General features: G+C 56.3%; 55 protein-coding genes (1 of these 55 running past the window's edge). 22 read left to right on the forward strand and 33 right to left on the reverse strand.

Annotated elements, in window-relative coordinates:
* The first annotated feature begins 333 nt into the window (after positions 1 to 333).
* Positions 334 to 675 carry a FlxA-like family protein gene (locus tag BY447_RS05460; protein WP_107319995.1) on the forward strand — a complete coding sequence of 114 codons (342 nt, stop codon included), beginning with the start codon at positions 334 to 336 and terminating at the stop codon, positions 673 to 675.
* Here BY447_RS05460 and BY447_RS05465 read toward each other — a convergent pair.
* Complete coding sequence (locus tag BY447_RS05465; protein WP_013358651.1) at positions 672 to 1,592, reverse strand: LysR family transcriptional regulator; 921 nt, start codon at positions 1,590 to 1,592, stop codon at positions 672 to 674. The genes BY447_RS05460 and BY447_RS05465 overlap by 4 nt on opposite strands.
* A 95-nt stretch (positions 1,593 to 1,687) precedes the next feature.
* Between BY447_RS05465 and BY447_RS05470 the strand changes: the two genes are divergently transcribed.
* Positions 1,688 to 2,698 carry a bile acid:sodium symporter family protein gene (locus BY447_RS05470; protein ID WP_110330705.1) on the forward strand — a complete coding sequence of 337 codons (1,011 nt, stop codon included), beginning with the start codon at positions 1,688 to 1,690 and terminating at the stop codon, positions 2,696 to 2,698.
* Between the two features lie 27 nt (positions 2,699 to 2,725).
* Here BY447_RS05470 and BY447_RS05475 read toward each other — a convergent pair whose 3' ends face one another.
* The 3 genes from BY447_RS05475 to zipA form a co-directional block, all read right to left on the reverse strand.
* Positions 2,726 to 2,944, reverse strand: coding sequence for a DUF3820 family protein (locus tag BY447_RS05475; RefSeq protein WP_110330706.1), 219 nt, complete (start codon positions 2,942 to 2,944; stop codon positions 2,726 to 2,728).
* 1 nt (position 2,945) lies between these two features.
* Positions 2,946 to 4,964 carry an NAD-dependent DNA ligase LigA gene (gene ligA, locus BY447_RS05480; protein ID WP_110330707.1) on the reverse strand — a complete coding sequence of 673 codons (2,019 nt, stop codon included), beginning with the start codon at positions 4,962 to 4,964 and terminating at the stop codon, positions 2,946 to 2,948.
* 75 nt (positions 4,965 to 5,039) lie between these two features.
* Entirely contained in the window at positions 5,040 to 6,038 is a 999-nt protein-coding gene (zipA, locus tag BY447_RS05485; protein WP_033783817.1) for a cell division protein ZipA, read from the reverse strand.
* Positions 6,039 to 6,256: 218 nt separating this feature from the next.
* On the opposite strand from zipA, the gene cysZ reads away from it, so the two are divergent.
* The 5 genes from cysZ (at position 6,257) to crr (ending at position 11,211) form a co-directional block, all read left to right on the forward strand.
* Entirely contained in the window at positions 6,257 to 7,024 is a 768-nt protein-coding gene (cysZ, locus tag BY447_RS05490) for a sulfate transporter CysZ (RefSeq protein ID WP_095706823.1), read from the forward strand.
* Positions 7,025 to 7,165: 141 nt separating this feature from the next.
* Positions 7,166 to 8,134, forward strand: coding sequence for a cysteine synthase A (gene cysK, locus BY447_RS05495; protein ID WP_013358657.1), 969 nt, complete (start codon positions 7,166 to 7,168; stop codon positions 8,132 to 8,134).
* A gap of 387 nt (positions 8,135 to 8,521) precedes the next feature.
* Positions 8,522 to 8,779 carry a phosphocarrier protein Hpr gene (gene ptsH / locus BY447_RS05505; protein ID WP_003848868.1) on the forward strand — a complete coding sequence of 86 codons (258 nt, stop codon included), beginning with the start codon at positions 8,522 to 8,524 and terminating at the stop codon, positions 8,777 to 8,779.
* A 161-nt stretch (positions 8,780 to 8,940) separates the two neighbouring features.
* Positions 8,941 to 10,668 carry a phosphoenolpyruvate-protein phosphotransferase PtsI gene (gene ptsI, locus BY447_RS05510; protein WP_033783822.1) on the forward strand — a complete coding sequence of 576 codons (1,728 nt, stop codon included), beginning with the start codon at positions 8,941 to 8,943 and terminating at the stop codon, positions 10,666 to 10,668.
* Between the two features lie 42 nt (positions 10,669 to 10,710).
* Positions 10,711 to 11,211, forward strand: a complete 501-nt coding sequence (gene crr / locus BY447_RS05515) for a PTS glucose transporter subunit IIA (protein ID WP_008926530.1) — start codon at positions 10,711 to 10,713, stop codon at positions 11,209 to 11,211.
* A 61-nt stretch (positions 11,212 to 11,272) separates the two neighbouring features.
* Here the strand turns inward: crr and BY447_RS05520 are convergent, their stop codons facing one another.
* The 10 genes from BY447_RS05520 to BY447_RS05565 all read right to left on the reverse strand — a co-directional run bounded on the left by BY447_RS05520 (position 11,273) and on the right by BY447_RS05565 (position 20,046).
* Positions 11,273 to 12,613 carry an ATP-binding protein gene (locus BY447_RS05520; protein WP_110330709.1) on the reverse strand — a complete coding sequence of 447 codons (1,341 nt, stop codon included), beginning with the start codon at positions 12,611 to 12,613 and terminating at the stop codon, positions 11,273 to 11,275.
* A complete protein-coding gene (locus tag BY447_RS05525; RefSeq protein ID WP_013358661.1) occupies positions 12,610 to 13,290 on the reverse strand; it encodes a response regulator transcription factor in 681 nt (226 codons plus the stop codon). The genes BY447_RS05520 and BY447_RS05525 overlap by 4 nt, the downstream gene beginning before the upstream one ends.
* 168 nt (positions 13,291 to 13,458) lie before the next feature.
* Positions 13,459 to 14,343, reverse strand: coding sequence for a cysteine synthase CysM (cysM, locus tag BY447_RS05530; protein WP_033783827.1), 885 nt, complete (start codon positions 14,341 to 14,343; stop codon positions 13,459 to 13,461).
* Between the two features lie 81 nt (positions 14,344 to 14,424).
* Complete coding sequence (cysA, locus tag BY447_RS05535) at positions 14,425 to 15,513, reverse strand: sulfate/thiosulfate ABC transporter ATP-binding protein CysA (RefSeq protein ID WP_013358663.1); 1,089 nt, start codon at positions 15,511 to 15,513, stop codon at positions 14,425 to 14,427.
* Positions 15,503 to 16,378, reverse strand: a complete 876-nt coding sequence (gene cysW / locus BY447_RS05540) for a sulfate/thiosulfate ABC transporter permease CysW (RefSeq protein ID WP_013358664.1) — start codon at positions 16,376 to 16,378, stop codon at positions 15,503 to 15,505. The genes cysA and cysW overlap by 11 nt, the downstream gene beginning before the upstream one ends.
* Complete coding sequence (gene cysT / locus BY447_RS05545; RefSeq protein WP_013358665.1) at positions 16,378 to 17,211, reverse strand: sulfate/thiosulfate ABC transporter permease CysT; 834 nt, start codon at positions 17,209 to 17,211, stop codon at positions 16,378 to 16,380. Before cysT ends, cysW begins: the two co-directional genes overlap by 1 nt.
* A complete protein-coding gene (locus BY447_RS05550; protein ID WP_110330710.1) occupies positions 17,211 to 18,227 on the reverse strand; it encodes a sulfate ABC transporter substrate-binding protein in 1,017 nt (338 codons plus the stop codon). The genes cysT and BY447_RS05550 overlap by 1 nt, the downstream gene beginning before the upstream one ends.
* Positions 18,228 to 18,480: 253 nt before the next feature.
* Entirely contained in the window at positions 18,481 to 19,098 is a 618-nt protein-coding gene (locus BY447_RS05555; protein ID WP_110330711.1) for an RpoE-regulated lipoprotein, read from the reverse strand.
* Between the two features lie 65 nt (positions 19,099 to 19,163).
* Positions 19,164 to 19,631, reverse strand: a complete 468-nt coding sequence (locus tag BY447_RS05560) for a DUF2919 family protein (protein WP_013358668.1) — start codon at positions 19,629 to 19,631, stop codon at positions 19,164 to 19,166.
* Positions 19,621 to 20,046 (reverse strand): GNAT family acetyltransferase, encoded by a 426-nt coding sequence (locus BY447_RS05565; protein WP_003848834.1) that lies wholly within the window; start codon positions 20,044 to 20,046, stop codon positions 19,621 to 19,623. The genes BY447_RS05560 and BY447_RS05565 overlap by 11 nt, the downstream gene beginning before the upstream one ends.
* A 207-nt stretch (positions 20,047 to 20,253) precedes the next feature.
* Between BY447_RS05565 and amiA the strand changes: the two genes are divergently transcribed.
* From amiA to ampH, 5 genes are all read left to right on the forward strand, one after another.
* On the forward strand, positions 20,254 to 21,102 hold the full coding sequence (gene amiA, locus BY447_RS05570) for an N-acetylmuramoyl-L-alanine amidase AmiA (RefSeq protein ID WP_013358669.1): 849 nt from the start codon (positions 20,254 to 20,256) through the stop codon (positions 21,100 to 21,102).
* 100 nt (positions 21,103 to 21,202) lie between these two features.
* Positions 21,203 to 22,117: an oxygen-dependent coproporphyrinogen oxidase gene (gene hemF / locus BY447_RS05575; RefSeq protein WP_013358670.1), complete on the forward strand. Its 915-nt coding sequence runs from the start codon at positions 21,203 to 21,205 to the stop codon at positions 22,115 to 22,117.
* A 346-nt stretch (positions 22,118 to 22,463) separates the two neighbouring features.
* Entirely contained in the window at positions 22,464 to 23,414 is a 951-nt protein-coding gene (tal, locus tag BY447_RS05580) for a transaldolase (protein ID WP_033783835.1), read from the forward strand.
* Positions 23,415 to 23,471: 57 nt separating this feature from the next.
* Complete coding sequence (gene tkt, locus BY447_RS05585) at positions 23,472 to 25,472, forward strand: transketolase (protein ID WP_033733471.1); 2,001 nt, start codon at positions 23,472 to 23,474, stop codon at positions 25,470 to 25,472.
* Between the two features lie 258 nt (positions 25,473 to 25,730).
* A complete protein-coding gene (gene ampH, locus BY447_RS05590) occupies positions 25,731 to 26,894 on the forward strand; it encodes a D-alanyl-D-alanine-carboxypeptidase/endopeptidase AmpH (RefSeq protein WP_199226922.1) in 1,164 nt (387 codons plus the stop codon).
* On the opposite strand, the gene BY447_RS05595 is transcribed toward ampH, so the two are convergent.
* From BY447_RS05595 to BY447_RS05610, 4 genes are all read right to left on the reverse strand, one after another.
* Positions 26,891 to 27,964 (reverse strand): DUF1176 domain-containing protein, encoded by a 1,074-nt coding sequence (locus BY447_RS05595; protein ID WP_033783839.1) that lies wholly within the window; start codon positions 27,962 to 27,964, stop codon positions 26,891 to 26,893. The two genes, ampH and BY447_RS05595, sit on opposite strands and share 4 nt — an antisense overlap.
* A 186-nt stretch (positions 27,965 to 28,150) precedes the next feature.
* Positions 28,151 to 28,729 (reverse strand): GDP-mannose pyrophosphatase NudK, encoded by a 579-nt coding sequence (gene nudK / locus BY447_RS05600; protein WP_033733476.1) that lies wholly within the window; start codon positions 28,727 to 28,729, stop codon positions 28,151 to 28,153.
* A 142-nt stretch (positions 28,730 to 28,871) separates the two neighbouring features.
* Positions 28,872 to 30,368, reverse strand: a complete 1,497-nt coding sequence (ansP, locus tag BY447_RS05605) for an L-asparagine permease (RefSeq protein ID WP_110330713.1) — start codon at positions 30,366 to 30,368, stop codon at positions 28,872 to 28,874.
* A gap of 280 nt (positions 30,369 to 30,648) precedes the next feature.
* On the reverse strand, positions 30,649 to 30,921 hold the full coding sequence (locus tag BY447_RS05610) for a DUF1471 domain-containing protein (RefSeq protein ID WP_033783843.1): 273 nt from the start codon (positions 30,919 to 30,921) through the stop codon (positions 30,649 to 30,651).
* A gap of 254 nt (positions 30,922 to 31,175) precedes the next feature.
* On the opposite strand from BY447_RS05610, the gene narQ reads away from it, so the two are divergent.
* The 7 genes from narQ to BY447_RS05645 all read left to right on the forward strand — a co-directional run bounded on the left by narQ (position 31,176) and on the right by BY447_RS05645 (position 39,414).
* Entirely contained in the window at positions 31,176 to 32,864 is a 1,689-nt protein-coding gene (gene narQ, locus BY447_RS05615) for a nitrate/nitrite two-component system sensor histidine kinase NarQ (RefSeq protein WP_110330714.1), read from the forward strand.
* A 129-nt stretch (positions 32,865 to 32,993) separates the two neighbouring features.
* The gene (locus tag BY447_RS05620) at positions 32,994 to 33,623 is read left to right on the forward strand and encodes a response regulator (RefSeq protein WP_013358679.1); all 630 of its coding nucleotides are present in this window, start codon (positions 32,994 to 32,996) and stop codon (positions 33,621 to 33,623) included.
* Positions 33,624 to 33,791: 168 nt separating this feature from the next.
* The gene (acrD, locus tag BY447_RS05625; protein WP_110330715.1) at positions 33,792 to 36,908 is read left to right on the forward strand and encodes a multidrug efflux RND transporter permease AcrD; all 3,117 of its coding nucleotides are present in this window, start codon (positions 33,792 to 33,794) and stop codon (positions 36,906 to 36,908) included.
* Between the two features lie 575 nt (positions 36,909 to 37,483).
* Positions 37,484 to 37,852: an ArsC family reductase gene (locus tag BY447_RS05630; RefSeq protein WP_110330716.1), complete on the forward strand. Its 369-nt coding sequence runs from the start codon at positions 37,484 to 37,486 to the stop codon at positions 37,850 to 37,852.
* A gap of 1 nt (position 37,853) precedes the next feature.
* Complete coding sequence (gene dapE / locus BY447_RS05635) at positions 37,854 to 38,981, forward strand: succinyl-diaminopimelate desuccinylase (RefSeq protein WP_013358682.1); 1,128 nt, start codon at positions 37,854 to 37,856, stop codon at positions 38,979 to 38,981.
* A 22-nt stretch (positions 38,982 to 39,003) separates the two neighbouring features.
* Entirely contained in the window at positions 39,004 to 39,192 is a 189-nt protein-coding gene (locus BY447_RS05640; RefSeq protein WP_003848800.1) for a YpfN family protein, read from the forward strand.
* The gene (locus BY447_RS05645) at positions 39,193 to 39,414 is read left to right on the forward strand and encodes a hypothetical protein (protein ID WP_110330717.1); all 222 of its coding nucleotides are present in this window, start codon (positions 39,193 to 39,195) and stop codon (positions 39,412 to 39,414) included.
* A 46-nt stretch (positions 39,415 to 39,460) separates the two neighbouring features.
* Here BY447_RS05645 and ypfH read toward each other — a convergent pair whose 3' ends face one another.
* The 6 genes from ypfH to dapA all read right to left on the reverse strand — a co-directional run bounded on the left by ypfH (position 39,461) and on the right by dapA (position 45,970).
* Positions 39,461 to 40,141: an esterase gene (ypfH, locus tag BY447_RS05650; protein ID WP_110330718.1), complete on the reverse strand. Its 681-nt coding sequence runs from the start codon at positions 40,139 to 40,141 to the stop codon at positions 39,461 to 39,463.
* Between the two features lie 73 nt (positions 40,142 to 40,214).
* Positions 40,215 to 42,179 (reverse strand): tRNA(Met) cytidine acetyltransferase TmcA, encoded by a 1,965-nt coding sequence (locus BY447_RS05655; protein ID WP_110330719.1) that lies wholly within the window; start codon positions 42,177 to 42,179, stop codon positions 40,215 to 40,217.
* Positions 42,179 to 43,045, reverse strand: a complete 867-nt coding sequence (locus BY447_RS05660; protein ID WP_033733490.1) for a neutral zinc metallopeptidase — start codon at positions 43,043 to 43,045, stop codon at positions 42,179 to 42,181. The genes BY447_RS05655 and BY447_RS05660 overlap by 1 nt, the downstream gene beginning before the upstream one ends.
* A gap of 141 nt (positions 43,046 to 43,186) precedes the next feature.
* The gene (gene purC, locus BY447_RS05665) at positions 43,187 to 43,900 is read right to left on the reverse strand and encodes a phosphoribosylaminoimidazolesuccinocarboxamide synthase (RefSeq protein ID WP_013358686.1); all 714 of its coding nucleotides are present in this window, start codon (positions 43,898 to 43,900) and stop codon (positions 43,187 to 43,189) included.
* A 145-nt stretch (positions 43,901 to 44,045) separates the two neighbouring features.
* Complete coding sequence (gene bamC / locus BY447_RS05670) at positions 44,046 to 45,077, reverse strand: outer membrane protein assembly factor BamC (RefSeq protein ID WP_110330720.1); 1,032 nt, start codon at positions 45,075 to 45,077, stop codon at positions 44,046 to 44,048.
* 14 nt (positions 45,078 to 45,091) lie between these two features.
* Entirely contained in the window at positions 45,092 to 45,970 is an 879-nt protein-coding gene (dapA, locus tag BY447_RS05675; RefSeq protein ID WP_010260008.1) for a 4-hydroxy-tetrahydrodipicolinate synthase, read from the reverse strand.
* 143 nt (positions 45,971 to 46,113) lie between these two features.
* On the opposite strand from dapA, the gene BY447_RS05680 reads away from it, so the two are divergent.
* Both BY447_RS05680 and bcp read left to right on the forward strand, forming a co-directional pair.
* Entirely contained in the window at positions 46,114 to 46,695 is a 582-nt protein-coding gene (locus tag BY447_RS05680; RefSeq protein WP_110330721.1) for a glycine cleavage system transcriptional repressor, read from the forward strand.
* A 151-nt stretch (positions 46,696 to 46,846) separates the two neighbouring features.
* Positions 46,847 to 47,314, forward strand: a complete 468-nt coding sequence (gene bcp, locus BY447_RS05685) for a thioredoxin-dependent thiol peroxidase (protein ID WP_010260016.1) — start codon at positions 46,847 to 46,849, stop codon at positions 47,312 to 47,314.
* Positions 47,315 to 47,421: 107 nt separating this feature from the next.
* On the opposite strand, the gene BY447_RS05690 is transcribed toward bcp, so the two are convergent.
* The 9 genes from BY447_RS05690 to BY447_RS05730 form a co-directional block, all read right to left on the reverse strand.
* On the reverse strand, positions 47,422 to 48,987 hold the full coding sequence (locus BY447_RS05690; RefSeq protein ID WP_110330722.1) for a sensor domain-containing diguanylate cyclase: 1,566 nt from the start codon (positions 48,985 to 48,987) through the stop codon (positions 47,422 to 47,424).
* Positions 48,988 to 49,148: 161 nt separating this feature from the next.
* Positions 49,149 to 49,979, reverse strand: a complete 831-nt coding sequence (locus BY447_RS05695; protein ID WP_110330723.1) for a phosphodiesterase — start codon at positions 49,977 to 49,979, stop codon at positions 49,149 to 49,151.
* A 10-nt stretch (positions 49,980 to 49,989) separates the two neighbouring features.
* Positions 49,990 to 50,973, reverse strand: coding sequence for an ABC transporter ATP-binding protein (locus BY447_RS05700; RefSeq protein WP_110330724.1), 984 nt, complete (start codon positions 50,971 to 50,973; stop codon positions 49,990 to 49,992).
* Positions 50,970 to 51,785, reverse strand: coding sequence for an ABC transporter permease (locus BY447_RS05705; RefSeq protein WP_041457249.1), 816 nt, complete (start codon positions 51,783 to 51,785; stop codon positions 50,970 to 50,972). The genes BY447_RS05700 and BY447_RS05705 overlap by 4 nt, the downstream gene beginning before the upstream one ends.
* The gene (locus tag BY447_RS05710) at positions 51,782 to 52,657 is read right to left on the reverse strand and encodes an ABC transporter permease (protein WP_110330725.1); all 876 of its coding nucleotides are present in this window, start codon (positions 52,655 to 52,657) and stop codon (positions 51,782 to 51,784) included. Before BY447_RS05710 ends, BY447_RS05705 begins: the two co-directional genes overlap by 4 nt.
* A complete protein-coding gene (locus tag BY447_RS05715) occupies positions 52,657 to 53,679 on the reverse strand; it encodes an ABC transporter substrate-binding protein (RefSeq protein ID WP_110330726.1) in 1,023 nt (340 codons plus the stop codon). The genes BY447_RS05710 and BY447_RS05715 overlap by 1 nt, the downstream gene beginning before the upstream one ends.
* The gene (locus BY447_RS05720) at positions 53,663 to 54,685 is read right to left on the reverse strand and encodes a LacI family DNA-binding transcriptional regulator (protein WP_110330727.1); all 1,023 of its coding nucleotides are present in this window, start codon (positions 54,683 to 54,685) and stop codon (positions 53,663 to 53,665) included. The genes BY447_RS05715 and BY447_RS05720 overlap by 17 nt, the downstream gene beginning before the upstream one ends.
* 124 nt (positions 54,686 to 54,809) lie before the next feature.
* Positions 54,810 to 55,418, reverse strand: coding sequence for a DsrE family protein (locus BY447_RS05725; RefSeq protein WP_033733500.1), 609 nt, complete (start codon positions 55,416 to 55,418; stop codon positions 54,810 to 54,812).
* Positions 55,419 to 55,449: 31 nt separating this feature from the next.
* Positions 55,450 to 56,055, reverse strand: a complete 606-nt coding sequence (locus BY447_RS05730) for a DsrE family protein (protein WP_013358697.1) — start codon at positions 56,053 to 56,055, stop codon at positions 55,450 to 55,452.
* Between the two features lie 754 nt (positions 56,056 to 56,809).
* Between BY447_RS05730 and BY447_RS05735 the strand changes: the two genes are divergently transcribed.
* Positions 56,810 to 57,671, forward strand: partial view of a tetratricopeptide repeat protein gene (locus BY447_RS05735; RefSeq protein WP_107320009.1) — the 5' portion only. It continues 602 nt past the right edge of the window; only the first 862 of its 1,464 coding nucleotides appear in the window; the start codon lies at positions 56,810 to 56,812; its stop codon lies off the right edge, out of view.

Raw genomic sequence — 57,671 nt, forward strand, 5'->3', positions numbered from 1 at the left:
CCTTAACCCCAGGTTGGTTCCCATTTTTTCCAGCAACGTTAGGTTTTTAAAAACGCGCTGGCTCAGGGAGCGCAGGCCTTTCGCAAAGACGCAAAATCGCCATCCATGGCAGGCTCAGCGTGGCACATCCCTGTCCCGCGATGCTTTGCTACAGGCCTGTGCTCCCATCGCTTTGAACGTATTAGCTGTCTGTTAGCCTTTCTGGTGCCTGTTTTGTTTCTGCTACGCGGATTTAATACCTTATTGCGTCTTTGCAAAACATTAACACTCTGGGCTCTCAAGTCGTTTCACTGCGTGCCGATAACGTACGTGACCACTTATAGGGAGAAAATGATGTCTTCAATTTCCGGAATTTTAAGCAGTGCGGTCAGTAGCGGTGACAGCGGCGGCGGCAGTGTGGCCTCGCAGGTTGCGGCACTGAATAAACAGATTCAGGGTGTGTTAACGCAGGTTAAGGAGCTGGCTGACAATAAAGAACTGACTGACGAACAGAAGGCTGAGATGCAGCAGATGTACCAGTCACAAATCACCATGCTGCAGGCACAGATTGCACAGCTGGAACAGAAGCAGGCTGAGCAGGATCAGCCAAAAAGTGACAGTTCGCCCGTCAGTGAGATCAAAGCGGACGGGATTAACCGCCCAACCGATACTAACAAAGTTGACGTTTATATCTAAAATGCCGGTTTAACCGCGCGTTGTTGCGCCAGCAGCATCGCCTGCTGGCGCACCTCCTGCCAGATCGCTTCGGCAGCCGGCGTCAGCGAGCGGTTTTTACGTTTAATTAGCGTCAGGCTACGATTGATTTCCGGATAGAGACGCCGCACCGTGAGGGCGCGATCCGCTGGTAAGGGTAACGCCAGCGCAGGCAGAATACTGATGCCGATTCCCACCTGTACCATCGGGAACAACGTGGCGGGATGACCAATCTCCTGCACCACTTCAGCCCTGATATTCTGCTGCTGCATTGCCGCATCAATCAGAACCCGACTGCCTGAAGCGTAATCCTGCAATACCATCGTGCGACCATCGAGCATTGCCCATTCAGCCCTTTCCACTTTCGCCAGCGGATCATCTTCGCGACATAACAGCAGGAAAGGCTCATCCAGAATCGCGATGCTATCGAAATCGCTGTCGCTGAGCGGCCCAATCACGATGCCGAAATCGACTTCGGCGTTACGCACACTTTGCAGCACCCATTGCTGGGCGCGATCGTGAAGAATCACTTTGATATCGGGAAAATGGTGCTGGCTGGCGGCCAGACATTGCGGCATCAGATGCGCGGAAATGGTCTGGCTGGCTGCTACTCTGACCGTACCACTGCGCTGCTCGCCAAAACTGCGGATGTCCAGTAGCGTGGTATGAATCTCCTCCAGCAGGCGCTCCATGCGTGACGCCAGCTGTTTTCCCGCCTCTGTCAGCATCACCTCCCGGGTGGTTCTGTCCAGCAACCGCACGCCGGTTTCGGCTTCCAGCTCTTTAATACTGTGGCTGACTGCCGACTGGCTCAGGCCTATCGCCTGCCCTGCCTGACTGAAGCCACCATAGTGGGCCACGGCAATAAACGTTCGCAGCTGACGCAGGGTATAATTCATCGATTGCGCTCATAGATTAATTCAATAAATCAATTTTATTTCTAAAACTACTTGCCGCACAATCGCGCTATTGAATAATTTACCGGAATTTAGCAATGGGCTTTCTAAAACTCGATCCGATGATGGTTAAACTGATCATCACCGTGCTGCTGGCCTCTTTCCTGCCAGCAAAAGGGATCTACGTTGATATCTTCAGTTACCTCGCGACGGCAGCGATAGCGCTGCTGTTCTTTATGCACGGTGCCAAACTTTCGCGTGAAAAGATCATCGCAGGCAGCAGTCACTGGCAGTTGCATCTGTGGATCATGTTCAGCACCTTTGTGCTGTTTCCGGCACTGGGTCTGCTGCTGGTCTGGTGGCATCCGGTTGATGTCGGTCCGGAAATTTACACTGGTTTTATCTACCTCTGTATCCTGCCGGCTACCGTCCAGTCTGCCATCGCCTTTACCTCAATGGCGGGCGGGAATGTCGCGGCAGCGGTGTGCAGCGCCTCGGCATCGAGCCTACTGGGTGTGTTTATTTCACCGTTGCTGGTGAATCTGGTCATGGATATCCACAGCAGCGCGCCGAGTGATGGTCTGGAGCAAATCGGTAAGATTATGCTGCAACTGATGGTGCCCTTCATTCTGGGTCACCTCTCACGTCGCTGGATCGGTGGCTGGATTGAGAAACATCGCAGCCTGATTGGCAAAACTGACCAGACCTCGATTCTGCTGGTAGTCTATTCCGCCTTCAGTGAAGCCGTGGTGAACGGCATCTGGCATCGCGTTGGCCTGATTACGCTGCTGTGGATTGTGGCAGGTTCCATTATTCTGCTGACCGCCGTGCTGCTCATCAATCTGCTGGCTTCGCGTCTGTTCCGCTTTAAGCGCGCCGATGAAATCGTGGTGCTGTTTTGTGGCTCGAAGAAGAGTCTGGCGAATGGCGTGCCGATGGCGAATATTCTGTTCCCGGCCAGTACGGTGGGGATTATTGTGCTGCCGCTGATGATTTTCCATCAGGTACAGCTGATGGTCTGCTCGTTTATCGCCGGACGCTACAAGAAGACCAATGAGAAACAGCAGGCTCTGCAGGTGAAAGATTCAGTGATGGAGTCTCAGAAGTAAAACCGTTGCCCGCCTGTGCGGGCACGATTATGTGCGGGTCTGGAGCGGCTTAACTAATCCCTCCAGACCTTCTATTTTTATCGTCAGAGTCAGCTGCATCAAATCCCCCAGCAACCCGGATGGGAAGTCGCCACTGCGGGCAAACCAGAGCAGATAAGGCTCAGGCAGATCGATCAGCATCCACCCTTTATATTTGCCAAACGGCATAGGCGTATTGGCTATCGCCACCAGTTGATGCTCATCCATTTCAGGCACCCAGCAGGCGGATCATTTCCGCTTCATCAATTACCTCTATACCCAGCTCCTGCGCTTTTGCCAGCTTTGAACCGGCCGCTTCACCGGCAATCAGCAGATCGGTTTTCTTCGATACGCTGCCGCTGACTTTTGCCCCCAGCGCGATCAGCTGCGCTTTGGCATCATCGCGATTCATCTGCGACAGCGAGCCGGTCAGCACCACCGTTTTACCGGCGAACGGACTGTCGATCTCTTCGGCTTTCACCACGACCACCTGCGGCCAGTGAATGCCGATGTCGTCTGTCAGCTGACGGATAACCTCACGGTTACTTTCCTCTTCCATGAAGTTGCGCACGTGTGCGGCAACGACTTTGCCGACATCCGGCACGGCAATCAGCGCCTCAAGATCGGCATCCATCACCTTTTGCAATTCACCAAAGTGGTTAGCCAGATTGGCGGCGGTGGCTTCACCCACTTCGCGGATGCCCAGCGCATAGAGGAAACGTGCCAGCGTGGTCGACTTCGCTTTCTCCAGCGCCTCGACGACATTTTGCGCCGATTTAGGCCCCATGCGATCCAGTCCGGTCAGCTTGCCCGCCGTGAGACGGAACAGATCGGCGGGCGTATTGACGTACTCTTTCTCCACCAGCTGGTCGATAATCTTGTCGCCCATACCGTCAACATCCAGCGCCCGACGCGAGACAAAGTGCTTCAGTGCCTCTTTGCGTTGCGCACCGCAGATCAGACCGCCGGTGCAGCGCGTGACCGACTCGCCTTCGACCCGCTCCACCTCGGAACCACAGACCGGGCAATGGGCAGGAAAGACCACTTCACGCGTCTCTTCAGGGCGCTCCGCGATCACCACGTTGACCACCTGTGGGATCACATCACCGGCGCGGCGAATCACCACACGGTCGCCAATGCGTAATCCCAGCCGCTCGATTTCATCCGCATTATGCAGCGTGGCATTGCTGACGATGACGCCCGCCACCTGTACCGGTTCAAGACGAGCCACCGGCGTGATAGCGCCCGTGCGGCCAACCTGGAATTCGACGTCACGTACCCAGGTCAGCTGTTCCTGTGCCGGGAATTTGAAGGCAATTGCCCAGCGCGGTGCGCGCGCCACAAAGCCCAGTTGCTCCTGTAATGCCTGTGAATCGACCTTGATCACCACGCCATCAATATCGAAACCCAGGTTCGGACGCTGTTGCTCAATATCCCGATAGAAAGCCAGGGCTTCTTCGGCGTTGTGCACCAGCTTAATGCGGTCGCTGACCGGCAGGCCCCAGGCTTTGAACTGTTGCAGGCGCCCCATGTGACTATGCGGCATCTCCCCGCCTTCCAGCAGGCCAAAACCGTAGCAGAAGAAAGTTAATGGACGTTTAGCGGTAATGCGCGGATCAAGCTGACGCAAAGAACCTGCCGCTGCGTTGCGCGGGTTAGCAAAGACTTTGCCGTCAGTGCGTCGCGCTTCCTCATTCAGCTTTTCGAAGCCTCGCTGCGTCATAAATATTTCGCCACGTACTTCCAGCCGGGCCGGGATATTGTCGCCTTTTAGCCGCAGCGGAATCGCGCGAATGGTACGAACGTTGGCGGTAATGTTCTCGCCGGTAGTACCGTCACCGCGCGTCGCGGCCCGGACCAGCAGGCCATTTTCATACATCAGGCTGACTGCAGCACCATCGAGCTTGAGTTCACAGCAGTAGGTAATGTCGTCACTGCTTTTCAGCCGATCCTGCACCCGTTTGTTGAAGGCCATGAACGTAGCTTCATCAAAGGCGTTATCCAGCGACAACATCGGGACTTCGTGGCGGACCTGCTCAAATACCGTCAGCGGCGCAGCGCCTACGCGTTGCGTCGGCGAGTCCGGGGTAATGAGATCGGGGTGTTCCTCTTCCAGCTGACGCAGTTCACGCATCAGACGATCATATTCGGCATCCGGCACTTCCGGCGCATCCATGACGTGATAGAGATATTCGTGATGGCGCAACGTGGTGCGCAGTTCGGTGATGTGATCCTGGACGGATTTCATATAGCCCCATCAGATAAAAAACCCCCGACAGGCGGGGGTTTATTTTAACAATTCAGATAGCGATCAGCGCAGGTCTCAGACGCCAACCACATCGCGGATACGCGCTTTGTAGGTTTCCAGCTTCTGCGGCGTCATCATGCGACGCTCATCATCCAGCACGACACCGCCAACGTCATCAGCGATACGCTGTGCCGACTGCAGCATCAGCTTGAAGTTCTGATTCGCGTCACCATAAGAAGGCACCATCATAAAGATAGAGATGCCTGGCGTGCTGAAATCGGTCATCAGGTCCGGGTTGAACGATCCTGGCTTAACCATGTTAGCCAGACTGAACAGGACCGGACCGCTGCCTGCAGGACTAAGATGACGATGGAAAATGTTCATCTCACCAAACTGGAAGCCCGCCTGCAGAATACCCTGTAGTAAGGCCTCACCGTTCAGCTCACCGCCCGAATGGGCGGCAACATGCAGCACCAGTACCGCTTCTTTCGGTTTTTCCGCTGGCGCTTTCGCTGCAGGCTGTGAAGGCGCGGGAGCCGGCGTTACTTCAGGCTGTGGCTCAGGTTCTGCCTGGTACTGCGGAGCGGGCTGGACAGATTCCAGCGGATCGAGATCCAGCAGCGGGTCAGCCTGAACGGGCGGCGCGACAAAAGTCGGTGCAGGCTGCTGACGAACCGGTTCAGGGCGCGGCTGCGGAGCAGGCTTCGGCGCCGTGTTGAAAAGCGGATCGCTTTCTGGTTCAGGTTGCGGTGCGGGTCGTGGCGCAGGCTGACGCACAGGCTCAGCAGGCGCTTGCTTACGCGGCGCTTCTGGCTGTGGCTCACGAATCTCATCGAAACGCGGTTCCTGGTGTGTGCTGCGATCGGAACGAACGCGAACCTCGCCGACGCCGTCATCTTCGTCGTCAATCAGGTCCTGCTCATCATGTTCTTCACGTTGTTTCAGACGTTTGTGCGGGCGATCGCGGAACACTGACGAACGCTCTTTACGGCTGGTCCACAGCCCGTGAAGAAGGAGCGCTATAATGGCGATCGCGCCAACAACGATTAATATCAGACGCAAATCCTGCATCATTGTATTCTCTGTTGTTCCAATACCTTGCCACCGCGGCAAACTTTATCCTCTAACTGTATTTGCCCTGCTACACAAGTGCAAGTCTGTGCACTATTTTCTGACAAATAAGATAGGCAACCCACGCTTTTTCGCTGTTTTTTTACCCAAACGGCACCTGGCCTGGAGAAAAAGCCAGGTTATAGTGGGCGCGCCTCAACACTTTCAGGAGAAATGGCTTTATGGCCCGTGAGAATTCGGTCTCAGATTTTAACGGCACGCACTACTTTAGCCAGGGCTGGAAACTGGTCCGTCTGCCTGGTATTCGCCGCTTTGTGGTGATGCCGCTGCTGATTAACATTATTATGCTCGGTGGCGCATTCATCTGGCTGTTCTATCGTCTCGGTGACTGGATCCCGCGCCTGATGGCCCATATTCCGGACTGGCTGCAGTGGCTGAGCTATCTGTTATGGCCGCTGTCGGTGATAGCGATTGTGCTGGTGTTCAGCTACTTCTTCTCGACGCTGGCAAACCTTATTGCCGCTCCTTTCTGCGGCCTGCTGGCCGAACAGCTGGAAGGCCGTCTGACCGGCAAGCCCCTGCCCGACAGCGGCTGGGCAGGAATGATCAAAGATGTGCCGCGCATCATGAAGCGCGAGTTGCAGAAGCTGGGCTATTATCTGCCACGTGCGCTGGGACTGCTGCTGCTCTACTTTATTCCTGGCTTTGGTCAGACGGTTGCGCCCGTTCTGTGGTTCCTGTTCAGTGCCTGGATGTTATCCATTCAGTATTGCGACTATCCGTTCGACAACCATAAAGTGCCGTTTCAGCAGATGCGGAACGCCCTGCGTCGCCACAAAACCGCGAATATGCAGTTCGGCGCACTCACCAGCCTGTTCACTATGATTCCGATCCTGAACCTCGTGATTATGCCGGTTGCCGTTTGCGGTGCCACCGCCATGTGGGTCGATCGCTACCGGCCGCAGCTGGCACGCAATGAGGTGCGCTAGACTCATCAGCGCGCCTTATGCTCTTTTTCGCAGGGCTTATTGCCGGGGGACATATAGATATACGATTTCTTTCCTTCCGCCCCCAGGCAGAACAGGTATGCTCATAGGGTTCCCAATAATTCATACAGTTAAGGGCAGGCTATGAGTAAGATCTATGAAGACAACTCTTTGACAATTGGTCATACGCCGCTGGTTCGACTGAACCGCATCGGTAACGGCCGCATTCTTGCGAAAGTTGAATCCCGTAACCCGAGCTTCAGCATTAAATGCCGTATCGGTGCCAATATGATTTGGGACGCAGAGAAACGCGGTATTCTGAAACCCGGCATTGAGCTGGTGGAACCGACCAGCGGTAACACCGGTATTGCGCTGGCCTACGTGGCTGCTGCGCGTGGTTACAAACTCACGCTGACCATGCCGGAAACCATGTCGGTGGAACGTCGTAAGCTGCTGAAGGCGCTGGGCGCGAAGCTGGTTCTGACCGAAGGTGCTAAAGGCATGAAGGGTGCCATTGGCAAAGCGGAAGAGATTGTCGCCAGCGACCCGGACAAATATGTGCTGCTGCAGCAGTTCAGCAACCCGGCTAACCCGGAAATCCACGAAAAGACCACCGGCCCGGAAATCTGGGAAGACACCGATGGCGAAGTGGATGTCTTTATTGCCGGTGTCGGCACCGGCGGTACGCTGACCGGCGTGAGTCGCTACATCAAAAACACCAAAGGCAAAAAAGAACTGATTACTGTCGCGGTTGAGCCGACCGATTCACCGGTGATTGCGCAGGCGCTGGCAGGTGAAGAGATTAAACCCGGCCCGCACAAAATTCAGGGTATTGGTGCCGGCTTTATTCCGGGTAACCTTGAGCTGAACCTGGTTGACCGCGTAGTGGCCATTACCAATGAAGAAGCGATCAGTACGGCGCGCAGGCTGATGGAAGAAGAAGGTATCCTCGCCGGTATCTCTTCCGGTGCTGCCGTCGCCGCCGCGCTGAAGCTGCAGGAAGACGAAACCTTCGCAAATAAAAACATCGTGGTGATTCTGCCCTCCTCTGGCGAACGCTATCTGAGTACCGCGCTGTTCGCCGATCTCTTTACTGAGAAAGAGCTGCAGTAGCCGGGACCGATAGTCCGAAAATGTCGAAAAAAGCACCCATTCGGGTGCTTTTTTGTGGTGCAGATCTCACTTTCGCCACCCGGCAGATTGATTTCAGTGATGCCGATCTGGTATTCAGACTGCCAATTATTTCGATGCCTGAAATTAATCCGCGTTTGAAGTGGATCAAGCTGAATCGATTTACGGATTCAGTGAAACGGCGAATCACGGCATAATTAACCGGTGACGTGTAGAATCGGTTTTGAGACGCAACGGATTGTAGATTTGACGCATGCGCGTCTTTGGTCAGCATGAAGCTATACCCGCGCACCTACACAGGCTAAAGTGAAGGCTCCAGGCTAGACTTTAGATCCATAACACTCATCCTGATAACGTTGGGGAAATAGAATGTTCCAGCAAGAAGTTACCATTACTGCACCAAACGGTCTGCATACTCGCCCAGCTGCGCAATTCGTTAAAGAAGCCAAAGCTTTCCAGTCAGAAATCACCGTGACCTCTAACGGTAAATCAGCGAGCGCGAAAAGCCTGTTCAAACTGCAGACGCTGGGTTTAACCCAGGGAACGGTTGTGACCCTTTCCGCGGAAGGTGAAGACGAGCAGAAAGCAGTTGAGCATCTGGTCAAACTGATGGCTGAACTGGAGTAATCTCCGCTCAGCTCTCCAGCCAATCGACTCCTCTGCGCCATTGAGTGCAAACATCTTGATCGCGGACAACCTGTCCGCGTTATTGCTTTCGTAGAGTACGTGTCCCGCGACAATGGCACCGCAAAGAGTCCCATCAGCCATCGTGATTAAAAGGTAGCGTTATGATTTCAGGCATTTTAGCATCACCAGGTATCGCTTTCGGCAAAGCACTGCTGCTGAAAGAAGACGAGATCGTCATCAACCGCAAGAAAATTTCTGATGACCAGGTTGAGCAGGAAGTTCAGCGCTTCCTCGATGGCCGCAGCAAAGCGGCATTACAACTGGAAGCGATTCGCGTCAAAGCGGGTGAAACCCTCGGTGAAGAGAAAGCAGCCATCTTCGAAGGCCACATCATGTTGCTGGAAGATGAAGAGCTGGAGCAGGAAATCATCGACCTGATCAAAAAAGATCACGCGACTGCCGATGCTGCTGCTTATTCGGTCATTGATGGCCAGGCGAAAGCACTGGAAGAGTTAGATGACGAATACCTGAAAGAGCGTGCGGCTGACGTGCGTGACATCGGTAAGCGTCTGCTGCAAAACATCCTCGGTCTGCACATCGTTGACCTGAGCGCGATTCCGGACGAATCCATTCTGGTGGCCAAAGATTTAACGCCGTCAGAAACCGCACAGCTGAACCTGAAAAAGGTGCTGGGCTTTATCACCGATCTGGGTGGCCGTACCTCACATACCTCAATCATGGCGCGCTCGCTGGAAATCCCGGCTATTGTCGGCACCGGCAATGTAACCGTCACGGTTAAAAACGGCGATTTCCTGATCCTGGATGGCGTTAACAATGCGATTCACGTCAACCCTTCGGAAGCGATTCAGGAAGAGCTGAAAGCCGTACAGAACCAGTATCTGTCGGAAAAACACGAATTAGCCAAGCTTAAAGATCTGCCAGCCGTGACGCTGGATGGCCATCAGGTTGAAGTTTGTGCCAACATCGGTACTGTGCGTGATATCGCCGGTGCTGAGCGTAACGGCGCGGAAGGCGTTGGCCTCTACCGTACCGAATTCCTGTTCATGGATCGCGACTCTCTGCCAAGTGAAGAAGAGCAGTTCCAGGCGTATAAAGCCGTTGCTGAAGCGATGGGTTCACAGGCCGTTATCGTGCGTACCATGGATATTGGCGGTGACAAAGATCTGCCTTACATGAACCTGCCGAAAGAAGAGAACCCGTTCCTCGGCTGGCGTGCTATCCGTATCGCGATGGACCGTAAAGAGATTCTGCATGCACAGCTGCGTGCCATCCTGCGCGCCTCCTCCTTCGGTAAATTGCGCATCATGTTCCCGATGATCATTTCGGTTGAAGAAGTACGCAGCCTGAAAGCGGAACTGGAACTGCTGAAAGCGCAGTTGCGTGAAGAAGGTAAAGCCTTTGATGAAAGCATCGAAGTCGGCATCATGGTAGAGACCCCGGCTTCAGCCGTCATTGCCCATCACCTGGCGAAGGAAGTCGACTTCTTCAGTATTGGGACAAACGATCTGACGCAGTATACTCTGGCGGTCGATCGTGGTAATGATTTGATCTCGCACCTGTACAACCCAATGACGCCGTCTGTGCTTAACTTAATCAAGCAAGTCATTGATGCATCTCACGCTGAAGGTAAATGGACCGGCATGTGTGGTGAGCTGGCAGGTGATGAACGTGCTACACTACTGTTACTGGGAATGGGGCTGGACGAGTTCAGCATGAGTGCCATTTCTATCCCTGGCATCAAGAAAATCATTCGTAATACTAATTTTGAAGATGCGAAGGCATTGGCAGAGCAGGCACTGGCTCAACCGACAGCGGAAGACTTAATGAACCTGGTTAACAAGTTCATTAAGGAAAAAACGCTCTGCTAACCTGCATGATGCTGGCCCCAAATTACTGCTTAGGAGAAGATCATGGGTTTGTTTTCTAAACTTTTTGGCGAAAAAACGGATAGCGCTGGGACAATCGACATCGTAGCGCCTCTGTCAGGCGAAATCGTGAACATTGAAGACGTACCAGATGTGGTGTTTGCAGAAAAAATCGTGGGCGACGGTATTGCGATCAAACCCAGCGGCAACAAAATGGTTGCGCCTGTTGATGGCACTATCGGCAAGATTTTTGAAACCAATCACGCTTTTTCGATCGAATCAGACAACGGCATCGAGCTGTTCGTCCACTTCGGTATCGATACGGTTGAACTGAAAGGTGAAGGCTTCAAACGCATCGCTGAAGAAGGCCAGAAGGTCAAAAAAGGCGACGTGGTTATTGAGTTCGATCTGCCGTTGCTGGAAGAGAAAGCAAAATCAACCCTGACACCGGTTGTCATCTCCAACATGGATGAAATCAAGGAATTGATTAAGCTGTCTGGCCAGGTCACCGTCGGCGAAACGCCGGTGATTCGCATCAGAAAGTAAGCATTCGTATATAACATAACGGCACCTGCGGGTGCCGTTATCGTTTCTGCTGGATGAAGTTTTAACCCTGCCAGTGTGGCAGGCGCAGTGTCAGTTCAAGTCCGCCCTCTGGCCGGTTCCGCGCCTCAACTTCACCATGATGCGCCAGTATCACTTTACGCACGATAGCCAGTCCCAGACCATAACCTTTGCCCATCAGCGGCGAATTTACCCGCACAAACGGGTCAAAAATACTGGAGAGTTTCTCCTCATCGACACCCGGCCCCTGATCGCGCACCTGAATGGCCAGCCACTGCTGCTCTGCGCGTAAGTCGACCTCAATCCGCTGCCCAGGCAAAGAGAAGCGCAGCGCATTGCGTAAGACGTTCTCGACACCGCGCCGTATCAACTCCGCATTGCCGCGCACGGTGTAATCGCCCCGCTCGTCAACCTGTAACTCCACCTGCACACCAGGGATCTGTGCTTCATAGCGGACATCGGTGATGACCGCCTCCAGCAATCCGGTCAGGTCAAAATATTGCTCATCCGGGATGCTTTCATGTTCAGCCCGCGACAGCGTTAGCAGTTCACCGATCATTTTGTCCAGGCGACGCGCCTCTTCATCAATGCGATCAAGCGAACTGTTTACGCTTTCTGGCGTCTGTCTGGCGAGTCCGGTCGCCAGCTGCAGTCGCGCCAGCGGTGAACGAAGCTCATGTGAGATATCGTGCAGCAGCTCTTCCCGGGCGCGCACCAGGGTATCAAGCCGCTCAACCATGGCATCAAACGCTTCTGCGACATTTGAAATCTCGTCGTGGCGCTTCCGCATAATCGGGAACAGACGCACGCTTAAATCGCCCTCGGCGACGCGGGAAAATCCCTCGCGCAACTGGCGCATGGGCCGCGTCAGATTCCAGGCCAGCAGCAGACTGAACAGCAACCCCACCGAACCAGCGAAGACAAACATCGGCTCGGGAATATTCAGAAATTTTCGCGGCATCATGTTCTGTTTGCTGTTCATGCGCATACCATCCAGGTCGTAGCGCAGCTGATATTCTTTGCCGTCCACACCCTGTACCCAGCGCACCACCTCTTCAGGAAGACGGCCCCTGAAATCCAGGTTGCCGCTGTCCTGGGATTGTGGCGATTTAGCCTGCTGCGTAACGTGAAAGAACTGACGGTCAGTTTCATCCCAGTCAGACAGCATCGCATTCAGCTCATCAGGCCCGCCCCGCTTCAGCACCGATGCAGCAGAGGTCATCTGCAGATCAATGATGCGACGGATAGCCATTATTTCAGGCGGTTCATGCCGTTTACCGGAAAGCGAAAAACCGAGCCAGATAAGCTGGCTCATGATGACAAAAACGACCCAGAAGCCGATAAAGATCTTCCAGAACATACGACCGCGGTAACTCTGTTTCATCGAATGCGATAACCGATGCTGCGTACGGTTTCGATATTGATGCTATCAGCGGTTAACGCGCTAAGCTTCTGGCGAATGTTGCTGATGTGCACATCAACACTGCGATCGTAGGCTTCACGCGGACGACCCAGCCCCTTTTCAGAGAGTTCATCTTTTGACACGACCCTGTCCGGCGCGCGCAGCAGCAGATCCAGCAGATTAAATTCTGAAGCAGTCAGATCGAAGGTTTTGCCCTGCCATTCACTCATTCGGGTGGCGGGATTAAGCGTCAGGTCTCCCCAGCGCAGCGGCTCTTTAGCATCCGGCTGCGGTACCTGCTCCTCGAAACGGCGCAATACCGCGCGCAGGCGGGCGACCAGTTCACGGGGATAACAGGGTTTAGGCATATAGTCATCCGCCCCCATCTCCAGGCCGATCACGCGATCAATATTATCGCCTTTGGCAGTCAGCATGATCACCGGTATCCGGCTGTTCTGGCGCACCTGACGTAACACATCGATGCCACTCATGTCGGGCAGCATAATATCCAGAATCATGGCAGTGAACTCGCCGGAGAGCGCGCCCTGAATCCCGGCGCTGCCGGTCAGCACCAGCTGGGCATCAAATCCTTCGGCAATAAGGTACTGGCTTAACATCGTGCCTAATTCGACATCATCATCAACAAGCAAAATTTTCATGGTTATCTCTCGACAGAATTGGCGCTATTTTCTCCTGTGCCGGGCATTCGCGCAGCCTGATTTACGCGATCCTTACAGATTCAGTTTATCCGTTATGGGAGTGCTGGCTAAAAAAAAGACCTGTGGGCGTTAAAGGCGCGCACAGGTCTCGTTCCGTATCAGCGGAGATTACTGATGATAGAGTCCGGTCGAGAGATAACGATCGCCACGATCACAGGCGATCGCCACCACGACGCTGCCCGGATTCGCCTGCGCAATACGCAGCGCACCCGCCACCGCGCCGCCCGAACTGACGCCACAGAAAATACCTTCACGGCGAGCCAGCGCCCGCATGGTCTCTTCCGCTTCTTTCTGCGTCATATCCATCACATCATCCACTAAATCGGGGCGGTAGATCCCCGGCAGATAGGCCAGCGGCCAGCGGCGAATGCCCGGAATACTGCTGCCTTCACTCGGCTGTAAACCGATCACCTGCACGCCCGTGTTGTGCTCTTTCAGGAAACGTCCCACGCCGGTGATCGTGCCGGTGGTGCCCATGCTGGAGATAAAATGGGTCATGCGCTGGTTCGACTGCTGCCACAACTCCGGCCCGGTGGTCTGATAGTGACCCAGCGGGTTATCGGGATTATTAAACTGATCCAGCACCCGGCCTTCACCACGCGCCGCCATCGCCAGTGCCAGATCGCGTGCGCCCTCCATGCCCTGCTCCCGCGGCACCAGAATCAGCTCTGCGCCATACGCACGCATCGCATCCTGCCGCTCCTGACTCATGTTGTCCGGCATCAGCAGGCGAAGTCGGTAGCCTTTCATCGCCGCGATCATCGCCAGCGCAATACCGGTGTTGCCGCTGGTGGCTTCAATCAGCTGATCGCCGGGTGAAATTTCACCGCGCAGCTCCGCCTGATTGATCATTGACCAGGCCGCGCGATCTTTTACCGAGCCTGCCGGATTATTGCCTTCCAGCTTGAGCCAGACCTCACTGCCGTTAGCTGGCGTCAGGCGCTGCAGCTTAATCAGCGGGGTATTGCCGATGGTATGTTCAAGAGTCGTCACGGTGCAGTTCCTGGCATCTTACAAACGAGAGGCGAAAAAAAGGCGGGAGTGACACTCCCGCCCGGTGTTGATGAGAAAATATCAGGCGCTTTGCGCAAAGGCAACTGCGCGCAGCGGCGTGTCGCCCTTATAGAGCCGCGCCTGCTGCAAGCCAACAAACAAGCGTTCGCCGCGAATCGGGGCTGTCTGCTCACCTTCAAACACCAGTGAGAACGGCTCGCTCTGCCAGCCAGCAGGCTGAACCACCAGCTGCCAGAAGTGGCCACGCGGGCTGACTTCCAGCACCTGCACCGGCAGCGGCGTTTCTAAACTGCTGCGGCGTGACACGTCGACTTCCCACGGACGCAGGAACAGCTCAACCGCGCCCTGATGAGCTGAGGTATAACCCAGCGGCCAGTGGTGCGCGCCGACATGGAACTGCGATCCCTGAATTTCACCATCAAAGCGATTCACTTCACCCAGGAACTCCAGCACAAAGCGGGTCGCCGGATCGCGCCATACATCATCTGGCGTGCCGACCTGCTCAATGTTGCCCTGACTCATCACCACCACGCGATCCGCGACTTCCATCGCCTCTTCCTGGTCGTGGGTCACAAACACGCTGGTGAATTTAATCTCTTCATGAAGCTGACGCAGCCAGCGGCGCAGCTCTTTACGCACCTGAGCATCCAGCGCACCAAAAGGTTCATCCAGCAGCAAAATCTGCGGCTCAACTGCCAACGCACGCGCCAGCGCCACACGCTGCTTCTGGCCGCCTGACAGCTGTGCCGGGAAGCGGTTAGCCAGATGCGCCAGCTGCACCATCTCCAGCAGACGGGTTACACGCTGTTTGATCTCCGCCGCTGAAGGGCGTTCACGACGCGGCAGCACGGTCAGGCCAAAGGCGATGTTGTCGAATACCGTCATATGGCGGAACAGCGCATAGTGCTGGAAGACAAAGCCGACCTGACGATCGCGCGCATGCAGGCGGCTGACATCGTTGCCGTGAAAACGGATCTGACCGCTGTTCTGATGCTCCAGCCCGGCAATAATGCGCAGCAGCGTGGTTTTACCCGAGCCTGACGGGCCAAGCAGCGCCACCATTTCACCTGAGGCAATATCCAGAGAGATATCGTTCAGCACCGAGGTGCGACCAAAGGACTTGTTGATCTTGTTAATCTCAATGCTCATGATTTCCCTCCTGTTGCAGGCGTTTGTGCTGTTGCTCTAAACGCCACTGCACAATACTTTTCAGAAACAGCGTCACAATTGCCATCAGGGTTAACAGGGCGGCGGCAGTAAACGCGCCAACGGTATTGTAGTCCTGATGCAATAATTCAACCTGAAGCGGTAAGGTGTAGGTCTCACCGCGAATCGATCCCGATACCACCGAGACCGCACCAAATTCACCAATCGCACGGGCGTTGGTCAGGACGATGCCATACAGCAGCGCCCAGCGAATGTTCGGCAGCGTCACACGACGGAACATCTGCCAGCCGGACGCGCCTAACAGCACCGCCGCTTCATCTTCATGACTGCCCTGGCTCAGCATCACCGGCACCAGTTCGCGCACGACAAACGGACAGGTCACAAACACCGTCGCCAGCACCATGCCAGGCCAGGCAAACATAATCTGGATGTTATGTGCATCCAGCCAGCCGCCTGCCGGGCCATTCACGCCCCAGAACAGCAGATACATCAGACCGGCTACGACGGGCGACACGGCAAAAGGAATATCAAACAGGGTCAGCAGCAGCTGACGGCCCGGAAAGGTAAAGCGCGTCACCAGCCAGGCGAGCAGCGTGCCGAACACCAGGTTCACCGGAACGGTAATCAGCGCCACCAGCACAGTCAGCCAGATGGCGTGCAACATGTCCGGATCGGCCAGATTGCTGAGCGCGACAATCAGCCCCTGATTCAGCGCTTCCCAGAAGATGGAGGCCATCGGCACCACCAGCAGCAGAATTGAGATCAGCGCGCCGATACCAATCAGCAGCCATTTGCCCCAGTTCACAGGCTGACGCGCCGCGTGATTGAGCTGTGAAACCTCGGCCATTAGTGACCTCCCAGACGACGGCCAAAGCGGCTCTGCAATGTATTAATCGCGAATAACAGAATCAGCGATGCCGCCAGGATCACCGAGGCGATAGCGCTGGCTGCCGGATAGTCGAACTCCTGCAGCCGGACAAAGATCATCAGCGAGGTGACTTCCGTCTTCCAGGCGATGTTACCGGCAATAAAGATCACCGCACCAAACTCACCCAGACTGCGGGTAAAGGAGAGCGCCGTACCGGCCAGCAGCGCAGGCGCGACTTCCGGCAGCACGACGCGGCGGAAGCTCTGCCACGGCGTGGCACCCAGCGTTTCGGCCGCTTCTTCATACTCCGGCCCTAACTCTTCCAGCACCGGCTGCACGGTACGCACAACAAACGGAATGCTGGTAAAGGCCATGGCAATGGCGATACCAATCCAGGTGTATGAAATTTTAATGTCGAACTGGGCGAACCACTGTCCGTACCAGCCGTTGACCGAAAAGAGTCCGGCCAGGGTCAGACCTGCTACCGCAGTCGGCAGTGCAAACGGCAGATCCATCAGGCCATCCAGCAGTGTCCGGCCAGGAAAACGATAACGGGTCAGGATCCATGCCATCAGCATGCCGAACACCGCATTAAACAGGGACGCGACACCGGCAGAGAGCAGTGTCACCTTATAGGCGGCCACCAGCTGAGGGTTGGTCACGACATCCCAGTACTGTTGCAGCGTCATCTGCGACAGCTGCATGATCACGGCGCTAATCGGCAACAGCAGGATCAGACAGGTAAAGAGCAGGCTGGTACCCAGGCTGAGACCGAAGCCGGGCAACACGCGTTTATGGCTGGCTGCAAACATTATCCGCGCCCCGCCGCTAACAATTTATCGAGCTCACCGCCGCTGACGAAATGCGTTTGCATCACTTTATCCCAGCCGCCAAAGGCATCTTCGACCCGGAACAGGCGGGTCTGCGGGAAGCGATCTTTCTGCTCCGCCATCAGCTGTGGATTGTTCACACGATAATAGTAGTGAGTAATAATATTCTGCGCTTCTGGCGTGTAGAGATAGTTCAGGTAGGCGCTGGCCGCATCAGCGGTTTTATTAGTGGCGACATTCTTATCCACCCATGCCACCGGAAATTCCGCCAGAATGTTGGTTTTCGGCACCACCACTTCGTATTCATCTTTACCGTACTGGTTGCGGATGTTATTCACCTCCGACTCAAAGCTGATCAGTACGTCGCCCAGGCCGCGCTCAGCAAAGGTGGTGGTTGCGCCGCGACCGCCGGTGTCGAACACTTCCACGTTTTTCAGGAATTGCGTCATAAAGGCACGGGTTTTGGCCTGATCGCCGCCGTCCGCTTTATCTGCTGCGCCCCAGGCGGCCAGGTAGGTATAGCGGCCATTACCCGAGGTTTTCGGGTTCGGGAAAATCAGCTTCACATCGCTGCGGGTCAAATCTGACCAGTCATGAATCTGCTTTGGATTCCCTTTGCGCACCAGAAACGCCATGGTGGAGTAGAAAGGCGAGCTGTTGTTCGGCAGACGGCTTTTCCAGTCTGCGGCAATGAGATTGCCTTTATCGTGCAACACCTGCACATCTGTTACCTGGTTGTACGTGACCACATCTGCGCGCAGTCCCTGCAGGATAGCCAGCGCCTGCTTCGATGAACCGGCGTGCGACATCTTAATGGTCAGGGGATCAGTGGGGTGACTGGCATCCCACTGTTTAACAAACGGAGCATTCAGGGCGACAAACAGCTCCCGCGATACATCGTATGAGCTATTAAGAAGTTCAGTGGCATTGGCTGCGCCGGCCAGGCTCAGCGACAACGCGATACCGCTCACGATTTTTTTCGTCGCTTGTAATGTCATTTGGCACCCTGAAAAAGTTTGATGCGGATCTCACCCGCTGAGGCATCAGTTTATTTATAACTCAGTGAAAACCAATAACGGTTTTATATATCGTTTGATGATTTCAAAGTCGAAAAAAGCATAAGACGACGACAGAGTTTATGCAGAAATCAGCAAAAGCCGATGGAGGAGAGGAACCGCGTGCAGCCCATGCGGGCAGGGGTTTTACGAGGGTTCAGCGACCGCCGGAGGGGCGGCACGCTGAAGAAAAAGATTAACGCTGCCAGACAATCTTGCTGATTTTCCAGTTTTTCAGGGTATCGTCAGAGGGCATCAATCCCTCCGGTCCGTGCCAGTCGCCGTGATAGACATAGGTCAGATGCTCGCTGCCAGGCGCACGGCACGCCACGTCACGCGCATCAGTGCCGCTGGCGAGTGTGCAGTTGTCGAAGGCTTTGCTGAACTTATTACTGAAGGCGTCGCCCACTTTACTGCCGTCACTGCTGGCAATCGCGCTGTCCATCACCTCAATACGTTCGATCTGCGACTGTCCGTAAATCACCAGCTTAACCTTGCCGTCATCCAGCGCCTGCCAGAAAGAGACCACCTGACCGTTCTGACTGCGCATGCCCTGACGCAGGGTATAGTCACCGTTCAGTCCGTCCTTAATCGCGTCCTCTTTCATGGCGGTGGAGGCGGTTAATACCCCTACACCCTGTTCAGTCGCGGTCAGCGAGGAACCGAACCAGTTCCACGGCAGCGCCGAAGACCAGTGATACGTCAGCGGATTCCACCAGCTTGCCTGCTGGCTGCTGTCAGCGCCGGAACCCGAACTGGCACAGCCGCTCAGTGCAACGGCGGCGATCAGTAGCGTGGAACGAACAGCTTTCATGAGAACTCCTGTAAATGCGATGCCGGAAAGGCGGAACTGATTGGAGTCGCAAAGCGACAAAAAGTTTAGTTGAGATGATGTTCAGGCAGAAAGCAGTCGCGACAGCGACGATTCGATTGCAGCCAGATCAGCGCCAGCAGGTCGAACAGCGTCAGCAGCAACGGCAGCGGCGAACTTAGCAGATCGCCCTGCACAAACTGCCAGCCCTGCCAGAGCAGATTCACCAGCAGCGACAGCGCTAACACGCTGCGCCAGTGCTGCCAGAGGCGCGGCAGCCGCGTGCGATAGCCTGTCAGCAGCAGGCCCGCCAGCGCCGGTAACCCCAGCGCCAGACCGACCCAGAACGCCTGACGATCCGGATAGAATAGTGCCAGCAGGTCGTTGCCCTGCTGCCGTGACGCTCCGGCCATCACCAGCAGCAGCCAGGTCCGCGCCTGAAGTAACAGGATCGGCCAAAAAAGAAACGGCAGCCGCAGCTGCCCTCTGGCGTCATACTCGTCCGGCGAATAGCCAGGCAACGGATTAGTATTCACGATCTTCGATCAAACGTTTACCAAACAGCAGCGCGTCGACCGGCTCATAATCGAGCTTTTCATAGAACGCCACCACCTGATCGTTCTCTTCGCGGATCATCAGATGCAGTTTCGGACAGCCGCGCGCGATGAGTTTCTTCTCCAGACGGTTCATCAGGGCATTGGCAAAGCCGCGTCCCTGATAGTCAGGATGCACCGCCAGATAATACGCCGCGCCGCGATGACCATCGTAACCGCCCATCAGCGTGCCAACGACCACGCCGCCCACTTCAGCGACCAGAAAGAGATCGGGGTCGTGATTCATTTTGCGTTCGATATCCAGCTCGGGATCGTTCCAAGGCCGTAACAAATCGCAACGTTCCCATAAGGTGATCACTTCTTCAAAATCTTCCTGGCGGAAGGCGCGGATTTCCATCTTATTTACCTGCAGATAAGCACAATTTGCTGATTATCACGCATTCTCTGCCGCACGCAACCCTCGATGACCGGCGGAAAATAAAAAAGCGCAAATTTTCTGTTCGCGACCTGCAATACAAAGTAATGCCCTGAAATGGTTCTGTGATCGCAGGCAACAGAGCCTTAGGCTATAACACCGGCAAGATTCCTGTTACCGGACCCGTACATGCAGCTGCTTAAACGTTTGATTCATCGTCGTCAGTTACTTCTTTCCGGTCTGGCTCTGGCCATTTTATCGCCGCGTGCGATTCAGGCTAAAGAGCAGTCGGGCCTTACCGGGGCAAATCGCCATACGCGCCCTGCCCCGCCAGCGAAAAACGGTAAACGCATCGTGATGATCGATCCGGGGCACGGTGGCATCGACTCTGGTGCGGTGGGTGAAGAGGGTTCTGAAGAGAAGCATATCGTGCTGGAGATTGCCGGTAACGTGCAGCGGCAGCTTCAGAGCCATCCGCGCATTGAAGTGCGCCTGACCCGCGACAGTGACCACTTTATTCCGCTTTATCAGCGGGTAGAAATCGCCCACCAGCACGGTGCCGATCTCTTTATGTCGATTCATGCCGACGGCTTTACCAGCCCCGATGCCAGCGGTGCCTCGGTGTTTGCGCTCTCTAACCGCGGTGCCAGCAGCTCGATGGCACGTTATCTCTCACAGCGTGAGAACGATGCGGACAAACTGGGCGGCGTAAAGGCACAGCAGCAGGATCACTATCTGCAGCAGATTCTGTTCGACCTGGTACAGACCGATACCATCAAAAACAGCCTGACGCTGGGCAAGCACGTGCTGGATCAGATCCGCCCGGTGCACCATCTGCACAGCCAGCATACCGAGCAGGCGGCCTTCGCGGTGCTCAAGTCACCGTCGATTCCCTCGGTGCTGGTCGAAACCTCCTTTATTACCAATCCCCGTGAAGAGCAGCTGCTCGGCACTACCGCGTTTCGCCAGAAAATTGCTTCAGCGATTGCCAGCGGCATCGTCAACTACTTCGATGAGTTTGACCGCCGCAACGCCTGATTCGTCTGGCTGGTTTGCATCGTGCGACGCGCCGCGCTCATGCAAGCGGCGCGGTTTTGCGTATAATCGCGTCAGACTTTGACAAACGATAAGCGAAAAGATGGCTGATATTTCCCGCGTAAAAGCGTTCCTGCTCGCATTGCAGGATGAGATTTGTAACCAGCTGGCGGCTGAAGATGGCGGCGCACAGTTTGCTGAAGATAGCTGGCAGCGCCCTGGCGGCGGCGGCGGTCAGAGCCGCGTCCTGCGCAACGGCACGGTGTTTGAGCAGGCGGGCGTTAACTTTTCGCATGTGCATGGCGATCAGATGCCGGCATCAGCGACCGCGCACCGGCCTGAGCTGGCCGGTCGTAGCTTTGAAGCGATGGGCGTGTCGTTGGTGATCCACCCGAATAACCCCTATGTGCCGACCAGCCACGCCAACGTGCGCTTTTTTATCGCAGAGAAACCGGGGGCCGATCCGGTCTGGTGGTTTGGTGGCGGCTTTGACCTGACGCCGTTTTATGGCTTTGAAGAAGACGCGCTGCACTGGCATCAGACCGCCGCCAGTCTCTGTCAGCCTTTTGGCGAGGATGTCTATCCGCGCTATAAAAAGTGGTGTGATGATTACTTCTATCTGAAGCATCGTGATGAGCAGCGCGGCATTGGCGGCCTCTTTTTTGACGATCTCAATACGCCCGACTTTGAGCAGAGCTTCAGCTTTATGCAGGCAGTAGGTCGCGGCTTTATGGATGCCTACCGGCCGATTGTGTCGCGCCGTAAAGATCATCCGTGGGGCGATCGTGAGCGCCAGTTCCAGCTCTACCGCCGTGGTCGCTATGTGGAGTTTAATCTGGTGTGGGACCGTGGCACGCTGTTTGGTTTGCAGACCGGCGGCCGTACGGAATCGATTCTGATGTCGATGCCACCACTGGTGCGCTGGGAATATGATTATCAGCCCGATGCCGACTCGCCTGAAGCTGCGCTCTATCGCGATTTCCTGCCGGTAAAAAACTGGCTGAACCTCCCCGTCTGATCGCTTCTCCTGCTGCAGCGCGGCCCGTAATCCGCGCTGCGCTTACCTTTTTTCCGACCGACCCGTTCCGTTTCACAGGGCACAGATTGCTACAGTGTTACCTGCGTCATTCGTCCTGACTGCTATGCTTAAGGATGGAATATGGCGCACCCCACGGTAAAAACCGCATGACGGCTCCTTCGCACCGCCTCGCAGCGCAACAATCAGAGAAACCGCATTTTCATCAGAAAGTCTCTGTTGCAATGTTATGGGTTCGCGTTACCGGTAGCAGAACATGCCACAGACCGGCTGCGAGGCCTGAGGTGCACCCTGTTCGCTTTCATTTTTCTTTTCAAGGAGTTTAGAGATGAACCAGCTAGAAGCCCTAAAACAGTTCACCACCGTGGTGGCGGACAGTGGTGATATCGAATCGATTCGTAATTACCACCCGGAAGACGCCACCACCAACCCTTCACTCATTCTGAAAGCGTCCGGTCTGGAAGGATATAAGCACCTGATAGATGACGCGATTGAGTACGCGAAAAAACAGGGCGGCAGCAAAGAGACGCAGATTATCAACGCCAGCGACAAAGTGGCGATCAACCTCGGTATGGAAATCCTGAAAAGCATACCAGGCCGTGTTTCGACCGAAGTGGATGCGCGCCTCTCCTTCGATCGTGGCATGTGTGTCACCAAAGCAGAAAAACTGATTCGGATGTATGAAGAGCACGGCATCGACCGTTCACGCGTGCTGATTAAGCTGGCCTCCACCTGGGAAGGCATCCGTGCAGCGGAAGAGCTGGAGAAGAACGGCATCCACTGTAACCTGACGCTGCTGTTCTCCTTCGCGCAGGCGCGTGCCTGTGCCGAAGCGGGCGTGTTCCTGATCTCCCCGTTCGTGGGCCGTATCTACGACTGGTACAACTCACGCAAGCCACTGGAACCGTACGTGGCGGATGAAGATCCAGGCGTAAAATCTGTGCGTCGTATCTATGACTACTACAAAAAGCACCGTTACAGCACCATCATCATGGGCGCCAGCTTCCGTAAAGTGGAGCAGATTATCGCGCTGGCCGGCTGCGATCGCCTGACGCTGTCGCCGAACCTGCTGGAAGAGCTGCAGAACAGCGATGCGCCGCTGGAGCGCAAACTGGAACCCTCTACCGAGGGCTTCCATCAGCCGTCGCCGCTCTCCGAGGCGGAGTTCCGCTGGGAACATAACCAGGATCCAATGGCAGTCGAAAAACTCTCTGACGGCATCCGCCAGTTCGCGGTTGACCAGCAGAAGCTGGAAGATGTGCTCGCCGCACGCCTGTAGTCTTTATTTTAATCGGGCGGGACTTTCCCGCCCTGATGCATAACAAGGGAGAACTTTATGTCCTCACGCAGAGAGTTGGCAAACGCGATTCGTGCACTGAGCATGGATGCAGTCCAGAAGGCAAACTCAGGCCACCCCGGTGCGCCGATGGGTATGGCCGATATCGCCGAAGTGTTGTGGCGCGACTTCCTCCAGCACAATCCGACCAATCCCGCCTGGCTTGATCGCGACCGCTTCATCCTCTCCAACGGCCACGGCTCGATGCTGCTTTACAGCCTGCTGCACCTGAGCGGTTATGACCTGCCGATTGAAGAGCTGAAAAATTTCCGTCAGCTGCACTCTAAAACGCCGGGTCACCCGGAAATCGGCTATACCCCAGGCGTTGAAACCACCACCGGCCCACTGGGTCAGGGCCTGGCTAATGCCGTGGGCCTGGCGATTGCTGAGCGCACGCTGGCTGCACAGTTTAACCGTCCGGACCATGAAATCGTCGACCACCATACCTATGTGTTCATGGGCGACGGCTGTCTGATGGAAGGGATCTCACACGAAGTCTGTTCTCTGGCGGGTACGCTGGGTCTGGGCAAACTGATCGGCTTCTATGACCATAACGGCATCTCCATCGATGGCGAAACCGAGGGCTGGTTTACCGACGATACGCATAAACGCTTTGAGTCCTATAACTGGCATGTCATCGGCGACATCGACGGCCATGACGCTGATGCTATCCGCGAGGCGATCAAAGAAGCGCAGAGCGTCACCGATAAGCCTTCACTGATTATCTGCCGTACCATTATCGGTTTCGGTTCGCCGAACAAAGCCGGTAAAGAAGAATCGCACGGCGCAGCGCTGGGCGAGGCCGAAGTAGCGCTGACCCGTAAACAGCTTGGCTGGAACTATCCGGCATTTGAGATCCCGGCTGAAATCTACCAGCAGTGGGATGCCAAAGCAGCGGGCGCGGAACGCGAAAAAGCCTGGGATGCGAAGTTTGCGGCTTATAAAGAGGCCCATCCCGAGCTGGCGAAGGAGTATGAGCGCCGTATGAATGGCGAAATGCCCGCCACATGGGAAACGGAAGCGACCCGCTTCATCCAGGATCTGCAGGCTAATCCGCAGAAAATTGCCAGCCGTAAAGCGTCTCAGAACTCGCTGGAAGCCTATGGCAAAATGCTGCCGGAATTCCTTGGCGGTTCCGCTGACCTGGCTCCGAGTAACCTCACCATCTGGTCGGGTTCCAAATCGATCAAAGAGGATCCGGCGGGTAACTACATCCACTACGGTGTGCGCGAATTTGGTATGACGGCAATTGGTAACGGCATCGCGCATCACGGCGGTTTCGTGCCTTATACCGCAACCTTCCTGATGTTTGTCGAATATGCGCGTAACGCCGCGCGTATGGCAGCGCTGATGAAGGCACGCCAGATTCTTGTTTACACCCATGACTCGATCGGTCTGGGCGAAGATGGCCCGACGCACCAGCCAGTTGAGCAGATCGCCAGCCTGCGTCTGACGCCAAACATGAGCGTATGGCGTCCATGCGATCAGGTTGAAACTGCGGTGGCGTGGAAAGCCGCTGTCGAACGCCATCATGGGCCGACTGCCCTGATCCTGTCACGCCAGAACCTGCTGCAGCCGGAACGCACCCCGGAGCAGATCGAAAACATCAAACGCGGTGGCTACGTGCTGAAGGATTGCGACGGCACGCCAGAAGTCATTCTGATTGCGACCGGTTCAGAGATTGAGATCACCCTGGGTGCAGCTGAGAAGCTCACGTCAGGCGGTCACAAGGTGCGGGTGGTTTCACTGCCTTCTACTGATCTGTTTGATGCGCAGGATGCCGCTTACCGTGAATCGGTACTGCCGAGCGGCGTGAAAGCGCGTGTGGCGGTAGAAGCGGGTATTGCTGACTACTGGTTTAAGTATGTCGGTCTGGACGGCGCGATTGTGGGCATGACCACCTTTGGTGAATCCGCACCAGCCAGTCAGCTGTTCCCGGAGTTTGGCTTCACGGTTGAGAACATCGTCAGCCACGCCGAAGCGTTACTCAAGCCGGTTTAATGCTTTTGCCCTTCCCGGCCTCATCGGGAAGGGCCATTTTATTTTGCAGCCTCCCAGATAAAAAAATATCCATTCCCCTCTTCCCGCTCCGCGCAAACTGATTACTATAGAGCCGTCATACTTAATGCTGCCTGTGTACGGGCTGACCGTCTTTTCCTGCTGTCATTCTGCCGGGATAACGCGGCTGCGACCTGATGCATCCTGATGAGTGAAGGCAGATTTCCTCCGATTTTTATAGCGAAGCCACTTCCGTTGAACATGCGTACACCCTATTTACTGGCCCTGATGGTTTCACTGCTTCCATTAAAAAGCATGGCGCAGGTTGCGCCCGATCCACTGCTGGCCTCACAGATTGTTGATCGCTATGCGGAACATATTTTTTACGGCAGCGGCGCAACCGGTATGGCGCTGGTGGCGATTGATGGCAATCAGCGGGTGTTCGCCAGCTTCGGTGAAACCCGTCCCGGCAACAATGTCCGTCCGCAGAAAGATTCGCTGATTCGTATCGCCTCGCTGAGTAAGCTGATGACCAGTGAAGTGATGGTGAAAATGGCTGAGCGCGGACAGATTCGCCTTGACGATCCCCTGAGTAAATATGCGCCTCCGGGTGCACGGGTGCCCACTTACAATGGCCAGCCGATTCGCCTGATTAATCTCTCGACCCACACCAGCGGACTGCCGCGCGAGCAGCCCGGCGGCAAAGCACAGCGTCCGGTGTTTGTCTGGCCAACGAAGAGCGAACGCTGGGCATGGCTGGCGCGCGCGAACCTCAAAGCGGCACCGGGCAGCAGTGCCGCCTACTCTAACCTGGGCTACGATCTGCTGGGCGATGCGCTGTCACGTGCCAGCGGAACTCCCTATCCGGCGCTGTTTCAGCAGCTGATTACCCGCCCGCTCGGCATGAAGGACACCACGTTTACGCCGTCGCCTGAGCAGTGCGGACGCCTGATGGTGGCCGAAAAAGGGGCCAGCCCATGTAATAACACGCTGGCCGCGATTGGTAGCGGCGGGGTTTACTCAACGCCGGATGATATGGGTCGCTGGATGCAGCAGTTCCTGAACTCGTCGGTTAACCATCGCACGTCGCAGATCGATCGCCTGCAGACGCTGATCTATCGCCGCGACCAATTGAACAAAGTAGAAGGCATGGATGTGCCGGGTAAAGCGGATGCGCTGGGCATGGGCTGGGTCTACATGGGACCGAAAAGTGGTCGGCCTGGGATCATTCAGAAAACCGGCGGCGGCGGCGGATTCATCACCTATATGGCGATGGTACCGCAGCATAACGTGGGGGTTTTTGTGGTGGTGACGCGCTCGCCGCTGACCCGCTTTACGCCGATGAGCGACGGTGTGAATAATATGCTGGCCGAACTGGTCGGCAACCAGCTTGGCTCACCGATGATGGTGCAGGTCATTCGTTAACGCTGCTGTACACCACCGTCAGACTGGCTGACCCACAGGGTTGGCCAGTCATCACTGCTGTGCCAGGCGTCACAGGTCGACTCTTCCGCATATTCCGCTAACACAAAACGTGTACCATCAAACTGCCAGCGTGTCGCCCTGCCGCAGTCGCCTAATCCACGGCCCTTACCAAACGTGTAGAGCTGGCCGCTGGCCGCGTCGTATTCGGCGTTAATCAGCTCAAGTTGTCGATCGCTGGCTCCGGGCGGGGTAAAAGGCAGAGTCAGGGTGATGCCACGCGCCACATAGGGCGGGCTGCGCGTCACTTCAAACGCCAGATCGATCACGTTATACGCCCCCATTTCACAACTCACCAGCAGCAGCGCGCGCTGGTCGGTAAGCGGCGCCACGCTGACTTCGCGGCGCAGCGGATCGAGTGAGCAGGAGTCGGTGTTAACCCGCCAGGTGCCGTAATCAATCAATCCGCTGGTCTCATCGCGCGTCAGGGCAGCGGGTGACCTGACCGCAGGCGGCAGCGGTGGCAGTGCAGGCGGTGGCGGAACATCCCAGCTGGCTCTGTCGCCACGTTTGATCCACGCGCTCATGCTGTTGACCCGTCCCTGCGTGTCATCCATCAGCAACAGCGCGGCCTTCATGCCGCGCAGGGAGATCAGCGCATTGGGGTCATAGGTGAGCTGCAGGTTTTTGGCCTCCATCACCAGATCAAAAAATTCATCAATGGCGATAGCATTGCTGGTAGCGAGATGATGCGGCTCTACCGTCCAGTGCTTGAGGTCGGGTTTAAGCCGGCGCTGATCGAGCAGCAGGTTATCCTGTAGCGGGCCACCCGGCAGCGCACCACTGTAGGCGCTGCCGTAGTCGATGCGCAGCAAAGGGCGATCGTTGACACCCGCATGGCGCGAAATCGTCATCACCAGCCCTTTGTCTCCCGGAATATTGCGCGCCACACAAAAGGCTTCATTGTTGCAGGTGATTTGCCAGTCGTTGAATGACTTTTGCAACGGTTCCGCCTGAACAGAGGCAACCCACAGAGACGGCAACAGCCAAAGCGATTTCATCCAATACGACATTAAGAAGATCGATCCCCGAATACCCAGAGTGGAGAGAATAGCGCATCAACGGGCCTGACAGGGTTCGCATTCTGTGAACCTGTGCAAAAAGCGCAGTTAACTGCTTAAAAAGCGTGCATAAAGTGGATTAACGCTCACCACTCTCCCTCAACGCTGTCACGCGGCAACAGGCTTAGTAGCACGGTTTTATGGCGTCAGCCAGCCCGCAATCTGTGCATGCTGAAGCAGCATAATGGTTTTGCCGTCTCGAATGCGACCCTCAGCGACCATTGCCAGCGCATCCGGAAAGCGTAATTCCAGCACGTCGATTGACTCATCTTCGACGCCACCGCCGGCATTGTCGCGCAACGACTCATTATATTCTGCCGCGAAAAAGTGGATAAGCTCCGTCACGCCACCCGGCGACATATAGCAGGCATAAAGTTTTTCCACCTCGCCCACCGCATAACCGGTCTCTTCAATCGCCTCTTTGCGGATGCAATCTTCCGGGGAGTCGTCGTCCAGCAAGCCGGCACAGGCTTCGATTAACATGCCGTCGTCGTTACCGTTAACGTACGTGGCGATACGAAACTGGCGCGTCAGGACCACGCTGTTCTTTTCACGGTTGTAGAGCAGGATGGTTGCCCCATTTCCGCGATCGTAGACTTCGCGTTTATGGCGAATAACCTCGCCACGGCGATCGGTGATGTCATAGGTGTAGTTACGCAGCACAAACCAGTTTTCAGACAGGAGCTTATCTTTGATGATGTTGATCTTAAACGACATGATGACTCCGCTACCGCATAAAGGGAGCCTTTCATCATAGGGGCAAGCTTGCGGGAAAACTATCCTAATTCGCGGCGTGGCGGGGGCGGTTCACGGCAAAAAAAAGCCAGCCCGGAGGCTGGCCTGATTGCTGCAGAATTTATCAGCGTGAAGTGTCGTCAGCCAGTCGGGCCGGCTGAGGCTCTTCTTCGTGATGATCCTGTTCGGTCTGAGCGACGGCGTGAACGCGCTTACGCACGCCAAACCATCCCAGCACCAGCAATACCGCAATCAGCGGAATGGAGGCGATGGTGTACGTCCCGTTCGGGTAGTCAAACGCCATCAGCACCAGCACGCTGAACAGGAACAGCAGCGTCAGCCACGAGGTAAACGGTGCGCCTGGCAGCTTGAAGCTGACATCATCCGCCTTGCCCTCTTTGATCGCCTTGCGCAGACGCAGCTGGCAAACCACGATAAAGGCCCAGGAGGAGATAATGCCCAGGGAAGCCACGTTCAGGACGATCTCAAACACCTGAGAAGGCACATAGTAGTTAAGCACCACACCAATCACATAGACGGCGACGGTCACCAGAATACCGGCATAAGGAACCTGCTGACTGTTCATTTTCGACATGAATTTCGGTGCAGAGCCACCCATCGACATGGAGCGCAGGATACGCCCGGTCGAGTAAAGGCCGGAGTTCAGGCTGGAGAGCGCCGCACTCAATACGACGATATTCATGATGCTGCCAACGTAAGGCACGCCCAGCTTCGAGAAGAAGGTCACGAACGGACTCTGACCCGCCTGATAAGCGTTCCATGGCAGCAGCAGCACCAGCAGCAGCACAGAGCCGACATAGAACAGGCCGATACGCCAGATCACGCTGTTGATCGCTTTCGGCAGCATGGTTTTCGGGTCTTTACATTCGCCGGCCGCCGTACCCACCAGTTCGATAGAGGCAAAGGCGAACACCACGCCCTGAATCAGCACCAGCGCAGGCAGTAAACCGTGCGGGAACAGGCCACCGTTATCGGTGATCAGATGGAAACCGGTGCTGTTGCCATCCAGCGGTTTGCCGGTGCCAAGGAACACCACGCCCACCACCAGGAAGATGACAATCGCCAGCACTTTTACCAGCGCGAACCAGAACTCCATCTCGGCAAACCACTTAACGCCGATCATGTTCATGGTGCCGACAATCGCCAGCGCGCCCAGGGCGAACACCCACTGCGGCACATCACCAAACGCGCCCCAGTAGTGCATGTAGAGCGCGACGGCGGTGATATCGACGATGCCGGTCATCGCCCAGTTGACGAAGTACATCCAGCCCGCCACAAAGGAGGCTTTCTCGCCCAGGAATTCACGGGCGTAGGAGACGAAGCTGCCGCTGCTGGGGCGGTGTAATACCAGTTCGCCCAGCGCACGCAGAATAAAGAAGGAGAAGATGCCACACACCAGATAGATGATGGCTAACGCGGGGCCAGCAGCCTGCAAACGGCCACCTGCGCCCAGGAACAAACCGGTACCGATGGCACCGCCGATCGCAATCATCTGTACGTGACGGTTACCCATCGCCTTCTGGTAACCAGCATCGTGAGAATTCAGCCAGCGGCGCTTGGCAGCGCGCATCTCACTTGGGGTTTTCTTTTTAGATTTCATAGCATTCCTGTTTGTCCTGACCATCAGTCGTCGTCTCCCCAATGCGGACGTAACGTCCTGCAAAATGGGGGATTTTCCTCTGTGCCTTTGCCCGTGAGTGAGTGCCGGGCAACGCGGGAATTTACGGCGATGAATCCTACCCGTTCTGCAAGAACGAAGCAAAATATACCGGGCAGATGCACAGGCTGATTTGTAAGAATCCATCCTGATGCACAAAAACAAAAAAACCGGCCATTTTCAGGCCGGTAAAAGCTACAGGGATGGAAACAGGAGGGTTGGGTTAGCGATAAATCTCTGCGGTGCCGCTCCACAGGCTGGAGTCACCTGGGTTATCGATACCAATAACGCGGTAATGGCTGGCGCCCATCTCTTCCGCTTTTTGCGACAGCTGGCGATTAGCATCGTCCAGTGAGCCGCGAACGCCGGAGACGGACACGCTGCCGATGCTCTGCATATTCTGCGCCTGTGACGGGTCGACCGGCGCAGCGGCGAAAGTGGCAAAGGAAGCGGTAGCCAGTAATGCGCCCGCCAGTACAGCATTCAGTTTTTTCATTGGATGCTCCTTAATCTGCGATCGGGGTTGAGCTGATGACTGGATGAATTATTAGCCTTGCAATGAAAAGCAACATCGGGACGATGTAAACCTGTTCCTTTTTTAACCACAAAACGGTAGCCCATCCTGGGAACTGTCAGTTGTGGTCATTTTATGTGCGATGTGTAACCGCCTGTGCGATAAACAGGGGATGGATCATTTGCGTTACGTTATTGCGCTCTTATAATTCCCGCACTTTCAACAGGGCCATCCATGTGATTGTTAAACGTTCCGTTACTCAAAGCATCGCTAAGGCGCTCAGCGCGATTGTTCTGCTGTCGCTACTCACCACCGGTCTGGCCTTAGTCACGCTGCTCAGCAGTCAGCGCGATGCGGAGGCGATCAATCTGGCGGGATCCCTGCGCATGCAGAGCTATCGCATGGCGTGGGATGCCAGCCGTCAGCCACAAAATCTGGTGCATCACCTGACGCTCTATCAGCAAACGCTGGATGCCCCGGTGCTGCAAAAGCTGGATCGGCCCTGGGTACCACGCGAAGTCAGCGCTCGCTATCAGCGACTGCGTGCTGCCTGGCCTTCCCTGCAACAGCAGTTGCAGCAGGGTGATACCGTGGCATACCAGCAGCAGGTGCCGATCTATGTCGGTGAAATCGATCGCTTTGTGCTGGGTCTGCAGCGCTATACCGAGCTGAAAATGCGTCTGGTGGCGGCCAGCAGCCTGGCAGGTGTCATCGCGATTGTCGTGCTGGCACTGATGACGATTCGCTTTACCCGGCTACACGTGGTGCGGCCCCTCAATGCGCTGGTCACGGCCAGTCGCTACGTTGAAAGCGGTAACTTTGCTTTTCCACCGCTGCACGTTGAGCAGCAGAATGAACTGCGGGTACTGTCGCACGCCTTCAGCGGCATGGCGGCACGTCTGCATTCGCACTACCAGCTGCTGGAGAGCACGGTACGCGCGAAAACGGAAGACTTAACCCAGGCGAATCGCACGCTGTCATTGCTTTACGACAGCTCGCAGATGCTGACGGCGAGCCCGTTGCACCCGGCACTGTTTGAGTCAGTGTTAACCACTGTACTGACGCGCGAAAAACTGACAGCGATCCGGCTGGACAGCGACCAGTTTCAGTTCTGCGCCGGGGATGCTCAGGCTGACGGTGAGTGGCAACGCCTGCCGTTACAGCAGGACGATCAGCAGATTGGCGAACTGCGCTGGCAGTCGCCTGGCGTCACCCATCCCAATGAGCTGATGCGCAGCCTGGCGGCGATGCTGGGACGGGCAATCTGGATCTGGCAGGCACAGCAGCAGTATCAGCAGATGCTGCTGATTGAAGAGCGCGCCACCATTGCCCGGGAATTACATGACTCGCTGGCCCAGTCGCTCTCGTTTTTACGCATTCAGCTAACCCTGCTGCGCCGCACTGTGGATAAGGATGACAGCGCCGCCCACGCGATTATCGCTGACTTCGATCAGGCGCTGGCCGATGCCTACCGTCAGCTGCGTGAACTGCTGACCACCTTCCGCCTGACCATTGAGCAGGCGGATCTGGTGGCGGCAATGCAGGCGATGATCGCCTCGTTGCAGGAGAAAAGCGGCGCAGAGATACACTTTAACTACCAGACCGGCCTGCAGAGTCTGGAGGCACAACAGCAGGTGCATGTGTTACAGATCGCCCGTGAGGCGCTGCTGAATGCCATTCGTCACGCCAGCGCGCAGGTGATTCGGGTGGATTATCAGCATAGCGAACAAGGTGAGCACTTACTGACAATTACGGATGACGGGGTGGGAATGAACAGCACTGACGAACCCGCGGGCCATTACGGCCTGACGATTATGACAGAGCGTGCCCAGCGCCTGAGTGGCAATCTGACTATCCATACTCAGCAACGCGGCACCCGGGTCGAACTGCGCTTTCCACCGCAGCCGGCGCGCTCACTGACATAAAGCGCCCGGCATGATGTTAACTTATTCAGATAATCAATCGGTCTCAGCATGCAGCCCAGCGGATACGGCGCCATCTGGTACCAGCCCTGCTCTTCTGCCGCCATCTGAAGCCGATGAAATGGAGAACCTATGCAACAGCCCGCATTAACATTGATGATTGTGGATGACCATCCGCTGATGCGCCGCGGTATCCGTCAACTGCTGGCGCTGGATCCCCGGCTTGAGGTCATCGCAGAAGCCAACAACGGCACGGAAGCGCTGGCCGAGGCCCGCCGTCAGGAACCCGATATCATTCTGCTCGACCTGAATATGAAAGGTATGTCCGGGCTGGATACGCTGAAGGCGTTGCGCCATGAAGGGATCAGTTCACGCATTCTGGTCCTGACCGTCTCCGACGCCCGCAGTGATATTTTCGCCATGGTGGATGCGGGTGCCGATGGCTATCTGCTTAAAGACAGCGAGCCGGAGATCCTGCTGGGGCATATTCTGCAGGCCTCGCAGGGTGAAAAGGTCTTCAGTGAAGGCGTGGCCCGTTATCTGGCTAATCGCCAGCACAGTGCCGATCCCCTGCGTCAGCTCACCGGGCGTGAGTGCGACGTGCTGCAGGAGGTGGCGCGCGGCCTGTCGAATAAAGAGATCGCGGCGAATCTGCATATCTCCGAAGAGACCGTAAAAGTGCATATCCGCAACCTGCTGCGTAAGCTGGATGTCCGCTCACGCGTCGCCGCCACGGTGATGTGGCTTGAAAGCCGCAAATAGCCAACGAATTTACATTTTCTCCTCAATTTCTCCACGATTTCCCCCGCTGCCGCACGTAGAGTAAATGGCGGCGGAAAATCGTGGCATAGACCATCCGGTTTGCCCGCCAGTGCGCCCGTTGCCGCTGGGCCTGAACGCTTATAAAAGTCCCTGAGGAGTGTCGATTTAATGTCGAATTTCTTTATCGACCGTCCCATCTTTGCCTGGGTTCTGGCGATTCTGTTGTGCCTGTGCGGCACGCTTTCGATAATTTCGCTGCCTGTTGAACAGTATCCCGATCTGGCGCCACCCAACGTGCGCATTACCGCCAACTATCCGGGCGCATCCGCCCAGACGCTGGAGAACACCGTTACCCAGGTCATCGAGCAGAACATGACCGGCATCGATAATCTGATGTACATGTCCTCGAACAGCAGCAATACCGGTCAGGCACAGATCACCCTCACCTTTACCGCCGGGACTAATCCTGATGAAGCCCGTCAGCAGGTTCAGAACCAGTTGCAGTCAGCGCTGCGCAAACTGCCGCAGGCAGTACAGTCGCAGGGCGTGACGGTCAATAAAACCGGTGACAGTAATATTCTGATGGTCGCCTTTGTCTCAACCGACGGCAGTATGGATAAGCAGGATATTTCAGACTATGTCGCCAGTAATATTCAGGACCCGTTAAGCCGTATCGATGGCGTCGGCCAGGTAGACGCTTACGGCTCACAATATGCGATGCGCATCTGGCTCGATCCCAACAAACTGATCGCCTACTCGCTGACCACCGACGATGTGGTCAGTGCAATCCAGTCGCAGAATACCCAGGTTGCCGTGGGTCAGGTTGGTGGTCTGCCATCCGTAGAGAAGCAGGCGCTGAACGCCACGGTGAATGCGCAGTCGATGCTGCAGACCCCCGGGCAGTTCCGGGCCATTACCCTGAAGAACAATCCCGACGGTTCCGTGGTGACGCTGGGTGATGTCGCCAGCGTGGCGCTGGGCGCAGAAAAGTATGATTATCTGAGCCGCTACAATGGCCAGCCCGCGTCCGGTCTGGGGGTGAAGCTTGCATCCGGTGCTAACGAGATGAACACCGATAAGCTGGTGCGGGCGCGCATTGAGGAGCTGTCGCACTACTTCCCGCACGGGCTGGAAGCAAAAATTGCCTACGAAACCTCCCCTTTCGTTAAAGCATCGATCACCGATGTGGTGAAGACGCTGCTGGAGGCGATCGTACTGGTGTTCGGCGTAATGTACCTGTTTATGCAGAATTTCCGCGCCACGTTAATCCCGACTATTGCGGTGCCGGTGGTGCTGTTCGGTACCTTCAGCGTGCTCTATGCCTGCGGGTTCAGTATCAATACCCTGACCATGTTTGCCATGGTGCTGGCGATAGGACTGCTGGTGGACGATGCCATCGTGGTGGTGGAAAACGTTGAGCGCATCATGCACGAAGAGGGACTCTCGCCGCGTGCCGCCACGCGAAAATCGATGGGCCAGATTCAGGGGGCGCTGGTCGGGATCGCGCTGGTGCTCTCTGCGGTGTTTGTGCCGATGGCGTTTTTCGGCGGTACCGTCGGCGCGATTTACCGTCAGTTCTCCATCACCATTGTTTCGGCGATGGTGCTGTCGGTGCTGGTCGCGATGATCCTGACACCGGCGCTGTGTGCCACATTGCTGAAACCCGTGGCGAAAGGCGAGCAGCCTGAACGTCGCGGCTTCTTCGGCTGGTTCAATCGTCACTTCAATCGCAATGCTGACCGCTATGAGCGCGGCGTTGCAGGCATTCTGCGCCGGGGTGGTCGCTGGCTGCTGCTATATCTCGGCATTATCGGCCTGATGGCATTTCTGTTTCTGCGTCTGCCTACCTCGTTTCTGCCGCTGGAAGATCGCGGCGTCTTCCTGACTCAGGTTCAGCTTCCGGCAGGCGCAACGCTTGCGCAAACCGCCAGCGTGGTCGCGAAAGTCGAACACTATTATCTCACCGAGGAAAAGGCCAACGTGCTGTCGGTCTTCTCCACCATCGGTGCCGGCCCGGGCGGCAATGGGCAGAACGTGGCGCGTCTGTTTGTGCGGCTGAAAGACTGGGAAGATCGGCCCGGTGCCGATCGCACCTCATTCGCTATTATTGATCGCGCGACTCAGGCGTTTCAGAAAATTAAAGAGGGACGTGTGATTGCCAGCAGTCCGCCCGCCATTACCGGCATGGGCAGCAGCTCGGGCTTTGACATGCAACTACAGGATCACGCGGGTATCGGTCATACGCAACTGATGGCGATGCGCGACAAACTGCTGGAGATGGCGGGCAACGATAAGTCGCTATCGCGGGTGAGGCACAATGGGCTGGATGACAGCCCGCAGCTGCAGATCGATGTGGATGCCCGTAAAGCGCAGGCGCTGGGCGTGTCGCTGGACACCATTAACGACACCCTGACCACCGCATGGGGCTCCAGCTATGTGAACGACTTCCTGGATCGGGGCCGGGTGAAAAAGGTCTATGTGCAGGCCGCCGCCGAATTCCGCATGCTGCCGGACGACATCAACAAATGGTACGTGCGCAACAGCAGCGGCAAAATGGTGCCCTTCTCCGCGTTTGCCAGCAGCCGCTGGGAGACCGGTTCACCACGCCTTGAACGTTATAACGGCTATTCATCGCTGGAGATTGTCGGCGAAGCGGCGAATGGCGTCAGCAGCGGTACGGCGATGGATGAAATGGAAAAGCTGGTCAATGTCCTGCCGCTGGGCGTCGGGTTCCAGTGGACCGGAGCCTCTTATCAGGAGCGCCTTTCCGGCTCGCAGGCTCCGGCGCTTTATGCAATTTCGCTGCTGGTGGTGTTCCTCTGCCTGGCCGCGCTGTATGAGAGCTGGTCGATCCCGTTCTCGGTAATGCTGGTGGTGCCGTTGGGCGTGGTGGGCGCGCTTATCGCCACCTGGATGCGCGGGCTGGAGAATGATGTCTACTTCCAGGTTGGCCTGCTGACGGTGGTGGGGCTATCCGCCAAAAACGCCATCCTGATTGTTGAGTTTGCTAATGAGATTAACAGCCGGGGACGTGAACTGGTGGAGTCGACGCTGGAGGCATCGCGTCAGCGTCTGCGACCAATTCTGATGACCTCGCTGGCCTTTATTTTTGGGGTGCTGCCGATGGCAATCAGTAGCGGTGCAGGTTCCGGCAGCCAGCACGCCGTGGGAACCGGCGTGATGGGCGGGATGATCTCCGCCACGCTGCTGGCAATCTTTTTTGTGCCGCTGTTCTTTGTGCTGGTCCGCCGTCGCTTCCCGCTTAAAGAGAAACCGCACGACTAAAGCTAAATAAAAAGCGGCCACTGAGTTCAGTGGCCGCTTTATTTCTGTGTGTGGTAAGAATTCCAGCAAGTGGGACTGATTTGCTTTAATCTCCACGTGTTACTTATTGCGTAACATCGCTTCGATAAATTCTTTCCAGGTTCCCATTTCAGTGTCAATCATAATGCCCTCTCTTATTGTGCTGGCAATATTACGCGCTTTTTTTAAGCAGGTGAATACGTTTACACCTGTTAACTCTATCGGCAGAGACTATAAAAACATGAATGTTGCTGATTCTGGAAGCTGACGCACATTTCAGCAACCCCTTAACCTGATTGAAGATAATTTATTTTAAGCCCAGCGGTAGACTATTTTATCAACATGGCGAAATTCTTAAGCACGCAGCGATAAGCAGGGTAATAATTGCCTGCGAAATTGATAGCGGTTACCCGAAACGAAATAACGACACGGCGCGCATGATATCCGGACTGATTCCCGCGCCAGCGCGGATGCCGCAACCGATCACACTATGCTAAACTCGCGCTTTGGCTGCTTTTTTCAGCTTTCTCTTTTCACAGGATAATAAGGATCGGGTAATGAGCACGCAGTGGGTGATGTTCGGGATTAAAAATTGCGACACCATAAAAAAAGCCCGGCGCTTTTTGACAGATGCAGACGTTGATTATCACTTTCACGACTACCGTGCCGATGGCCTGAGCGATGCCCTGCTGCAGGAATTTATCGATGCGCTGGGCTATGAAGCCCTGCTTAACACACGCGGCACGACCTGGCGTAAACTGCCCGAAGCTGATCGTGAAGCGGTTAACGATACCAGCAGCGCCAAAGCGCTGATGCTGGCGCATCCCGCCATGATTAAGCGTCCGCTGTTGCGTGCTCCGGATGGCTCCCTGCTCGCCGGTTTCAGCGAAGCCACCTATCAGAATGCTATTCAGGAGAAGTCATAATATGTTTTGCCCGGTCATTGAGCTGACGCAGCAGCTTATTCGTCGCCCCTCTCTCAGCCCCGATGATGCCGGATGTCAGGCTCTGCTGATCGCCCGTCTTGAAGCCATCGGCTTTAAGATTGAAACGATGAACATCGACGACACACTGAATTTCTGGGCCACCCGTGGCGAAGGTGAAACGCTGGCGTTTGCCGGTCATACCGATGTGGTGCCGCCTGGCGATGCCAGCCGCTGGATTAACCCGCCCTTTGAACCGACGATCCGCGATGGCATGCTGTTTGGCCGTGGTGCGGCTGACATGAAAGGGTCACTGGCAGCCATGGTGGTGGCCGCCGAACGTTTTGTGGCGGTGCGTCCCAATCACCGGGGCCGCCTCGCCTTCATGATTACCTCGGATGAAGAGGCCAGCGGGACCAACGGCACGGTTAAAGTGGTTGAACGGCTGATGGCGCGCCGTGAACGGCTCGACTATTGCCTGGTCGGCGAACCGTCCAGCACGGAAGTCGTCGGTGACGTGGTGAAGAATGGCCGACGCGGCTCGATTACCGCCAATCTGACGGTGCACGGTGTGCAGGGCCACGTCGCCTATCCGCATCTGGCGGATAATCCGGTTCACCGGGCGATGCCTGCGCTGACTGAGCTGGTCGCGACGGAGTGGGATCAGGGGAATGAGTTCTTCCCGGCCACCAGCATGCAGATTGCGAATGTCCAGGCAGGCACCGGCAGCAACAATGTGATCCCCGGCGAGCTGTTTGTGCAGTTTAACTTCCGCTTCAGCACCGAACTCACCGATGAGATGATCCGCCAGCGGGTCGCAGAGTTGCTGGATCGTCACCAGCTGCGTTACACCATCGAGTGGAAACTCTCGGGTCAGCCCTTCCTGACCTCGCGCGGTAAGCTGGTGGATGCCGTCGTGAAAGCTGTGGCGCACTATAATGAAATTAAGCCGCAGCTGCTGACCACAGGCGGCACCTCCGATGGCCGGTTTATCGCCCGGATGGGGGCGCAGGTGGTGGAGCTGGGGCCGGTGAATGCCACCATTCACAAAATCAATGAGTGTGTGAAAGCCTCCGACCTGCAGATGCTGAGCCGGATGTACCAGCGCATCATGGAACAACTGATCGCCTGACGGCGATGTTAAGGAGCATCAAATGGAATTTATTAAAGATTACTGGTGGATCCTGGTGATCCTGCTGATGGTTGGCGTGCTGATGAACGTTTATAAAGATCTGAAACGCATCGATCACAAAAAATTTATGGATAACAAACCTGACCTGCCGCCGCATCGTGATTTCAACGATAAGTGGGATGACGACGACAACTGGCCGAAGAAGAAGTAAATGAAAAAGCCCCTGCAATGCAGGGGCTTGAATATGTTGTTAAAGTCCGGCTCGGTGGCGATCAAACCGAGTTGGCACAAGGAACACGGTCAGATCGGAAAGACGCAAAAGCTGTCATCCATGACACGCTCGGCCCGCGCCTTCCATGCCGCGGGACGCTTTCCTCTTCTGACCGTGTTCCCTGCGCTTCGGGTTTATTCGTCGCTGTCAGATTCAACCTGATTTGGTTATGTCATTAGTCAGAAGCCCCTGCTATGCAGGGGCTTTTTTACATCATTGCGATAACGTCATCATCACCCGGTTTTGCGCCGCTTAACGCCTCATCAAAGTAGCGTTTTGGCACCGTATAACGCAGATGATTCAGCGCCAGTTCCATGCTGCGGTGATCGATGGCGTGCGCCAAATCGTCAACGATATCCAGCGTGACGTCGCCACCGCAGGCGGTCAGCCGCTGCTCCGCCTGCTGCGCATGGTACAGCGGGATCTGCTCATCATAATCACCGTGGATCAGGTGAATCGTAGTACGGGTGCTCGCTTTCTCTGGCAGGGTAACAAACCGGCCATTAAAGACCACTGCGCGCCCCGCCAGATCCGGATGCGCTTTGACGCCTTCCAGCACCATACTGCCGCCCTGCGAAAAGCCGACTAAGGCTGTCGCTTCGGGCCGCACGCCGCTCTTTTTCTGCCAGTGACGCACCGACTCAAAAAACTGCGGCATTGCCGCATTTACCCGCTGCTGGATAGTCTGATCGTGCAGGTCGGTTTCGCCGAACCACTGACGACCCGCGCCGGGTGAGCCAACGGAGACCACCAGCGCGTCGGGAAAGGTTTTCGCAAACCAGTTGCCAATCTCGCCCATTGAATCCGGATTATCGCCAACGCCATGGTAGAGCAGAAACAGCTGTGCGGTGGTGGCAGGTTGTTGAACGATTACATATTTCAGTGTCATGTTGACCTCCTGTGTTCACTCTACGCCGCCCGGCACAAAATGATATGAGGATAATTTGAGGCAGATGGTCGAATTATTTCAACGGACGGTGCAGCGCGTCCGCAGTAACGCCCAAACTTTCGAGGGCTGAAGCCGCCTGCTGACGCAGCTTAGCTATCAACGCCTTGCGGCCGCTTAAGCCCGTCTGCCAGGCCAGGTCGCTTAGCGCATCAGGTGCAGCAACCGCGGCGGCCAGCAGCGGTATGGAGACGGCACTGGCCTCTGCCAGACGCTGCAACACTGGCAGACTCGCCTCCAGTGGCCGCTGCGCCCAGGCAAAACCGACGGCCAGATGGCTATCCTGAGCGTTCAATCCGTCATCTGTGGTCTGATCAAACTGCAGGTCCAGCGCGATATGCTGCCGCAATCGCGGCCAGTCACGCGCCAGCTGCTCTGCCGCCCGGCGCGTCAGTGCCTCACCCGCAGCAGAACAGGGCAATATCGCCATCGCTGCATAGCAGCCGCTGCTGGCTTCGCGCTGACTGCCAATTCTTACCAGGGTAAAACCGCAGGCGCGCCAGAACGCCCAGAGTGATTCAGTGTAGCCGAAGCTGACAGAGAGGTAGTCGTTATCGGCAGCCGCATCAGCCGCCGCCGCAACAAGCTGCTGTCCGGTTCCCCGACGACGGCTCTCCGCCGCCACGGCAATCCGGCTGATGCGCTGTGAGCGCAGGATTGCCGCTTCAGCCAGACCGGCATGCGCTGCCAGCGACTGTGCAACCAGATTGCCACGCGGTCGCCGGGTGCCCGCCCAGACCGCCTGCGCCAGCTCAGGTTCAAGACCGCCCTCCTCAACCAGCCAGAGCGCACCCTGTAAAGTGGTTGTATCTCCCGCCCGCCACAGCTGCATACCGGGTGCATCCAGCAGGCGGCGCAGATCAAGCGGCGACGTGCGGTAGTGCGCGCTGGTGAGCAGACGATAAGCGGCTTCCAGCGCGCTGAAATCGTGACGTTCAATACGATGCGGTATTGCCGGAGTATCGGGCGCAGTGGCACTGGCATCGTCAAATAGCAGCGCCTGGTTCAGCCACTGCTCCAGCGGATCGAAACGCGACCAGCGCAGCGGCTCATCCAGCGTGAAATAGTGTGCATCTGCAAGCCCGGCGCAGAATTTAAGGATAAAGCCGCGTCCACTCCCTTCGTAGCCCTGTACGGTAGTGGTGAGCAATACGCGGGGATAGCGGCTGACCAGCGCCTGCAGCAGCGGTGCCGGAATCGCCGCGGCTTCATCTACAATCAGCCAGTCCGCCGGTGGCGGCGTCTCCAGCGCCAGCAGCGCATCGGGTGCCATAAAGTGAAAGTGCTCCCCGGCAAAGGTGGCCAGCACCTCTGTTGAGGCTTTGGCCGGTGCCGTTACCAGACAATGGCTGTTCTGCCGGGCCAGCATACCCGCCAGGGCCGATTTACCCCGTCCACGGGCAGCGGTCAGCACAGCGACACCCGAAGACAGCGTCATCAGCTGATCGAGTATCGCCTGCTGCTGTTGCGGAGCCTGACAGTGCCACTGCGGCCAGTCACGCTGTGCCGGAAAACAGCAGGGCTGATGCTGCCGCTCCAGCAGCACCTGGTCATCCGACAGGATCAGCTGTTGCAGGTGGTGAACGAAATGAGGTGTTGCGATGGGTTCAGCGACATCTGCCCAGCGCAGGCTGTCGCTGTCAGGCTGTTGCGACCACGCTTGCCAGGATGGGACCAGCAGCAGCAGCCAGCTTCCGGCGGTGAGCGTACCGGCCAGCGCCGCGAAAGCCTCGGCATGAAAGCCCTGGCGGGCGTCGAATATCGCATGATGGAATTCGCGTCCCAGCAGCGTGCGAACCGCGCCAGGCTGCCTGTGCAAAGCTGACTCGTCAGAGAATAGCGGCGCCGGACTCAGCGCCAGCCAGTCGCCTGGCAACGCTTCACGCCATGCCGCAGCCCGATCTAAGCACCAGGCCGGGTCGCCGCTGATGACTGCCAGACGACGCACACCGGCCTGTTGCATAAGCTGCGTTGGGATCATCAGTTGCTGGCGAAGGTGTTGCACTGTCCTGGATCGCCACCATCAAACCCGCGCTTAAACCAGGTGTAGCGCTGCTCAGAGGTGCCGTGGGTGAAGCTGTCCGGCACGACGCGGCCCTGGCCTTTCTGCTGCAGACGGTCATCGCCAATCGCCTCAGCGGCATTCAGCGCTTCCTGCAGATCGCCTGCTTCAAGGATGTTTTCCTTCTGCATGTAGTGTCCCCAGACACCGGCAAAACAGTCCGCCTGCAGTTCCATTTTGACGGAGAGCTGATTCACCTGCTTTTCGCTGGCACCCTGCTGCATTTCACGCACTTTCGGCTCAATGCCCAGCAGTTTCTGGACATGGTGGCCCACTTCATGCGCGACGACGTAGCCCTGAGCGAAGTCACCGCCTGCGCCCAGTTTAGTTTTCATCTCGTCATAGAAAGAGAGGTCGATGTAGACAGTCTGGTCAGCAGGACAGTAGAACGGTCCCATCACCGACTGTCCGGTTCCGCAGCCGGTGCGGGTTGCACCGCGATACATCACCAGCTTCGGCGCCACATACTGTTTGTTCATCTGCTGGAACAGCTTGCCCCAGGTGTCTTCCGTGGTGGCCAGAATGACTTTCGTGAATTTCGCGGCCTCGTCATCATTGGCACTGACGCTGCGCTGTTGCTGCTGGCTGGTCGGTGCGACGTCACCCCCCGTCAGCAGTCCGGTCAGGTCATATCCGTAATAACCGGCGACTGCCACCACGATCAGCAACACGATACCGCCTTTGCCACGCGGCAGACGAATCTGGCGGCCTCCGCCACCTAAACCGGACGATTGATCGCGACGGTCCTCTACATTGTCGCTTTCGCGACGCCCTTGCCAGCGCATGCTGTATTCCCTCAGTCATTTTTTCAGATGGCATGATTTTAGTTGCGTGACGGAGCAATCACCAGCTTTACCCTGAAATGAAAAAAGGAGAGCCGGGGCTCTCCTCTTTCTTTGTGCTTTCTTCGTGCGCTAAAGACAAACTCAGTCGAGTTTCACGCCCAATCGCTGTGCCACCGCTTCATAGGCTTCAACCACGCCGCCCAGGCTCTGACGGAAACGGTCTTTGTCCATTTTATCCAGCGTCTCTTTATCCCACAGGCGCGCACCGTCTGGTGAAAACTCATCGCCCAGCGTCACTTCGCCGTTAAACAGACCAAATTCCAGTTTGAAGTCGACCAGAATCAGGCCCGCATCGTCGAACAGTTTGCTCAGCACGTCGTTGGCTTTAAAGGTCAGCTCCTGCATCCGCGCCAGGTTCTGTTTGCTGACCCAGCCAAAGGTTTCGCAGTAGGATTCGTTGACCATCGGGTCGTGCTTTGCATCATCTTTCAGGAAAAGATCAAACAGCGGCGGATTGAGCACAATGCCCTCTTCCACGCCCAGACGCTTTACCAGCGAGCCTGCGGCACGGTTACGCACCACGCACTCGACCGGCACCATCTCCAGCTTCTTCACCAGCGCTTCGGTATCGGACAGCAGCGCTTCCATCTGGGTCGGGATACCTGCTTCCTGCAATTTGGTCATGATGAAGTGGTTAAACTTGTTGTTAACCATCCCCTTGCGATCAAACTGCTCGATTCGGGCGCCATCACCTGCTGACGTATCGTTGCGGAATTCGAGTATCAGCAGATCCGGGTTATCGGTGCTGTATACGGTTTTCGCTTTACCGCGATACAACTCAGCTCGCTTTTGCATCTTGTTCACTCCAGACTTGAAATAACGGGTGTTCAGCGACCAGTGCCGCTGCGGCGATTGCCTTGACGCAATCGTTTACTTCGCCGCGCGCTATTATGCCAAAAACAAAATAAAAAGGCCGGAGAATCTCCGGCCTGAGGCAACTTTATTTGTTCAGCGCCGCCTGGAACACGGCCACCAGCGCATCGTTCTGCGACTGAGTCAGCACATGCCCTTTCGGGTCAATGAATTGCAGACTGGTACGGTTGTCGAGATCGCCGACCTGCACTTTGTAATCACCGTTTGGTAATTCCGGATCTTTTGCACCGACTGCATCCCAGTCGCTGCTGCCCGGTGACTTGTAGGTCACCTTCATGCTGCCGGTTGAGCGGGTGGTATCGGTCACTTCCATCCCGACGCGTTTCATCGCATCTGGCAGACGCTGCCATGCCACGTTGTATGGCGTACGCAGGATCAGCATTGGCAGACCGGTGTCATCTGCGCCGCTCTGCACATCAATAGCGCCACTTACCCGGCCTGATGCCGCGTTTTCACTGGCGGTATCAATTTTGTCCAGACCGGTGCTGATTTCATTCAGCATCTGCGCGGTGTAACGCTGGATCTGCACAGGTAACGTAATGGTTTTACCATCCTGCTGCAGCTCCAGCAGACGCACGGTAAGCTGCTGCTGATAGCTCTGCGACTGCACGCTGATCTGATAGCGGCCACGATACTGCTGATCTTCATCAGCACGGTTCCACTGCACCCAGTCGGTCGTCAACTGCTGACCGGCATCGTTACGTGAAGCAATCGGGAATTTGTTTGACTCAACGACGTTAACGACCCGTGACCAGACTGAACCGCGGCTGTTATCAATCATCAGCGCACCGGTATTATTGCTGAACTGCGCGCGCGTCCCGTTCATCAGCGCCAGCGGCTGGGCTGGCGGACGAATGTCGAGCTGCTTACCGGTGGGTGCCTGGCTGCTGGTGCGCGGCACATCATAGTCACCACGCTGAACCGGCAGGATCATTCCGGCTGGCGCTTTCAGTTCACTTAACTGGCTGGCTTCAAGATAAGATTCGTCACCGCTGACCTGGCGCTTATAACGCTGATCGCTTGAACAGGCCGACAACAGCATCAGAGTAGAAAGCCCGACTACTGTGGCTACTGTTGACCGCTTTACTGAGTAATTCATTCAAACTCCCTAAATTATCGCAAACCCGCTTTCACCAGCGCCTGCTCCACTTTCGGCTGGCCGGCTGCAGTCAGTGGCGTCATTGGCAGACGCAGCGTGTCGTTAGCGATTAATCCTAGCTGTTTCGCAGCCCATTTCACCGGGATAGGATTGGGTTCACAGAAAAGCGTCTGGTGCAGGTGCATCAGACGCTGATTCAGGCGGCGTGCCTCAACGAAATTGCCTTGCTGTGCAAGTTGACACAGCTCGACCATTTCACGTGCAGCCACATTGGCGGTCACCGAAATGACGCCTTTGCCGCCCAGTTGCATAAAGTCCAGCGCAGTCGCGTCATCGCCACTCACCAGAATAAAGTCTTCATTAACCAGCTCTTGGATCTGACTAACCCGCGATAAGTTCCCGGTTGCCTCTTTGATTCCGATAATATTTTTAATTTCGGCCAGACGGGCAACGGTTTCCGGCAGCATGTCACAGCCGGTACGCGAGGGAACGTTATACAGCATCTGCGGCAGGCTGGTGCTATTCGCAATCGCTTTAAAGTGCTGGAACAGCCCTTCCTGCGTGGGGCGGTTATAGTATGGCGTCACAGTCAGACAGCCCACCACGCCGGAATTTTCAAAACGCTTCGTCAGAGAGATGCCTTCAGCGGTGGCATTGGCACCGGTTCCGGCAATCACCGGAATCCGGCCATCGGCCAGTTCCAGGGTCAGCATCACCACATCACCATGTTCTTCATGGCTCAGGGTTGCAGATTCGCCTGTGGTGCCGACGGAAACGATCGCCGCGGTGCCGCTGGCGACGTGATAATCAATCAGTTTTTTCAGACTCGACCGGCAGACATTACCGCTGTCATCCATTGGCGTAACGAGTGCAACAATACTTCCCGTAAACATTGGCGATCCCCTCGACAAACAAGTGCTTCATGGTACGTTTTACACTTAGGGAAAAGCAAGCAAGCCACGCCATTCCCGCGCTTGTCAGCAGTTTTTTTTATGTTTACCTTATGGTTATTAGCGAAAGCAGAGGAAAAGCCATTTTGCCGCAATCTCAGCCCCATCATCTGGTGATCACCGCGCTCGGTGTTGACCGTCCGGGTATCGTCAATACGATTACCCGACACGTCAGCAGCTGCGGTTGCAATATTGAAGATAGCCGTCTTGCCATGCTTGGGGATGAATTCACCTTTATCATGCTGCTGTCGGGCAGCTGGAACGCGATTACGCTGATTGAATCGACGCTGCCGCTGAAAGGCGCAGAGCTTGAGCTGCTGATCGTCATGAAGCGCACCAACGCCGGGGTTCGTCCGCCGATGCCCGATACCGCGTTCATTCAGGTTGAAGTGGCCGACTCGCCGCATATTATTGAACGCTTTACCGATCTTATTGATAAGCATCAGATGAACGTGGCCGAACTGGTGTCGCGCATTACACCCGCGCACCACGATTTGCCACCAACGCTCTATATTCAAATGACCGCCCACAGTCCGACACGAACCAGTGGCACCACTTTTGAGCAGGCTTTTAATAACCTGTGTCAGGAGCTGAATGCCCAGGGAACACTGCGTCTCTACAGTGTGTCTGACGCTGCCAATAGCGAATCAGTCAGCGCGGTACGCTAAGCTTTAGTTAATAAACCGGAGTTATTTCTCCACATGCCTGACGCGTGATCGGCTATGTGGTGAAATACCCCCTGATGGTCATATTCCCTCTGGTCGTTTCGGGCCAGATGGTGTATTACCCACAGCCTGAATAAGAAAATGGAGAGATGTGATGAATCCACTGAAAGCCGGAGATACTGCACCTGCATTTAGCCTGCCCGACCAGGACGGCGAACACGTGAATCTGACCGACTTCCAGGGACAGCGCGTTCTGGTCTACTTCTACCCGAAAGCGATGACGCCAGGCTGCACCGTGCAGGCGTGCGGTCTGCGTGACAACATGGATGAGTTGAAAAAAGCGGGCGTGGAAGTCCTGGGCATCAGCACCGACAAACCGGAAAAACTGTCAAAGTTTGTCGAAAAAGAGCTGCTGAACTTCACGCTGCTGTCAGATGAAAATCATGAAGTCTGCCAGGCGTTTGGCGTCTGGGGTGAAAAAACCTTTATGGGGAAAACCTATGACGGTATTCATCGCATCAGCTTCCTGATCGATGCTGAGGGCAGGATCGAGAAAGTGTTTGATAACTTTAAGACCTCGAATCACCACGACATGGTGCTGGATTACGTTAAGTCAGCCTGATGTTGAGGGGCGCGGTAGCCCGACCGCCGCGCCCTGCTTATCTTCTTTCCCTTCACGCTTGCCTGCCGTAAAAAAACATCTGCTCTTTGTGCGATTAAGTCGTGCGATTAAGCTGTGGCGACGATCACGCAGTTTCGCCCGGCATTTTTCGCCGCGTAGAGCGCGGCATCCGCCTGTTTCAGACTCGTTTCCAGCCCGGCATCCTGGGTGCCGTTCCATGCTGCAACGCCAATAGACAAGGTAATTCGTCCTACATCCGTGAGCCAGGCTTCGGCAATACCCAGCCGTACGCGCTCCGCGATGATCTGTGCCTCATCCAGGGCCGTGCCCGGCAGCAGCATCAGAAATTCCTCTCCGCCGTTGCGACATACCACATCAGACTGACGGGCGCTGGCACGCAGCGTGCTCGCCACCTGCTGAATCACCCGGTCACCGACATCGTGACCCCAGCTGTCGTTGACGTTTTTAAAGTAGTCGATATCCAGAGCCAGCACCGAGAAAGGCTGGCGCAGGGTGCGGTAATACTCCAGCACCGCATTCAGACCACGGCGATTCAGCAACTGGGTCAGTGGATCGGTCTGCGCTTCCGAGCTAAGACGGCCAATTTTGTCCTGCACCAGACCAATACCGGTGAGTAGTGCACGTTTGACCTGAGCCGCCTCAAAATACCAGGCGGTGATACCACCAATCTCTTTTGATACCCCCTGCGCATCCATCCGGCTGGCTTTGCGGGCCAGCTGGAAGAGTGGCCGGGCGATCAGCCGCGCCAGCACCACGGCCACCAGCAGAGTCAGCAGCGCGAACGGCACCGAATTTTTCAGGACTTTCATTAACAGGCCCGACAGCGGATCCAGCGTGACGTTAATCGGCTTCAGAGCCACCACCGTCCAGCCGGTAGTCGGCACGATCGCAAAGCCCGCCAGTTGAGCTGACTCACCCGGACCGGCAAGCATCAGCGAGCCATTGGTCTGCTCGTCACGCGGACTGACGATGGCTGGCAGCGTTTTACCCACCAGCTGCCGGTTCTGGTGATACAGCACCTCATTATTGCTGTCGAGCACATAGACCGTGGTGCCATCCCGGTAGAACTGCTCACCCAGCAGCGCATTCAGAATGCTTTTTTTCTTCAGATAGATGGTGCCGCCGATGTAGCCCAGGTAGTCGCCATCGGCACTCCAGACGGGCCAGGAGATAAACACCAGCAGATTGTTGGCGGCAGAGAGCGTGGGTTTACTGATGCTCGGCTGCCGCAGGGTCAGCGCTTCCCGTGAGGCGTCGCTGGTCAGGTGCATGCCTTTCAGGGTCAGCGACTCAGGCGAAATCGCCTTGATCACGCCCTGCGCATCCACTATCGCCACTGAGTTGAAACTGCTGGTCTGCTCGCGCAGGCGGCTGACTTCGCTTTCCAGCAGCGCCTCATTATTAAAGTCGCGGCTGAGCTGATTAGCGCTGTAGTGCAGCTGTGACTGCGCCAGCTGAAAGAAAATCTCACTGGTTGAGGCCAGTTTGGCGGCGTAGGCGCGATTGGCCTCAAGCGTGGTGTCAATCAGCACCTGGCGCTGAACCCGCCAGGTGGCGTAAAGCGTATTCGCGAGCGTGATAACAATGCTGACAATCACCAGCAGGGCGATCAGATTGCGCAAATCGGCCTTGGGCCGAAAGAGCTTTAACATGGCGTCGCCGCCGCGGAGATAAATGTCATGTCGTCAATGCCTGATTATTTTTTTAATGTGTGCCAGAAGCCCTGATATCCGGGCTTAAGTCTACACGGTGTCGGCATTTTTGAGCAGCATTAAGACAAATTTCACGCCTGAGAATCCAGATTAGACCGGCACTAATCGATTAATCCCTGACTATCGTAAAAAGGCCAGGGTCCCGAAAAGCGGCCAATCGCACACTGATGCGAGACCATTCCCTGCCCGGGTTGCCAGCAATGCAGCAAAAAGCCGGGCGGCTCCAGAATAAAGTGAGCCGGCCCGTCGGGATGCAGATCCAGCGCGACCTGATGCGACACGCCTGGCGCAACACAGGCCAGCGTGCCGGCAAAGCGGGTCTGCAGACTGCGATGCAGATGACCGCAGAGCACCCGCTCAACCTGCGGATGGCGGGCGATGATCGCCTCAAGGGCCTCCGGATGACGTAATCGTTGCCGGTCCATATGGGCAATGCCACAGGCAAAAGGAGGATGATGCAGCATCACCAGCGTGGGCTGATCGGCAGCCGCGCTCAGTGCCTGATCCAGCCATTGCAGCTGGTGTTCGTCCAGCTCTCCCCACGGCTGTTGCGGTACGCTGGAATCCAGCGCCAGCAGCCTGACGTCGCCGACGCGAAGCTGCCAGTTCAGGGTGGACCCCGCCTGCAGATAGGCGTGATCCGGGAAAGCGGCACGCAGCGCCTCGCGGTCGTCGTGATTGCCCGCCATCAGGTAAAACGGCAGCTGCAGGCGCTGCAGGGCTTCCCGCAGCGTCTGGTACTCTTCAGGCCGGCCAAAATCGACCAGGTCGCCGGTAATCACCACCACATCGGGCCGCGGCTGCAGTGCATTAAGGGTATCGATAACCTGCAGTAATGCCGCATAGGTATCGACCTGTTTGTAAGAGAGGCGGCCATGGGCCTTGATATGCAGATCGCTGATTTGCGCAATCATCGTAGGTTGAACAGACACAACACACTCCTTAGCAACTGAATTCCAGCGCGGCCTGACTGGTCAGCGACCAGCTGATGCGCTGCCCGGCCTGCCAGATTTCGCGTGCATGACGCTCTACCTGAATGGGGCTATCCAGTCCAATATCGATCAGTAAGCGCTGCGAAGCGCCGAGGAAGGTGCTGCCCACCACCACGCCGCGCTGGGGATAGCGCATATCGTCGGCCAGCAGCACATCTTCCGGGCGGCAAAAACGCAGGGGCTGACCAAGGAGATCGTGCGCAATGCAGTTAATGGCACCCACAAAGTCGGCCACAAAACGGGAGGCCGGGCGCTGATAGATGCCCTGCGGCGTATCGAGCTGCACCAGACGGCCCTGCTCCATCACCGCGATGCGATCGCCCAGCGCCATCGCCTCCTGCTGATCGTGCGTGACGTAAACGGCAGTGATCGCCAGCCGCTTGAGCAGTGCGCCGATCTCCAGCCGCAGTCGATCGCGCAGCCTGGCATCAAGCGCCGCCAGCGGCTCATCAAACAGCAGCACTTTAGGCCGGGCGGCCAGCGCGCGAGCCAGTGCCACCCGCTGCTTCTGCCCGCCGGACAATTTATCTATCGCGCGATGTGACAGTTGCGTCAGATCCACCAGCGCCAGCATTTCTGCCACCCGCGCCTCACGTTCGGCTCGCGGCACGCCCTGCACCTTCAGGCCATAGGCGACGTTCTGCGCCACGTTGAGCGTCGGGAACAGCGCGTAGCTCTGGAACACCATGCCAACGCTGCGTTTCTCAATCGGCAGCGCGGTAACGTTCCGCTGATCAAACCAGACTTCCCCTGGCGCATCGCTGCTTTCCAGACCGCTGATGATACGCAACAGTGTGGTTTTTCCGCAGCCGGATGGCCCCAGCAGCACCAGCGTTTCTCCGGCGTGGACCCGCAGATCGAGCGGATGCAGCGCGACCTGCTGATTGAAGCGACGCGAGCAGTGGCGCAGCGTCACGTTGACGGCCTCTTTCATAGAGTTTCCTCTCTCTGCTGCCGCCCTGATTGCCGTTCCAGCCAGTGATTACAGGCGTTGAGCAATAGCAGCAGCGGTAAAATCATCATGATAAAAATCAGGGTGTAGGCGGATCCGACTTCCAGCCGCATCGAGGTGTAGCTGTCGGCCAGCCCGACAGGCAGGGTTTTGGTCAGGGGCGTGTGCAGCATCCAGGTGATGTTGAACTCCCCTACCGACAGCGTAATCACCATAAACGCACCCGCCAGAATGCCATTGCGACAGTTCGGGACGACCACGGTAAAGAAGCGACGCCAGAAGCTCGCCCCCAGGCTCGCGGCGGCCTCTTCCAGCCGCGGCAGATCAATCGCCTGCATTACCGACAGCACCGGTCGGATCATAAAGGGCAGCGTAAAAAGCACATGGCCGATCAGGATGAAGAGCCAGCTGTCGCGCAGTGCGCTGAACTGACCATAAAGCAGAATGATACCCAGCGCGGTTGCGAGGCCCGGCAACGCAACCGGCAGCATCAGGCACTCCTCAATGCGTGAGGCCCAGCGTGACGGTGACTTCAGTAAGCCCCAGGCGGCGGGCACACCCACGATGACCGTCACCGCCAGACAGCTCAGGGCGATCAGCAGCGACAGCCAGAAGGTGTCGGCATACATCTGCCACACCTGTTCCACCCACTTCAGCGTCAGGCCGCTGCGCAGGCCCGCGAAGTAGTTCTGCGTGACGCCCGCCAGCATTGAGAGCACCACCGGTACGATCATAAATAGCGCGGTGAGGCTGGTGATCGCCACCTGCAGCCAGAACAGACCCCGGCGCTTCATGATGAACGCGCCTTCCGGCATGCAAGCCCATTAGCCAGCATTAGCGCCAGCCAGGCCACCGCGCCCATCACCACCGAGAGTGCCGCCGCGGTGGCAAAGTTGGCGTAATTGGTGAACTCGCCGTAAATAGTCAGCGGCAGCACGGCCAGCTCTGTGCCAAGGGTAAAGGCGGTGCCAAACGCGCCCATGCTGGTGGCAAAACAGAGCGCGCCACAGGAGAGCAGCGCTGGTTTCAGCCCCGGAATGATCACGTCGATGATGATGCGCCACTGGCTGGCTCCCAGCGAACGGGCCGCCTCCTCCAGCGATCGATCCAGCTTCTCACTCGCCGCCACCAATGTCACGATGGCGCGCGGCAGCGAAAAATAGAGATAGCCAATGAATAAGCCGCTGAGCGAATAGGCGAAAACCCAGCGCTCATGAAACAGGCTGAGGCTGAGTTGCGCCAGCACACCCTGACGCCCCGCCAGCATCACCATCAGAAATCCCACCACCACGCCCGGAAAAGCCAGCGGGAAGGTCAGCAGTGCCAGCAGCGTGCCGCGCCCGGTAAAGCGCTGCCGCGCCAGAAAGCAGCCGACTACCGCCGCAAGCAGCAGCGTCACCAGCGTGACCGCCGCCGAGAGCAGCACGGTGTTCAGCAGGCTTTGCAGATACTGCGGCTGACTGATAACTGTCCAGTAGCCGCTGTGGTGCGTGGTACGATCCTCCGTCATGCCGATCTGCAACAGGCGGGCAAACGGCAGTAGCCAGAAGGCCGCGAAGAAGAGCAGCGCAGGCAGCAGCATCCACGGCCAGTTCGCCCCCAGCGGCCGGAGCCGCTGGCGAACCGGCCCGCCAGCGGCAGACAGGTTGATTTCTGACAGTGACATCAGCGAATCTCACTCAGATAACGCGCGGAGAAGCCCTTTTGCGCATCGGCCATCTGCTGATAATCGACCGTGTGGGCGCGCGCATAATCGCTGTCAGGCAGGAAATATTTTTTCGCCTCGGGTGACATCGCTCCCGCCCGCACCGGACGCAGCCAGGCATTGGCCCAGATAGCCTGACCGGCATCTGACAGCACGAAATCAATCACTTTCTTACCGTTGGCCGGATGCGGCGCATTCTTCACCAGGCTGATGACGTACGGCACCGTGACTGTTCCCTCTCTCGGGATCACAAACTCAACGTTGGCGTGATCTTTGTAGCGGGCGCGATAGGCGTTGAAGTCATAGTCGATCAGAATCGGGATTTCGCCCGAAATCAGCCGCGCATAGGCGGTCTGCTTAGGCACAATTGGCTGATTGCGCTGCAGCGTCTTAAACCAGTTTATCGCCGGGGTGAAGTCATGCAGGCTGCCGCCTTTGGCCTGATTCACCGCGACCGCTGCGACATAGCCTACAAAGGCGCTGGCCGGATCCAGATAGCCCACCATGCCTTTATATTCCGGCTTCAGCAGATCATCCCAGGCGCGCGGCACCGGCGCGTCACCCAGCGCATCGACATTAACCATAAAGCCCATGGTCCCGGAGTGCAACGCCACCCACTTGCCATTGGGATCTTTCATGCCTGCCGGAATCTCATCCCAGTTAGCCGGTTTATAAGCGCTGACCACGTCGGCACTGACGGCCTGAATACCAAAGCTGACGCCGTAATAGACCACGTCGGCGACCGGATTGTTTTTCTCCGCCACCAGCTGCGCCAGTGCCTGACCTGAGTTTTTATTATCCTGCGGCACATGGATGCCGGTCGCTTTTTCAATCGCCTGAAGCTGCGTGGCCCAGTCGGCCCACTCTGGCGGGCAGTTATAGCAGATGGCATTTTCCGCCGCCTGCGCCCACGAACTGGTAAGCGAGCATCCGGCCAGCAGCGCAGCGCTGGCGACCTGTCTGATATTAAGGTTGAGTGACATGATGTTTCCCTGAAATAGAACCATGAAATGCCGGGGCGATACTCTCCCCGAGCCGTAAATGATGGGCCAGCAAGTGGGTTTTGCCGCCCGGATTCAGAAGCAGATCGATGGCGCGCGTGCCCATCAGCGCAATCGGCTGCACCACGCTGGCCAGTGACGGTGAAAGCTGTTCACCCAGCTCAATGCCGTCGAAGCCGATGACTGACAATTGATTGGGTACGCTGATACCGGCACGCGCAGCCGCCCCCAGCAGGCTGATAGCCAGCAGATCATTACTGCAAATCACGGCGGTCAGCGGCGAAGGGGCATTCATCAGGGGCAGCAGCAGCCGGAAGTCGGACTGAATATGGCTGGGCATCTCAATCATCGCCCGCTGCGTCAGACCGGCCTGCTGCATCGCCTCGCAGTAGCCAAGGTAGCGCAGACGCGCACGGTCAGATTGCTGCATAGGTCCAGCAGCCATCACGATGTGGCGGTGGCCGAGAGTGATAAGATGGGCAGTCGCTTCCGCCATCGCTTTACGGTTGTCGACGCACAGCGCGGGCCAGTCGTGCTGTTGCGGCACGTTGTGGGTCAGCACGAAGGGCATCTTTGCTGCCGCCAGCGTCGGCAGCAGCGCACTGCGGTCGGCGTCTGCCACCGTCAGAACCAGACCGGCGACACGCTGGTGCAGCATATGTTCGACAATGGCCGCTTCCCGCTCAGCCTGATAATCACTGGTTGCCACCAGCAGCGCATACCCAGCCTGACGGGCCTGCTGCTCCATCGCCTGCAGTTGCAGGGCAAAAACCGGATTAAGCAGTGAAGGCAGCAGTACGCCAAGCGTGGTGGAGTGTTGAGTGCGGAGCTGACGGGCAATATGATTCGGGCGAAAACCGATCTGTTCCGAGGCGGCAAGCACCTTTTGCAGCGTGCCTGGTTTCAGCAGATGAGGATCAGAGAAGGCGCGCGCGGCGGTTGCGCGGGAGACCCCTGCCAGTCGGGCTACGCTGATTAAATCTGTCATCACTGCCTCGTTTATCGTCGATGAGATCGATCTCATTGCGACGTAAACTAGCGGCGTTATATGACAGGCGCATCACGGTAACATGACCGGCAGGTGACAGCGGCAGTGACGCCGCTGCGGGGAATTAAAGCATCAGGAAGGCGTAACCGCTGTTTTCCAGCGTGGCAACGGTGGTGCCGCTGGAGATAGTGTGGGTGACCATCGGATCGATCCAGTTGCGATCGAGCTGATGAAACGCCACAGATTGATCACAGATAGTGACCTGAACGCCCGCTTTTTTCAGTTCGCTGATCAGCTTCAGGTTCGGGTTATCCACGCCGTAGGCTTTGCTGAACTGGTCGTTATTCAGCGCTGACGACACCGCGTCGCCGTTGATCGACACCACAAATTTCAGCTGGTCGAGCGGCACACCCGCCGCATAATAGAGGTTGGTGACACGTGCCACACGCTCCAGGCCCAGATTCGGCTTACGAATATCGCCGTCATTGTGGTTAATCTGGAAAACAATTTTATTACTCAGACCCGCAGTGGTGCCGGGTTTAAATGCCGGCGTATCGACATAATGTATTTTGCCGTAGCCTTCAATCGCAGGCGTACTCCAGAAATCAGCGGGCTCAGATTTATTATCTGCCATTTTTCCGCTGACCTTATCGAATAATTCCGGCAACTGTAAAACATTGCCGCCAATAAATCCTGCTACGGCTGCCATCACTACTAACGCTGCTGGACGCATTCACTCTTCTCCCGGTCGTTTAAAACATCAATTACATTGCCAGCCACGCGTACCCCTGGTTTTGCAGGGTTGATACCGTGGTTGGACTGGAAAGCGCATGGATGACTGATTTATCAATCCAGTTATTCGGATAGTGATGGAATGCCACGGACTGATCGCAGACCGAGACTTTCACTCCCGCCTGATTCAGCTCATTAATCAGCTTCAGGTTTGGATTTTCGATGCCATAAAACTGTTTGAAATGGGCGTTATCCAGCATGGCAGGCGTTGCGTCACCGGTGACCGAAACCACAAACTTCAGCTGGTCGGCCGGTACGCCAGAGGCGATATACAAATTCACCACGCGCGCCACACGCTCCAGTCCCAGATTCGGTGCGGTCATCGCGCCGTCGCTGCGGGTAATCTGGAAAACAATTTTGTTGCTCAGGCCCGCCACCGGTTTAAACGCAGCGTCAGGCTCGTAATGAATTTTGCCGTAGCCTTCAATCGCCGGGGTACTCCAGAATCCAGGCGCTTCCTGTGGCTCGGTTGCAAAATGACGTGTCACTTTGTCGTAAATATCGCCACTCTGTGTGACAGCCGCGCCAACGACGCCGCCAATAATGGCGATTAACGCGTATGAAACAACTGAACGCATAACACTTCTCTCCGGCAAATAATGTCTGTCAGATTCAGGGCTGAATCAGGTCGGCTATCTATACCACAGCGAAGGTTTAATTCTCGCTTCTGTAAATTCAGGTCAACGCGCTATTGATAACCGATGAAATTATTCACTCAGAGAATTAATCAAAGGTTTTCATCATGCAGAAAAAAGAGTCTTAGTCGCAGTGGATCTGACTATCACGAATTTAATCTCTTGCAGTTAAGTTGAGACGAGAAAATAACAGCCAGGCTTAGCTGGAATCAGGAAAAGTGTTGCAGGCAATACGATTTAATTAATCAATGGTGCAGAAACATTTTGCAGCTCAGCGCGGGCTGTTTTTTCAGAGTAGACCTGGAAAAACGCGTGCCATATTCAGTTTTTCTGATTGAATTTACATAACTTTAAAAAAAGAACGATTACGGTTCCGGATGTCTGCCAGCAGATTCTGCTTTATTCGGTCGAAGCACGACGGGAATAAACAGATAAGTGGCAAATTAGCGGCTCAGGACCCCGGGAAAACCTCGCCGGATTTTTTTCGTTTAACTGCGGTTTAAGTTGGCGGGATGTTCAGTTTTTTTCGTCAAAATCTGCGATCTTGCACAAATTACGCCAGGCACTGGCCAGAAAACGACATTTCTTTCTTTTGATGCTCTGGTTAAGATAGTCCCGAACCGCCGTTATCTGCGAAAAATGGAACATTCCCGCTGCGCACCTGTCCATTTTCAGGGCCTCTCTACAGGATTAAGGCATGTTGAACCGGTTAAAGAAAACGCTGATCGCCGCGCTCCTCCCGACGCTGATTTTCACCACTCTGACACCTGTCAGGGCCGATGTCAGTGACTCGCTTCCCGATATTGGCACCACGGCCGGTTCGACGCTGTCGATTAATCAGGAACTGCAGATGGGCGACTTCTATGTGCGCCAGCTGCGTGCCAGTGCGCCGCTGATCAACGATCCGCTGCTTAATCAGTATATTAATCAGCTGGGGCAGCGGCTGGTCTCGCATGCTGACTCCGTCAAAACCCCGTTCCACTTCTTTCTGATTCAGAACGATGAGCTCAACGCCTTTGCCTTCTTCGGTGGCAACGTGGTGCTGCACTCCGCGCTGTTCCGCTTTACCGAAAACGAAAGTCAGCTGGCATCCGTGATGGCGCATGAAATTTCACACGTCACCCAGCGCCATCTGGCGCGCGCCATGGAAGATCAGAAGCGTAATGCCCCACTCACCTGGGTCGGTGCGCTGGGCTCGATACTGCTGGCGATGGCGAGTCCGCAGGCGGGTATGGCCGCACTGACCGGCACCCTGGCGGGTACGCAGCAGGGGATTATCAGCTTTACGCAGGGCAATGAGCAGGAGGCTGACCGCATCGGCATTCAGGTGCTGCAGCGCGCCGGGTTCGATCCCCAGGCGATGCCGAACTTTCTGCAGAAGCTGGCCGATCAGAGTCGCTTCTCCTCGAAGCCACCTGAAATTCTGCTGACGCACCCCCTGCCCGACAGCCGACTGGCGGATGCCCGCAACCGTGCTAACCAGATGCGCCCGGTCGTCGTGCAGTCCACTGAAGATTTTTACCTGGCGAAGGTGCGTGCGCTGGGGATGTACGCCACCG

This window comes from Pantoea sp. JKS000250 (assembly GCF_003201065.1).
GTDB lineage: Bacteria > Pseudomonadota > Gammaproteobacteria > Enterobacterales > Enterobacteriaceae > Pantoea > Pantoea vagans.

Coding starts and splice junctions, on each gene's coding strand:
- BY447_RS05645 (WP_110330717.1), top strand. CDS start 39,193: ATGAAAAAGCCCCTGCAATGCAGGGGCTTGAATATGTTGTTAAAGTCC.
- BY447_RS05520 (WP_110330709.1), bottom strand. CDS start 12,613: ATGAAACAGAGTTACCGCGGTCGTATGTTCTGGAAGATCTTTATCGGC.
- nudK (WP_033733476.1), bottom strand. CDS start 28,729: ATGTCGTTTAAGATCAACATCATCAAAGATAAGCTCCTGTCTGAAAAC.
- cysZ (WP_095706823.1), top strand. CDS start 6,257: ATGGCCCGTGAGAATTCGGTCTCAGATTTTAACGGCACGCACTACTTT.
- BY447_RS05595 (WP_033783839.1), bottom strand. CDS start 27,964: ATGTCGTATTGGATGAAATCGCTTTGGCTGTTGCCGTCTCTGTGGGTT.
- BY447_RS05640 (WP_003848800.1), top strand. CDS start 39,004: ATGGAATTTATTAAAGATTACTGGTGGATCCTGGTGATCCTGCTGATG.
- BY447_RS05620 (WP_013358679.1), top strand. CDS start 32,994: ATGCAACAGCCCGCATTAACATTGATGATTGTGGATGACCATCCGCTG.
- BY447_RS05705 (WP_041457249.1), bottom strand. CDS start 51,785: ATGAAGCGCCGGGGTCTGTTCTGGCTGCAGGTGGCGATCACCAGCCTC.
- BY447_RS05710 (WP_110330725.1), bottom strand. CDS start 52,657: ATGTCACTGTCAGAAATCAACCTGTCTGCCGCTGGCGGGCCGGTTCGC.
- ansP (WP_110330713.1), bottom strand. CDS start 30,368: ATGAAATCTAAAAAGAAAACCCCAAGTGAGATGCGCGCTGCCAAGCGC.
- crr (WP_008926530.1), top strand. CDS start 10,711: ATGGGTTTGTTTTCTAAACTTTTTGGCGAAAAAACGGATAGCGCTGGG.
- BY447_RS05690 (WP_110330722.1), bottom strand. CDS start 48,987: ATGTTAAAGCTCTTTCGGCCCAAGGCCGATTTGCGCAATCTGATCGCC.
- ypfH (WP_110330718.1), bottom strand. CDS start 40,141: ATGACACTGAAATATGTAATCGTTCAACAACCTGCCACCACCGCACAG.
- BY447_RS05525 (WP_013358661.1), bottom strand. CDS start 13,290: ATGAAAATTTTGCTTGTTGATGATGATGTCGAATTAGGCACGATGTTA.
- ligA (WP_110330707.1), bottom strand. CDS start 4,964: ATGAAATCCGTCCAGGATCACATCACCGAACTGCGCACCACGTTGCGC.
- bamC (WP_110330720.1), bottom strand. CDS start 45,077: ATGAATTACTCAGTAAAGCGGTCAACAGTAGCCACAGTAGTCGGGCTT.
- tkt (WP_033733471.1), top strand. CDS start 23,472: ATGTCCTCACGCAGAGAGTTGGCAAACGCGATTCGTGCACTGAGCATG.
- amiA (WP_013358669.1), top strand. CDS start 20,254: ATGCAGCTGCTTAAACGTTTGATTCATCGTCGTCAGTTACTTCTTTCC.
- dapA (WP_010260008.1), bottom strand. CDS start 45,970: ATGTTTACGGGAAGTATTGTTGCACTCGTTACGCCAATGGATGACAGC.
- BY447_RS05715 (WP_110330726.1), bottom strand. CDS start 53,679: ATGTCACTCAACCTTAATATCAGACAGGTCGCCAGCGCTGCGCTGCTG.
- cysT (WP_013358665.1), bottom strand. CDS start 17,211: ATGTTTGCAGCCAGCCATAAACGCGTGTTGCCCGGCTTCGGTCTCAGC.
- dapE (WP_013358682.1), top strand. CDS start 37,854: ATGTTTTGCCCGGTCATTGAGCTGACGCAGCAGCTTATTCGTCGCCCC.
- BY447_RS05630 (WP_110330716.1), top strand. CDS start 37,484: ATGAGCACGCAGTGGGTGATGTTCGGGATTAAAAATTGCGACACCATA.
- hemF (WP_013358670.1), top strand. CDS start 21,203: ATGGCTGATATTTCCCGCGTAAAAGCGTTCCTGCTCGCATTGCAGGAT.
- cysK (WP_013358657.1), top strand. CDS start 7,166: ATGAGTAAGATCTATGAAGACAACTCTTTGACAATTGGTCATACGCCG.
- BY447_RS05555 (WP_110330711.1), bottom strand. CDS start 19,098: ATGAAAGCTGTTCGTTCCACGCTACTGATCGCCGCCGTTGCACTGAGC.
- BY447_RS05460 (WP_107319995.1), top strand. CDS start 334: ATGTCTTCAATTTCCGGAATTTTAAGCAGTGCGGTCAGTAGCGGTGAC.
- BY447_RS05720 (WP_110330727.1), bottom strand. CDS start 54,685: ATGACAGATTTAATCAGCGTAGCCCGACTGGCAGGGGTCTCCCGCGCA.
- BY447_RS05550 (WP_110330710.1), bottom strand. CDS start 18,227: ATGACATTACAAGCGACGAAAAAAATCGTGAGCGGTATCGCGTTGTCG.
- BY447_RS05700 (WP_110330724.1), bottom strand. CDS start 50,973: ATGAAAGAGGCCGTCAACGTGACGCTGCGCCACTGCTCGCGTCGCTTC.
- bcp (WP_010260016.1), top strand. CDS start 46,847: ATGAATCCACTGAAAGCCGGAGATACTGCACCTGCATTTAGCCTGCCC.
- tal (WP_033783835.1), top strand. CDS start 22,464: ATGAACCAGCTAGAAGCCCTAAAACAGTTCACCACCGTGGTGGCGGAC.
- ptsI (WP_033783822.1), top strand. CDS start 8,941: ATGATTTCAGGCATTTTAGCATCACCAGGTATCGCTTTCGGCAAAGCA.
- BY447_RS05655 (WP_110330719.1), bottom strand. CDS start 42,179: ATGATCCCAACGCAGCTTATGCAACAGGCCGGTGTGCGTCGTCTGGCA.
- ptsH (WP_003848868.1), top strand. CDS start 8,522: ATGTTCCAGCAAGAAGTTACCATTACTGCACCAAACGGTCTGCATACT.
- cysW (WP_013358664.1), bottom strand. CDS start 16,378: ATGGCCGAGGTTTCACAGCTCAATCACGCGGCGCGTCAGCCTGTGAAC.
- acrD (WP_110330715.1), top strand. CDS start 33,792: ATGTCGAATTTCTTTATCGACCGTCCCATCTTTGCCTGGGTTCTGGCG.
- BY447_RS05465 (WP_013358651.1), bottom strand. CDS start 1,592: ATGAATTATACCCTGCGTCAGCTGCGAACGTTTATTGCCGTGGCCCAC.
- BY447_RS05470 (WP_110330705.1), top strand. CDS start 1,688: ATGGGCTTTCTAAAACTCGATCCGATGATGGTTAAACTGATCATCACC.
- BY447_RS05565 (WP_003848834.1), bottom strand. CDS start 20,046: ATGGAAATCCGCGCCTTCCGCCAGGAAGATTTTGAAGAAGTGATCACC.
- BY447_RS05610 (WP_033783843.1), bottom strand. CDS start 30,921: ATGAAAAAACTGAATGCTGTACTGGCGGGCGCATTACTGGCTACCGCT.
- BY447_RS05730 (WP_013358697.1), bottom strand. CDS start 56,055: ATGCGTTCAGTTGTTTCATACGCGTTAATCGCCATTATTGGCGGCGTC.
- BY447_RS05475 (WP_110330706.1), bottom strand. CDS start 2,944: ATGGATGAGCATCAACTGGTGGCGATAGCCAATACGCCTATGCCGTTT.
- BY447_RS05660 (WP_033733490.1), bottom strand. CDS start 43,045: ATGCGCTGGCAAGGGCGTCGCGAAAGCGACAATGTAGAGGACCGTCGC.
- purC (WP_013358686.1), bottom strand. CDS start 43,900: ATGCAAAAGCGAGCTGAGTTGTATCGCGGTAAAGCGAAAACCGTATAC.
- ampH (WP_199226922.1), top strand. CDS start 25,731: ATGCGTACACCCTATTTACTGGCCCTGATGGTTTCACTGCTTCCATTA.
- cysA (WP_013358663.1), bottom strand. CDS start 15,513: ATGAGCATTGAGATTAACAAGATCAACAAGTCCTTTGGTCGCACCTCG.
- zipA (WP_033783817.1), bottom strand. CDS start 6,038: ATGATGCAGGATTTGCGTCTGATATTAATCGTTGTTGGCGCGATCGCC.
- BY447_RS05725 (WP_033733500.1), bottom strand. CDS start 55,418: ATGCGTCCAGCAGCGTTAGTAGTGATGGCAGCCGTAGCAGGATTTATT.